Origin of the sequence: Tritonibacter scottomollicae, assembly GCF_032924845.1 — a bacterium.
In the GTDB taxonomy this organism is placed as follows: domain Bacteria; phylum Pseudomonadota; class Alphaproteobacteria; order Rhodobacterales; family Rhodobacteraceae; genus Epibacterium; species Epibacterium scottomollicae.
The window spans coordinates 3,567,501-3,625,171 of the sequence record NZ_CP136704.1 but is presented as its reverse complement, the minus strand read 5'-3'; the positions used below and the strand labels follow the sequence as shown (position 1 = coordinate 3,625,171).

43 protein-coding genes, 1 tRNA gene, 2 rRNA genes and 1 pseudogene are annotated in these 57,671 nt (G+C 60.8%); 26 read left to right on the top strand and 21 right to left on the bottom strand.

What is annotated here, in order from left to right; all coding sequences use genetic code 11:
• Positions 1-318 precede the first annotated feature (318 nt).
• Positions 319-1,521, top strand: a complete 1,203-nt coding sequence (locus tag R1T40_RS17840) for an AI-2E family transporter (protein WP_317385085.1) — start codon at positions 319-321, stop codon at positions 1,519-1,521.
• Between the two features lie 9 nt (positions 1,522-1,530).
• Here R1T40_RS17840 and R1T40_RS17835 read toward each other — a convergent pair whose 3' ends face one another.
• From R1T40_RS17835 to bhcR, 3 genes are all read right to left on the bottom strand, one after another.
• Positions 1,531-2,322, bottom strand: a complete 792-nt coding sequence (locus tag R1T40_RS17835; RefSeq protein WP_317385084.1) for a COG3904 family protein — start codon at positions 2,320-2,322, stop codon at positions 1,531-1,533.
• Positions 2,323-2,325: 3 nt separating this feature from the next.
• Positions 2,326-3,636: a hypothetical protein gene (locus tag R1T40_RS17830; RefSeq protein ID WP_317385083.1), complete on the bottom strand. Its 1,311-nt coding sequence runs from the start codon at positions 3,634-3,636 to the stop codon at positions 2,326-2,328.
• Between the two features lie 122 nt (positions 3,637-3,758).
• Positions 3,759-4,619, bottom strand: coding sequence for an HTH-type transcriptional regulator BhcR (bhcR, locus tag R1T40_RS17825; protein ID WP_317385082.1), 861 nt, complete (start codon positions 4,617-4,619; stop codon positions 3,759-3,761).
• Positions 4,620-4,787: 168 nt separating this feature from the next.
• Here bhcR and bhcA point away from each other — a divergent pair, with 168 nt between their 5' ends.
• From bhcA to bhcD, 4 genes are all read left to right on the top strand, one after another.
• Positions 4,788-5,978 carry an L-aspartate--glyoxylate aminotransferase BhcA gene (bhcA, locus tag R1T40_RS17820; RefSeq protein WP_317385081.1) on the top strand — a complete coding sequence of 397 codons (1,191 nt, stop codon included), beginning with the start codon at positions 4,788-4,790 and terminating at the stop codon, positions 5,976-5,978.
• Positions 5,978-6,943: a beta-hydroxyaspartate dehydratase BhcB gene (gene bhcB, locus R1T40_RS17815; RefSeq protein WP_317385080.1), complete on the top strand. Its 966-nt coding sequence runs from the start codon at positions 5,978-5,980 to the stop codon at positions 6,941-6,943. Before bhcA ends, bhcB begins: the two co-directional genes overlap by 1 nt.
• 23 nt (positions 6,944-6,966) lie before the next feature.
• Positions 6,967-8,130: a 3-hydroxy-D-aspartate aldolase BhcC gene (gene bhcC, locus R1T40_RS17810; protein WP_317385079.1), complete on the top strand. Its 1,164-nt coding sequence runs from the start codon at positions 6,967-6,969 to the stop codon at positions 8,128-8,130.
• A 178-nt stretch (positions 8,131-8,308) separates the two neighbouring features.
• Complete coding sequence (gene bhcD, locus R1T40_RS17805; RefSeq protein WP_317385078.1) at positions 8,309-9,274, top strand: iminosuccinate reductase BhcD; 966 nt, start codon at positions 8,309-8,311, stop codon at positions 9,272-9,274.
• A gap of 69 nt (positions 9,275-9,343) precedes the next feature.
• Here bhcD and R1T40_RS17800 read toward each other — a convergent pair whose 3' ends face one another.
• A complete protein-coding gene (locus tag R1T40_RS17800; protein ID WP_317385077.1) occupies positions 9,344-10,273 on the bottom strand; it encodes a LysR family transcriptional regulator in 930 nt (309 codons plus the stop codon).
• 177 nt (positions 10,274-10,450) lie between these two features.
• On the opposite strand from R1T40_RS17800, the gene xdhA reads away from it, so the two are divergent.
• The 4 genes from xdhA to R1T40_RS17780 all read left to right on the top strand — a co-directional run bounded on the left by xdhA (position 10,451) and on the right by R1T40_RS17780 (position 16,772).
• Positions 10,451-11,914: a xanthine dehydrogenase small subunit gene (gene xdhA / locus R1T40_RS17795; RefSeq protein WP_317385076.1), complete on the top strand. Its 1,464-nt coding sequence runs from the start codon at positions 10,451-10,453 to the stop codon at positions 11,912-11,914.
• 14 nt (positions 11,915-11,928) lie between these two features.
• Complete coding sequence (xdhB, locus tag R1T40_RS17790) at positions 11,929-14,262, top strand: xanthine dehydrogenase molybdopterin binding subunit (RefSeq protein ID WP_317385075.1); 2,334 nt, start codon at positions 11,929-11,931, stop codon at positions 14,260-14,262.
• A 7-nt stretch (positions 14,263-14,269) separates the two neighbouring features.
• Complete coding sequence (gene xdhC / locus R1T40_RS17785) at positions 14,270-15,121, top strand: xanthine dehydrogenase accessory protein XdhC (RefSeq protein WP_317386999.1); 852 nt, start codon at positions 14,270-14,272, stop codon at positions 15,119-15,121.
• Positions 15,122-15,188: 67 nt separating this feature from the next.
• Positions 15,189-16,772, top strand: coding sequence for a permease family protein (locus R1T40_RS17780; RefSeq protein WP_317385074.1), 1,584 nt, complete (start codon positions 15,189-15,191; stop codon positions 16,770-16,772).
• A gap of 106 nt (positions 16,773-16,878) precedes the next feature.
• Here the strand turns inward: R1T40_RS17780 and R1T40_RS17775 are convergent, their stop codons facing one another.
• Positions 16,879-17,346 carry an Lrp/AsnC family transcriptional regulator gene (locus R1T40_RS17775; protein WP_317385073.1) on the bottom strand — a complete coding sequence of 156 codons (468 nt, stop codon included), beginning with the start codon at positions 17,344-17,346 and terminating at the stop codon, positions 16,879-16,881.
• A gap of 179 nt (positions 17,347-17,525) precedes the next feature.
• Here R1T40_RS17775 and R1T40_RS17770 point away from each other — a divergent pair, with 179 nt between their 5' ends.
• Genes R1T40_RS17770 through R1T40_RS17760 form a run of 3 tightly spaced genes read left to right on the top strand, consistent with a single transcriptional unit; the run spans position 17,526 to position 20,483 of the window.
• The gene (locus tag R1T40_RS17770) at positions 17,526-18,572 is read left to right on the top strand and encodes a pyridoxal-phosphate dependent enzyme (protein ID WP_317385072.1); all 1,047 of its coding nucleotides are present in this window, start codon (positions 17,526-17,528) and stop codon (positions 18,570-18,572) included.
• Positions 18,565-19,728 (top strand): M24 family metallopeptidase, encoded by a 1,164-nt coding sequence (locus R1T40_RS17765; RefSeq protein WP_317385071.1) that lies wholly within the window; start codon positions 18,565-18,567, stop codon positions 19,726-19,728. Before R1T40_RS17770 ends, R1T40_RS17765 begins: the two co-directional genes overlap by 8 nt.
• On the top strand, positions 19,728-20,483 hold the full coding sequence (locus R1T40_RS17760) for a maleate cis-trans isomerase family protein (protein ID WP_317385070.1): 756 nt from the start codon (positions 19,728-19,730) through the stop codon (positions 20,481-20,483). The genes R1T40_RS17765 and R1T40_RS17760 overlap by 1 nt, the downstream gene beginning before the upstream one ends.
• 53 nt (positions 20,484-20,536) lie before the next feature.
• Here the strand turns inward: R1T40_RS17760 and R1T40_RS17755 are convergent, their stop codons facing one another.
• The 3 genes from R1T40_RS17755 to R1T40_RS17745 all read right to left on the bottom strand — a co-directional run bounded on the left by R1T40_RS17755 (position 20,537) and on the right by R1T40_RS17745 (position 23,966).
• A complete protein-coding gene (locus R1T40_RS17755) occupies positions 20,537-21,640 on the bottom strand; it encodes a M24 family metallopeptidase (RefSeq protein WP_317385069.1) in 1,104 nt (367 codons plus the stop codon).
• Positions 21,641-21,715: 75 nt separating this feature from the next.
• Positions 21,716-23,305 (bottom strand): ABC transporter substrate-binding protein, encoded by a 1,590-nt coding sequence (locus tag R1T40_RS17750; RefSeq protein WP_317385068.1) that lies wholly within the window; start codon positions 23,303-23,305, stop codon positions 21,716-21,718.
• A gap of 46 nt (positions 23,306-23,351) precedes the next feature.
• On the bottom strand, positions 23,352-23,966 hold the full coding sequence (locus tag R1T40_RS17745) for a helix-turn-helix domain-containing protein (protein ID WP_317385067.1): 615 nt from the start codon (positions 23,964-23,966) through the stop codon (positions 23,352-23,354).
• Between the two features lie 232 nt (positions 23,967-24,198).
• On the opposite strand from R1T40_RS17745, the gene R1T40_RS17740 reads away from it, so the two are divergent.
• The 10 genes from R1T40_RS17740 (at position 24,199) to R1T40_RS17695 (ending at position 33,083) form a co-directional block, all read left to right on the top strand.
• Positions 24,199-25,257: an ABC transporter permease gene (locus tag R1T40_RS17740; RefSeq protein ID WP_317385066.1), complete on the top strand. Its 1,059-nt coding sequence runs from the start codon at positions 24,199-24,201 to the stop codon at positions 25,255-25,257.
• Positions 25,258-25,266: 9 nt separating this feature from the next.
• Positions 25,267-26,172, top strand: a complete 906-nt coding sequence (locus R1T40_RS17735; protein WP_317385065.1) for an ABC transporter permease — start codon at positions 25,267-25,269, stop codon at positions 26,170-26,172.
• A complete protein-coding gene (locus R1T40_RS17730; protein WP_317385064.1) occupies positions 26,169-27,026 on the top strand; it encodes an ABC transporter ATP-binding protein in 858 nt (285 codons plus the stop codon). The genes R1T40_RS17735 and R1T40_RS17730 overlap by 4 nt, the downstream gene beginning before the upstream one ends.
• Positions 27,023-27,772 (top strand): ABC transporter ATP-binding protein, encoded by a 750-nt coding sequence (locus R1T40_RS17725; RefSeq protein ID WP_317385063.1) that lies wholly within the window; start codon positions 27,023-27,025, stop codon positions 27,770-27,772. The genes R1T40_RS17730 and R1T40_RS17725 overlap by 4 nt, the downstream gene beginning before the upstream one ends.
• Before the next feature lie 3 nt (positions 27,773-27,775).
• Positions 27,776-28,264: a GAF domain-containing protein gene (locus R1T40_RS17720; RefSeq protein ID WP_317385062.1), complete on the top strand. Its 489-nt coding sequence runs from the start codon at positions 27,776-27,778 to the stop codon at positions 28,262-28,264.
• Between the two features lie 539 nt (positions 28,265-28,803).
• Positions 28,804-29,112, top strand: coding sequence for an OmpA family protein (locus R1T40_RS17715; RefSeq protein WP_317385061.1), 309 nt, complete (start codon positions 28,804-28,806; stop codon positions 29,110-29,112).
• Entirely contained in the window at positions 29,109-29,753 is a 645-nt protein-coding gene (locus R1T40_RS17710; RefSeq protein WP_106165320.1) for a hypothetical protein, read from the top strand. Before R1T40_RS17715 ends, R1T40_RS17710 begins: the two co-directional genes overlap by 4 nt.
• Positions 29,754-29,774: 21 nt before the next feature.
• On the top strand, positions 29,775-31,409 hold the full coding sequence (locus R1T40_RS17705; protein WP_317385060.1) for a hypothetical protein: 1,635 nt from the start codon (positions 29,775-29,777) through the stop codon (positions 31,407-31,409).
• Positions 31,410-31,416: 7 nt separating this feature from the next.
• Positions 31,417-32,217: a vWA domain-containing protein gene (locus R1T40_RS17700; protein WP_317385059.1), complete on the top strand. Its 801-nt coding sequence runs from the start codon at positions 31,417-31,419 to the stop codon at positions 32,215-32,217.
• Positions 32,214-33,083: a glycine betaine ABC transporter substrate-binding protein gene (locus R1T40_RS17695; RefSeq protein ID WP_317385058.1), complete on the top strand. Its 870-nt coding sequence runs from the start codon at positions 32,214-32,216 to the stop codon at positions 33,081-33,083. Before R1T40_RS17700 ends, R1T40_RS17695 begins: the two co-directional genes overlap by 4 nt.
• Before the next feature lie 135 nt (positions 33,084-33,218).
• Here R1T40_RS17695 and R1T40_RS17690 read toward each other — a convergent pair whose 3' ends face one another.
• The gene (locus tag R1T40_RS17690; RefSeq protein WP_317385057.1) at positions 33,219-35,627 is read right to left on the bottom strand and encodes a YbcC family protein; all 2,409 of its coding nucleotides are present in this window, start codon (positions 35,625-35,627) and stop codon (positions 33,219-33,221) included.
• Between the two features lie 16 nt (positions 35,628-35,643).
• Positions 35,644-37,194 carry a proton-conducting transporter transmembrane domain-containing protein gene (locus R1T40_RS17685; protein WP_317385056.1) on the bottom strand — a complete coding sequence of 517 codons (1,551 nt, stop codon included), beginning with the start codon at positions 37,192-37,194 and terminating at the stop codon, positions 35,644-35,646.
• Positions 37,195-37,306: 112 nt separating this feature from the next.
• Here R1T40_RS17685 and R1T40_RS17680 point away from each other — a divergent pair, with 112 nt between their 5' ends.
• A complete protein-coding gene (locus tag R1T40_RS17680; protein WP_317385055.1) occupies positions 37,307-38,197 on the top strand; it encodes a LysR family transcriptional regulator in 891 nt (296 codons plus the stop codon).
• Positions 38,198-38,606: 409 nt separating this feature from the next.
• Here R1T40_RS17680 and R1T40_RS17675 read toward each other — a convergent pair whose 3' ends face one another.
• The 7 genes from R1T40_RS17675 to R1T40_RS17645 form a co-directional block, all read right to left on the bottom strand.
• Positions 38,607-43,412 (bottom strand): OmpA family protein, encoded by a 4,806-nt coding sequence (locus R1T40_RS17675; protein ID WP_317385054.1) that lies wholly within the window; start codon positions 43,410-43,412, stop codon positions 38,607-38,609.
• A gap of 66 nt (positions 43,413-43,478) precedes the next feature.
• Positions 43,479-45,032 carry a C1 family peptidase gene (locus R1T40_RS17670; protein WP_317385053.1) on the bottom strand — a complete coding sequence of 518 codons (1,554 nt, stop codon included), beginning with the start codon at positions 45,030-45,032 and terminating at the stop codon, positions 43,479-43,481.
• 525 nt (positions 45,033-45,557) lie between these two features.
• Positions 45,558-47,243 (bottom strand): amidohydrolase, encoded by a 1,686-nt coding sequence (locus R1T40_RS17665; protein WP_317385052.1) that lies wholly within the window; start codon positions 47,241-47,243, stop codon positions 45,558-45,560.
• A gap of 68 nt (positions 47,244-47,311) precedes the next feature.
• Positions 47,312-48,334 carry an ABC transporter substrate-binding protein gene (locus R1T40_RS17660; RefSeq protein WP_317385051.1) on the bottom strand — a complete coding sequence of 341 codons (1,023 nt, stop codon included), beginning with the start codon at positions 48,332-48,334 and terminating at the stop codon, positions 47,312-47,314.
• Positions 48,335-48,353: 19 nt separating this feature from the next.
• Positions 48,354-49,154: an ABC transporter permease gene (locus R1T40_RS17655; RefSeq protein ID WP_317385050.1), complete on the bottom strand. Its 801-nt coding sequence runs from the start codon at positions 49,152-49,154 to the stop codon at positions 48,354-48,356.
• Positions 49,147-50,058, bottom strand: a complete 912-nt coding sequence (locus R1T40_RS17650) for an ABC transporter permease (protein ID WP_317385049.1) — start codon at positions 50,056-50,058, stop codon at positions 49,147-49,149. The genes R1T40_RS17655 and R1T40_RS17650 overlap by 8 nt, the downstream gene beginning before the upstream one ends.
• A gap of 4 nt (positions 50,059-50,062) precedes the next feature.
• Positions 50,063-51,145 (bottom strand): ABC transporter ATP-binding protein, encoded by a 1,083-nt coding sequence (locus R1T40_RS17645; RefSeq protein ID WP_394805041.1) that lies wholly within the window; start codon positions 51,143-51,145, stop codon positions 50,063-50,065.
• On the opposite strand from R1T40_RS17645, the gene R1T40_RS17640 reads away from it, so the two are divergent.
• Complete coding sequence (locus R1T40_RS17640; RefSeq protein ID WP_317385047.1) at positions 51,114-52,082, top strand: helix-turn-helix domain-containing protein; 969 nt, start codon at positions 51,114-51,116, stop codon at positions 52,080-52,082. The two genes, R1T40_RS17645 and R1T40_RS17640, sit on opposite strands and share 32 nt — an antisense overlap.
• A gap of 61 nt (positions 52,083-52,143) precedes the next feature.
• On the opposite strand, the pseudogene R1T40_RS17635 reads toward R1T40_RS17640, so the two are convergent.
• A pseudogene (locus R1T40_RS17635) lies at positions 52,144-52,913 on the bottom strand (IS5 family transposase).
• A gap of 98 nt (positions 52,914-53,011) precedes the next feature.
• Here R1T40_RS17635 and R1T40_RS17630 point away from each other — a divergent pair.
• Positions 53,012-53,497, top strand: coding sequence for a hypothetical protein (locus tag R1T40_RS17630; RefSeq protein ID WP_317385046.1), 486 nt, complete (start codon positions 53,012-53,014; stop codon positions 53,495-53,497).
• Positions 53,455-53,703 carry a hypothetical protein gene (locus R1T40_RS17625; RefSeq protein WP_317385045.1) on the top strand — a complete coding sequence of 83 codons (249 nt, stop codon included), beginning with the start codon at positions 53,455-53,457 and terminating at the stop codon, positions 53,701-53,703. Before R1T40_RS17630 ends, R1T40_RS17625 begins: the two co-directional genes overlap by 43 nt.
• 360 nt (positions 53,704-54,063) lie before the next feature.
• Here R1T40_RS17625 and R1T40_RS17620 read toward each other — a convergent pair.
• The 3 genes from R1T40_RS17620 to R1T40_RS17610 form a co-directional block, all read right to left on the bottom strand.
• Positions 54,064-54,140: transfer RNA gene (locus R1T40_RS17620), tRNA-Met, on the bottom strand.
• Between the two features lie 49 nt (positions 54,141-54,189).
• Positions 54,190-54,304: ribosomal RNA gene (rrf, locus tag R1T40_RS17615) — 5S ribosomal RNA — on the bottom strand.
• 125 nt (positions 54,305-54,429) lie between these two features.
• A 23S ribosomal RNA gene (locus R1T40_RS17610) occupies positions 54,430-57,264 on the bottom strand.
• Between the last annotated feature and the right edge of the window lie 407 nt (positions 57,265-57,671).

Sequence of the window (57,671 nt, the reverse complement as noted above, 5' to 3'; positions counted from 1 at the left end):
CAGTACTATCCTTGTTCAGTTGAAGCTCGTATCGTCGCTCTCGGCCAAACAACGGATGCACCGGGGAAAAGTTCCTATATTTTTTCGAACCTTGCGAATTTTCACGAGGGTTGCCCGCCGCTGCACGCAACCACAAGCCTTTTAATGTACGACGGAATTTTGGCGGAAGAGGGCGTGTTTCCATCCCCGGAAATTCTCTATCGAAGAGCGTCTTGAGGACGGGTTGGCCAGGCAAGACCGGTGCCCCTGCGTCAGCTTTATTGGGAACCACATTCAAAGCCGGGCGTTGTACATGTATCAGCAAAAAGGCAGACCCATATGACCGTTTCCCCGGCGTCGCAGGACGTGACCACAGATCGTGTAATTGATACACCCGGCACTGAGGCAACGTCAGATCAGGGCTCGCCCGGTCGGGACCGCAGGACGATCCGGCAAAATGTCGTTGTCATCCGGAACTTCCTCGGCGTGATAGTGGCAATCGTGGCGGCAGCGCTTCTGTTCTTTGCGAAGGATGTGGTTCTGCCATTTGCCCTGGGCATGCTGATTGCCCTTACGCTCAGCCCGCTGACACGGGGTGTGGCCCGATACGGAGTGCCGCCAATTGTCTCCGCCGTCTGCCTGATCCTGGCGGTGGCGCTGACAACAGCCGGAGGTCTCTACCTGCTGAGCGGCCCGGTCTCTGAATGGATTGATCAGGCCCCACAGGTACGGCTGGAGCTCGAGAACCGGCTTCGGGACATCTCGGCCTCATTGGAAACGGTACGTGAAGCCTCTGAGCGGGTTGAGGACATCGCGGAGGCCGCCAAGGATAATGACGTTCTGAAAGTGGCGATCGACCAGCCCGGTATCGTCACGTCGACCGCGCTCGACATGGTGACGCTTGCCACCACCGCCCTGGTCGCGCTGGTCCTGGCGCTATTCCTTCTGGCCTCCAACGACATTTTCTACGTGAAAATCGTCGAGAGCTTTCCCAATCTCACGGAAAAGACCCGTGCCCTGCGGATCGTCTACAGCATCGAGCAACGGATCTCGCGCTACTTGCTGTCGATCACTCTCATCAATGCCGGGCTGGGGGTTACCGTTGGCCTCAGCATGTGGGCCTTGGGCATGCCGCAACCTGCGCTCTGGGGTGCGATCGCCTTCCTGTTCAACTTCTTGCCCTATATCGGTGCGCTGACCGGCATCGCGCTCTGCGCTGCCATGGCGCTGGTCACCTTCTCCTCGCTGCCCTACGCGCTGCTGCCACCGCTGGCCTATCTGTTGGCCAACATAATCGAGGGACAGTTCGTAACACCCGTCTTTCTCGGACGACGGCTGAACCTGAATGCCGTCGCGGTGTTCTCTGCTGTGGTCTTCTGGGCCTGGATGTGGGGCATTGCCGGGGCGCTGATGGCGGTGCCGCTGCTGGTCTGCTTCAAATCGATGTGTGACCACATTCCGGCGCTGTCCGTGGTGGGGAATTTCTTGAACTCGCACGTGCCACTCCAAGAGGAGTTGAACCGCAGCGATCACCCGGAGTGACCCCGCACCTTAATCAAGGATCTCGGTCGCCAGTCTCGTGTCGCTCAATTCCTGATCGAGCAGCACGTAGATTTCCTCGGGTGGGGTATTCAGGGAATGCACCATCACGCCGGGGTCCACTCCCATCTCGATCAGATACTCCATGGTGCGGCCCTGACCATGCTGGATTTCCTCCACAGCGAGAAACGCAGGCAGGTAGCCGGGAGTATTATAATAATGCTGATGCATCCCGACTGAGGCGGCACTCGACACGCGGCGCGCGATGCCGCCCGCCAGCAGATAAGGGCAGCTCGACAGGCATATCGTACCCGGCAGAACTGCGGTTTCCATCTCCATTCGCCGTATGGCGCGGCCCAGCGCCAATGCCTCTTGCACCACGCCGCCGGGACTGTTCAGGGCGACGCCCGCCGGAACCTCGTCCATACTGTCGAGATAGGTTTGAAACTGCTCTGCATCCCCTTCGGAAATTTGACCGGTCACAAGAAGCAAAGACCCCAGATTCTCCGTCTCCATCACACTGAAGTTCAACCGCGAGGGCATGTTTGCCGGCGTCTCCACACCTGGCGCAGGGTCGCGCCGCACATAGCTTGGCGACACGGTGGCCGGATCATACTCCCGCCACTGGTCCCCGGGCGAAACCGGCCCCTGCGGCAGATCCCGGCGGCTTGCCCCGCCCGTTGGCCACTGCCCCAGCAAATCGGTGGCCAGGACCGCCGCGGCGATGGCGCATTGCCCCAACAGCGCATATCGCAGACTGCGCGCAAGCGTGATATCGGCGAACCACTGACCGCGTGAAGACATGCGCTACTCCGCGGCCTTGTCAGAGCTGGGCGCCAGCGGCGCTGATCGCCCCGGATCTGACCGGCGGTCGAGATCGGCGTCTGCAGCTGCCATCGTGGTCTCCACGTCGCGCATCGCATTGAGGGCTGCCTTCAGGTCCGACAGTGTGAGCGTCTCCTCAACACTGATTCCATCACGCCCACTGCGAATTGCCGCCTGCGTGATCGCCAATACAAAGACAAGAATGGCCGGCAACAGATCAATGGCAATCGCCCCGGCCCATGAGGGGACGAAATTACCCGCATACCGGATCACCGCATCGGCGCTGGAGATCGGATTATAAACCGTCTCGGCGGGTGGTTCGAGCGCCAGCACCTCATCCGCCGCCCGCTTCAGGGTCTGACTGCGCTGATCCAGAGCACTCAACACCGACGCAATCGTAGAGGACTGAGCCGCGCGCACGTCGGAGTTTCGCCCATCCAGTTCCGGCAGGACCACAGAGGCAGGCAGATCCTGTGCCGCCCGTGTCACGAGCGTGGCCACCGAATACTGGTTCAAGCTCGCGATCACCCCGGCAAGCCGCACGCTTTCCTCAGCAAACAGGACCGAACGCTGATCAACCGGTCCCGGAGCCACGGTCAATTCGCGCATCCGCCCAAGAATCCGGTTTCCTTCCTCGAACGCCGCCGTGATCAAGGGGGATTGTGCGGCGATTTGCTGTTCGAGGTTCGACAGTTCCTCTGTCTTCTGGGTGAGGACACGAAACACCGCCCCCTCGCCCGCCGCACCGGAGAGATCACCCGAACGTTCCTGATCCGCCAGCGCCTCAAACGTTTGCCGGGCGCGCTCAACCTCGCGACCCAGCGCCTGCCCCGACAGTGCGATTTCATGGGCGCGTTCCAGTCCGCCCTGATAGTCACGCACGGTGTTTTCCAGATGCTGTTCCACTGCGGCAGACCCGGCCAGCGCCGCCGCGTTCAACCAGCTCGACATGGCAATGATCGCGAACGATCCAATGATCGTGGACAGGACCAAACCAACCAGCCCGGACGCTGTCCGCATCGCGGGCAGCAACCGCATCATGTAGCTCCAGAACACAAAGATCCCGACAGACACCGCGACCGAATAGGCTACCGCCGCAAAAAAGCTCATGGCGCCGGTGTCCTCCAGCAGAGAGCTGACACCAAGATAGGTATAGATGCCGGACGCCACCGCGAGCACACCGAGCGCCGCGGGCGTGAAGGACTCCAACCACTTCACATGGCCCTCAAGCTCCCGCGCAGCACGGAGCCCCTTTGTTTCTGCAGCAGTCAGATGAGGGTCAGAACGGGCCATACAATCTCCGAAACTAGGTTAACGCTTTTAACTATTTGTATCGAACGCCCAAGAGTCCAGTGCCATCGCGCTCCGGTCTTGGTCCATCACTGCTCAAGGTGTGATGCTGACCTGCTCTTTTGCTAGGCGTCACCGCCTTTGTGTGCGACAGGCGCGACCCCGCCGATAGCCTGCGTCAACTGTTCAGCGGCCTCGATCACCGGGCGGCTCAGCTCTGCAATCTCCTGCTCGCTGATGCGGCTGGTTGGGCCGGAGACCGAAATCCCGGCAACCGCCTCGCGGTTCATGTCGAACACCGGCGCCGCGATACAGCGCATGCCGGCGTTCTTTTCCTCATTATCGACCGCAAAGCCCTGCGTGCGGATCGCTGCCAGATCCTGTTTCAGCGCATCGCCGTCGGTGATGGTGTGGTCGGTAAAGACCTCCAGCCGGGTCGCCGCCAGCAAGCGATCCAACCGGCTTGCCTCCATCTGCGCCAGCAGGGCCTTGCCGATACCGGAGGCATGCATTTGCGACAGGCTGCCGGGCGGGAAGAAGGCGCGGATGCTGGCGTGGGTTTCCACCTGGCTGACAAACAGCACATGGCCCTCTTTCTCGATGCCGAGGTTGGCAGTCTCGCCGGTCACCTCCATCAGCCTGCGCAGGATCGGACGGGCCCGGTCCACCAGGCTGGTGCGGCGCAGAAACCGCGCGCCGATCACGAAGGCCTGCGCGCCGATGTGCCAAAGCTGTTCCTCGGTGTCGAACTCCACCAGCCCGCGCCCCTCCAGCGTCACCAGGATGCGGTAGACGGTGGCGGGCGACTGACCCATGTCCTCGGCGATCGACGTCAGGGGCTTGCCCTGCGCCTCGCTCAGGAACTCAAAGACCTCCATCGCCCGGTCGAGTGATTTGATGGTGTTCTGCGCCGTCTTGTCGTGCCAGTCCCGGGGCCGCCCCCGTGCCCGTCGGGTGGTCTTGGGGCCAGTTTCTTGCGAATCCATCAAATCCCTCCGATTTTGCGCGAAATTCGAATTCACGATATGAAAAACTCAAACACCTGACAAGGAACGATATTTCCGGTCACTTCTATTTTCGAAAAACGATTTCAAAAAAATTTCGCTCGGTGCCTCCCCTGCCTATGCTGAATTTCAGACGGAAGGAGACATTCCATGAGCTTTCAAAACCCCGTATTCATCCCGGGTCCGACCAACATCCCCGAGTGCCTGCGCAAGGCCTGCGACATGCCGACGATCGATCACCGCTCGCCGCTGTTCGGGCAGATCCTGCATCCGGCCCGCGAAGGTGTGCGCAAGGTTCTGAAAAGCACCTCCGCCGAAGTTTTCATCTTCCCCTCCTCCGGCACCGGCGGCTGGGAAACCGCGCTGAGCAACACGCTCTCGGCGGGCGATACCGTGCTTGCGGCGCGCAACGGCATGTTCAGCCACCGCTGGATCGACATGTGCCAGCGCCACGGGCTTGACGTGCAGATCGTCGAAACCCCCTGGGGCGAGGGCCTACCCGCCGACCGCTATGAAGAGATCCTGAGCGCCGACAAAGGCCACAAGATCAAGGCGGTTCTGGCCACCCACAACGAGACTGCCACGGGCGTGAAATCCGACATTGCCGCGGTGCGCCGCGCGTTGGATGCCGCTGGCCACCCGGCGCTGCTGTTTGTTGATGGCGTCAGCTCCATTGCATCAATGGATTTCCGCATGGACGAGTGGGGCGTCGACGTGGCCGTCACCGGTTCGCAAAAGGGCTTCATGCTGAGCGCGGGCCTCGCCATCGTCGGCTTCAGCCCCAAGGCGATGGAGGCGACCAAAACCGCCCAGCTGCCGCGCACCTTCTTTGACGTGCATGACATGGCCAAGGGCTATGCCAACAACGCCTACCCCTACACGCCTGCCGTGGGTCTGATGAACGGGCTCAATGAATCCTGCAAGATGCTGCTGACTGAGGGACTGGAGAACGTCTTTGCCCGCCACCACCGCATCGCCGAAGGGGTGCGTGCCGCCGTGGGCGCATGGGGGCTGGAGCTCTGCGCCGCGTCGCCGGAGGTCTATTCCGACACCGTCAGCGCCATCCGCACGCCCGAAGGGTTCAACGCCACCGATATCGTCACCCATGCCGCCGAGAAATACGGCGTCGCCTTTGGCGTGGGTCTCGGCGAGGTCGCGGGCAAGGTGTTCCGCATCGGCCACCTCGGCAGCCTGACCGATGTGATGACGCTCTCCGGCATTGCCACCGCCGAGATGTGCATGGTCGACCTCGGCCTTGATATCCAACTTGGCTCCGGTGTTGCGGCGGCGCAGGACTATTATCGCGGCAACGGGGCCTCGGCGCAGCAGGACGCCGCGTGATGAAGGACAGCGCGATGTATATCCCCACCTATGAGGACATGCTGGCGGCGCATGAGCGGATTGCGCCGCACATCCGCCGCACGCCGATCCGCACCTCGGCCTACCTGAACGAGCTGACCGGCGCGGAGCTGTTCTTCAAATGCGAGAACTTTCAGGAGCCGGGCGCCTTCAAGGTGCGCGGTGCCAGCAACGCGGTGTTTGGTCTGGATGAGGCGCAGGCGGCCAAGGGCGTGGCGACGCATTCCAGCGGCAACCATGCCTCCTGCCTGTCCTATGCGGCGATGCTGCGGGGCATTCCCTGCAACGTGGTGATGCCGCGCACCGCGCCGCAAGCCAAGAAGGACACCGTGCGCCGCTATGGTGGCAAGATCACCGAATGCGAGCCGTCCACCTCGTCGCGCGAGGAGACCTTTGCCCGCGTGCAGGCCGAGACCGGCGGCGATTTTGTCCATCCCTACAATGACCCGCGTGTGATCGCGGGACAGGGCACCTGCGCGAAGGAGTTCGTGGAACAGACCGATGGTCTTGACCTTGTGGTGGCCCCGATCGGCGGCGGCGGCATGATCTCCGGCACCTGTCTGACCCTGTCGACACTGGCGCCGGAAACCCGGATCATCGCCGCCGAGCCGGAGCAGGCCGATGACGCCTACCGCAGCTTCAAGGCGGGCTACATCATCGCCGATGACGCGCCCAAGACCATTGCCGACGGGCTGCTGGTGCCGCTGAAGGATCTGACCTGGCATTTTGTGTCGAACCATGTGTCCGACATCTTCACCGCCTCCGATCCCGAGATCATCGACGCGATGAAGCTGATCTGGAAGCACCTGCGCGTGGTGATGGAGCCTTCATCTGCCGTGCCCCTCGCCACCATCCTGAAAAACCCCGATGCGTTCAAAGGCAAGCGCGTCGGTATCATCATCACCGGCGGCAATGTCGACCTCGACAAACTGCCCTGGACCCTGTGAGACCCAGTAAGGGAGTGACCAAAATGAATGCACCCGTGAATTTCGACAATCTCGAAGTTGGCTACGACGTCCCTGCCCTGCCCGGCATGGACGAAGCCGATATCCAGACCCCATGCCTGGTGCTGGATCTGGACGCGCTGGAGCGCAACATCAAGAAGATGGGCGACTATGCCAAGGCGCATGGCATGCGTCACCGCGTGCACGGCAAGATGCACAAATCGGTGGATGTGGCAAAGCTACAGGAATCTCTGGGCGGCGCGGTCGGTGTCTGCTGTCAGAAGGTGTCCGAAGCCGAGGTCTTTGCCCGCGGTGGCATCAAGGACGTGCTGGTGTCGAACCAGGTGCGGGACTTGGCCAAAATCGACCGACTGGCGCGGCTGCCGAAACTGGGCGCGCGCACCATCGTCTGTGTCGATGACATCGCCAATGTCGCCGATCTGTCCGCCGGCGCGACCAAGCACGGCACCCAGATCGAGTGCTTTGTCGAGATCGACTGCGGCGCCGGGCGCTGCGGTGTCACCACATCCGAGGCGGTTGTAAAAATCGCGCAGGCCATCGACGCCGCCGAAGGTCTGAAGTTCACCGGCATCCAAGCCTATCAGGGCGCCATGCAGCACATCGATAGCTATGAGGGCCGCAAGGAGAAACTCGACATCGCCATCGCGCAGGTGACCGAGGCCGTCGAGGCGCTGAAAGCCGCGGGTCTGGAGCCAGAGCTGGTCTCCGGCGGCGGCACCGGCTCTTACTACTTCGAGAGCAACTCCGGTGTTTTCAACGAGTTGCAGTGCGGCTCCTACGCCTTCATGGACGCGGATTATGGCCGCATCCTCGACAAGGACGGCAACCGCATCGACCAGGGCGAATGGGAGAACGCGTTCTTCATCCTGACCCAGGTGATGAGCCATGCAAAATCCGACAAGGCGATTGTTGACGCTGGCCTCAAGGCACAATCGGTGGACAGCGGGTTGCCGTTCATCTTTGGCCGCACGGATGTGGAATACGTCAAATGCTCCGACGAGCATGGCGTGGTTGCCGACCCCGACGGCGTGCTCAAGGTCGGCGAAAAGCTGAAGCTGGTGCCGGGCCACTGCGACCCCACCGCCAACGTGCACGATTGGTACGTCGGCGTGCGTGGCGGCAAGGTCGAGACCCTGTGGCCGGTTTCGGCGCGCGGCAAAGCCTACTGAAAGTTGACCCCGAACTGGCGGAGGTGCGCATCGCCGCCCTCCGCCGACTTTTTATTTTGCCTCGCGGCCCCGACAAGCGGGTCGCGCCCGAGCCTCGATGAGTGCGTCAGCGCCCTCTCGGGGGGAGGGCCGGGCGCGGTCCGGGCGTCAGCCCGCGCCAGACGAATGGAGACACCTCATGTACATCGTTCCCGAACGGGCGATTGCCGACCTGATGACCCGCAAGGCCGCCTTTGACGCGGTGGAGCAGGTCTTTGCCGCCATGGCCGCCGGTGATGCCTACAACTTTCCGGTGGTGCGCGAGGCCATCGGCCATGAAGACGCGCTCTATGGCTTCAAGGGCGGCTTTGACCGCGCGGGCCTGACGCTGGGGCTGAAGGCCGGCGGCTACTGGCCCAACAACCTGGAAAAGCGCGGACTGATCAACCACCAGTCCACCGTCTTCCTGTTTGATCCCGACACCGGCAAGGTGCGCGCCATGGTGGGGGGCAATCTCTTGACCGCTCTGCGCACCGCTGCCGCCTCCTCGGTCTCGATCAAGCATCTCGCGCGCGAGGACGCAAAGGTGATCGGCATGATCGGCGCCGGGCATCAGGCCAAGTTCCAGCTGCGCGCCGCGCTGGAGCAACGCGAGTTTGACAAGGTGATCGGCTGGAACCTGCATCCCGACATGTTGCCGAACCTCGAAGAGGTCGCCACCGAGGCAGGCCTGCCGTTTGAGGCGGTGGAGCTGGACGGGTTGAAAGAGGCGGATGTGATTATCTCCATCACCTCGTCGTTTGATGCCATCCTCAAGGCCGATCAGGTCAGCCCCGGCACCCATATCGCCTGCATGGGCACCGACACCAAAGGCAAGCAGGAGGTCGATCCCGAACTGTTGGTGCGCGCCGATGTTTTCACCGACGAGGTGGCGCAATCCATCTCCATCGGCGAGGCGCAGCATGCGGTGGCACAGGGGCTGATTGCAGAGGCCGACGTGGCGCAGCTGGGTGCGGTCATCAACGGCGCGCATCCGGGCCGGACCTCGGCGGAGCAGATCACCCTCTTTGACGGCACCGGCGTTGGTCTTCAGGATCTGGCGGTGGCCTCCTCCGTCGTCGAACTCGCGATAAAGCAGGGCATCGCCATCGAGGTGGATTTCTGATCTCGACCCGGCGTCAAACCACCACTCACAGGAACGCCCCGCAGATTTGCGGGGCGTTTTTTGTTTACGTCAGGCCGGATCGGCGCGCGGTGCCTCAAGCCCCTGCAGGTAGGCCTGCCCCCGGCTGGTAATGAAATCCACCAACAGCCTGACTTTGGGATCCTGAAATTTCTTGTGCGGGTAAAGACAGCCGAAGGTCGCCGGGATCGGATGCGCCTCGGGCAGGATTTCCACCAGCGCGCCGCTGCGCAGTGCCTGCGCCACCTCGAACCTCGGCTTGTTGATGATGCCGCGGCCATCCAGCGCCCAGTTCAGCAGCACATCGCTGTCATCAGCGTCATATTTGCCTTTCACCTCGAACTTACGAAAGCCGGACCTGGTGTTCAGGGTCCAGTAATATTCCGGCGAGCGCGGGTAGCGCAGCAGCAGGCAATTGTGCCCCTTCATCAAATCTTCGGGCGCGTCTGGCGTGCCGAACCGCTCCAGATAGTCGGGCGCGGCGCAGAGCACCCGGTCGCAGGTGGCAATCTTGCGCATCTTCAGGCTGGAATCATGCGGGTTGCCCACGAAGAACGCCACATCGATGCCATCGGCAAGGATATCCACCTTGCGGTCCGACATCCGCATGCGCACCTCGATGTCGGGATGGGCCTCGACAAAATCCGGCACCAAGGGGGCGATGATGCGCCGCCCGGCGGCGAGTGGCGCGGTCACCCGCAGCGTGCCGCGCGGCGCACCGGAGAACTGCGCCACCACGGTTTCGGCCTCGTCCACGGCGCTCAGGATGCGCAGCGCTTCCTTGTAGAACTCGCTGCCCACCTCCGTCGGGGTCAGCGATCGGGTGGTGCGATTAAACAGCCGCACGCCCAGATGCTGCTCCAGTTCCTTGATTCGTTTGCTCGCCACCGCCGGGGTCAGACGCAGGTCGCGCCCGCCCGAGGTGATGCTGCCCAGTTCTACCACTCGGCAGAACACCCGCAGGCTCTCAAGATACGCCATTATAAGCCATTCAAAATCCTCAACACTTGCGCCGAAGCCCAGTATACACGCACGTTCGGTGCGCTTCTTTCAACGATCTGTTGAAAGTATTTCGCAAAGCCCACCATATTTAGAGGCAGTCATAAACAGTAAAGTCCCGACACTCCTGCCAGGCAGGAGATGGAATTGGGAGGGCAAATGGCTCAGCAGAACGATATCCGCTTCCTTCTGAACGGGGAGGAGAAGACCGTCACCGAGGTGAAGGCAACGCTCACGCTTCTGGATTACCTGCGTCTGGAACAGCGGTTGACCGGCACCAAGGAAGGCTGCGCCGAGGGCGACTGCGGCGCCTGCACGGTTCTGGTCGGACGTCTGCATCAGGGCCAGCTGCACTACGAGACGGTGAATGCCTGCATTCGTTTTCTGGCCTCGCTCAACGGCTGCCACATCGTCACCGTCGAACATCTTTCCGGCCCCATGGGCCGCCTGCACCCCGTGCAGCAGGCCATGGTGGAGTATCACGGCAGCCAGTGCGGCTTCTGCACGCCGGGCTTCGTGATGTCGCTCTACGCATTGTGGATGGGCAACCCTGAGCCTTCGGTACACGAGGTAGAGACCGCCATCCAAGGTAACCTCTGCCGCTGCACCGGCTATGAGCCGATCGTGCAGGCAGCAATGGCGGTGACCCAATACGGCAGCCCCGCCCATGACCATCTGACCCGCGAGCGCAACGATGTGACCGCGCGGCTGATGGCGCTGCAGCCAGAATCGCGTATCGAGACCGGCCCCGAAGACGACCGCGCCATTCTGCCGCTGGATGTGGCGGATCTGGCAAAGGTGCTGAACGAAAACCCCAAGGCCACCATCGTAGCAGGCTCAACCGATGTGGGGCTGTGGGTGACCAAATTCATGCGTCCGATCTCTCCGGTGGTCTTCATCACCCATCTTGAGGGGCTGAAGTCCATCGACCTGAATGACGATGCGCTGACCATCGGCGCCGGCGTCACCTATTCCGAAAGCGAGGCCGCGATCCGCGAGGCCTTCCCGCATCTCGGCGAATATTGGGACCGCATCGCCGGCTGGCAGGTGCGCAACATGGGCACCATCGGTGGCAATATCGCCAATGGCTCGCCGATCGGGGATACGCCGCCGGTGCTGATCTCGCTTGGTGCGGAGGTCATGCTGCAAAGTACACGCGGCACCCGCATCTTGCCGCTCGAGCATTTCTTCATCGACTATGGCAAACAGGACCGCGAGGCAGGCGATTTTGTCGCCGCCATCCGCATTCCGCGCAGCCAACCGGGCCAGATCGACGCCGCCTACAAGATCTCCAAACGCCGGGACGAGGATATCTCCTCAGTCGCCGCCGGGATCAGCGTCACCGTCAGTGATGGTATCATCACCGCCGCCCGTCTGGCGTTTGGTGGCATGGCTGCAACGCCCAAACGGGCCGCGCAGGCCGAAGCCGCGCTGATCGGACAGCCCTTCACAGCGGCAACCTTCGATGCGGCAGCAAAGGCGCTGACCCAAGATTTCACCCCGCTCAGCGATTGGCGGGCCAGCGCGGACTACCGGACCACGGTCGCGGCCAACCTGCTGCGCCGGTTCCAGCTGGAACATGACACCAATCAGGACGCGCCGGTGCGTCTGGCCATCGCGTGAGGGAGGACAGGACCATGAAAGATCTGAACACCACCGCCGAGATCAAGGGCGCCGCCCACCAGGACCTCAAGCACGACAGCGCCATCAAGCAGGTGCAGGGCCGTGCCGATTACACCGATGACATCGCCGAACCTGCGGGCACCCTGCACGCCTATCTCGGCGTGTCCACCGTGGCCCATGCCAACATCCGCGGCATGGATCTGTCCCGGGTGCGAGCCGCGCCGGGCGTGGTGGATGTGCTCACCGCCGACGACATCCCCGGCGTCAATGACGTCAGCCCCACCGGCAAGCATGACGAGCCGGTGTTTCCGACCGAAAAGGTGGAATTCCACGGCCAGCCGCTGTTTGCGGTGATCGCCGAGAGCCGCGATGCGGCCCGCCGGGCGGCGGAACTGGCCGATGTCGACTATGAGGTGCTGCCCCACGCGCTGGATGCGATTTCGGCCCGCGACGCTGGCATGCCGATGGTCACCGACCCGCTGAAACTGGAGCGCGGCGATGTGGCGGCTGGATTGGCTGAAGCACCGCACCGGCTGCAGGGTCGCGTCACTGTCGGCGGGCAGGATCACATGTATCTGGAAGGCCATATCGCCTTTGCCCTGCCGGGCGAGGATGACGATGTGGTAGTGCATTGCTCCACCCAGCACCCAAGCGAGGCGCAGCATATGGTGTCTCATGTGCTGGGCGTGCCGTCGAATGCGGTGGTGGTGAACGTGCGCCGCATGGGCGGCGGGTTTGGCGGCAAGGAAAGCCAGATGAACCTGTTCTGCGCTGTCGCAGCCCTTGGCGCCAAGAAGCTGAACCGACCCGTCAAGATCCGCCCCGACCGCGATCAGGACATGACGGCAACCGGCAAGCGGCATGACTTTGTGATCGACTATGATCTCGGCTTTGACGGTGAGGGGCGCATTCAGGCGGTGGACAGCCAGTTTGCAGCGCGCTGCGGCTATTCCTCGGACCTATCCGGCCCGGTGACGGATCGCGCGCTGTTTCATGCCGACAACGCTTATTTCTATCCTCACGTCCGCCTGACATCCTGCCCACAGAAGACAAATACAGTCTCTAACACGGCGTTTCGCGGCTTTGGCGGCCCGCAGGGCGTGGTCGCCGCAGAGCGGATGATCGAGGAAATCGCCTATGCGCTCGGTAAGGACCCGCTGGAGGTGCGCAAGGCCAATTTCTACGGCGAGATCGGCGATGGCCGCACCCTCACCCCCTATCATCAGGAGGTCGAGGACAATGTGATCGGTCGTATCGTCGAGGAGCTGGAAGAGAGCGCCGACTATCAGGCCCGCCGTGCAGAAATCATTGCCGAGAATGCCAAGGGCGGCATCATCCGTCGTGGCATCGCGCTGACGCCGGTGAAATTCGGCATCTCCTTCACCGCCACGTGGTACAATCAGGCCGGAGCGCTGATCCACATCTACAATGACGGTTCGATCCATCTGAACCACGGGGGCACCGAGATGGGTCAGGGCCTCAACACCAAGGTCGCGCAGGTGGTGGCCGAGGCGTTCCAGGTTGATTTCGACCGCATCAAGATCACCAAGACCACCACCGAAAAAGTGCCGAACACCTCTGCCACGGCGGCCTCCTCCGGGTCTGACCTGAACGGCATGGCGGCACTGGATGCCTGCGAACAGATCAAGACGCGGCTGATCAAATTCGCCGCCGAAAGCCGGGGCGTGGCCGAAAGCGCCGTCAGCTTTGGCCCCAGCCACATTCGCATCGGCGAGGAAGTGGTGGAGTTCGCCGCCTTCATCCGCGAGGCCTATATGGCGCGGGTGCACTTGTCGGCGGCGGGGTTCTACAAGACGCCCAAGATCCACTGGGACCGCGCGGCGGGCAAGGGGCGGCCGTTCTACTACTACGCCTATGGTGCGTCCTGCTCGGAGGTCGCCATCGACACGCTCACCGGGGAATACCGGGTGGAGCGCACCGACATCCTGCATGACGTGGGCCGCTCTCTGAACCCGGTGCTGGACAAGGGTCAGGTTGAAGGCGCCTTCATCCAGGGGATGGGCTGGCTCACCACCGAGGAGCTGTGGTGGGATGATGCAGGGCGCCTGCGCACCCATGCGCCTTCGACCTATAAGATCCCGCTGGCCTCGGACCGGCCGCGCAGTTTCAACGTGAAGCTCGCTGACTGGTCGGAAAACCGCGAGATGACCATCAAACGCTCCAAGGCCGTGGGCGAGCCGCCCTTCATGCTGGGGATCTCGGTGCTGGAGGCGCTGTCGATGGCTGTGGCCTCGGTGGCCGACTATCGCGAATGCCCGCGTTTGGAAACGCCAGCCACGCCCGAGCGCGTGCTGATGGCAGTCGAACGGCTGAAGGCCGGAGTGTAAGCCCATGATGCAGGCAGAGAAACTCAGACAGTATCTCGACGCCGCCGGTCCGGTGGCAAGCCTGCGGCTCACGCGGGTGCGGGGGTCGTCCCCCCGTGCCACCGGCACCGAGATGTTCGTGCGCGCCGAGGCCCTGCTCGGCACCATCGGCGGCGGCCAGCTGGAACATATCGCAATCGAGGCGGCGCGGGATTTGCTGGCCGCTGGCAACCTGTCGCACCATATGGATGTACCCTTGGGGCCGGAGATCGGCCAGTGCTGCGGCGGGCGGGTGGAGATCGCCATCACCCGCATGAGCGCCTCTGACAAATCCGCCGCAGTCGAGGCCGCGCAGGTCGAAGACGCCGCGCGTCCGGCGGTCCATATCCTTGGCGCGGGCCACGTGGGCCGCGCGCTTGCGGATCTGTTTCAGCATCTGCCGCTGCGCACGGTGCTGATCGACCAGCGACAGGACGAGCTGAACCAATCCGAAGCTTTGGTCGAGCGTCGCCTCAGCGCGATCCCCGAGATCGAGGTGATGAACGCCGCCCCCGGCAGCGCCTTCATCGTGCTGACCCATGACCACGGGCTTGATTTCCTGCTGACCTCGGCGGCGCTGCAACGCGGCGACGCGGCATATGTCGGCATGATCGGCTCGGCCACCAAGCGGGCGAAATTCGCCAGCTGGACACAAGAACACTGCGACGGGCTTTCTGTTGCAGACCTGATCTGCCCCATCGGGGCAGGCGGCAGCCGCGACAAGCGGCCTGCTGTGATCGCCGCCCTTGTGGCAGCCGAAGTGATCACCGCGCTGACCTCTGAAACTGCCGCATTTCACCCCGACTTCGGGGACGCTGTCTCGCATCTCGCGGCGCAGTGACACATCACCGGAGACACGTGGAGGGAGGAGTACCGCCCGTGCATCCGGTTGTAAAAGGGAGGTCCCCATGAGGGATGGGAGTTATAAATACTCGCTGTTTCACCGCAGCGATTTCAGCGCGTTCTGGGCGCTGTTCACCGACAATCTCGTCAACTTGATGGTGCTGGCAGGCGTCTGTCAGTTCGTCTTTCAGATGCCCGCAGAGATCGTGTACGGGCGCATCGTTCCCGGGGCAGGCGTCGCGATCCTGGCTGGCATCATTGTCTATGTAGCGCTGGCGAAACGCGCGGCGGCGCAGCACGGGCGCGACGTGACCGCCCTGCCCTACGGCATTTCGACGCCGGTGATGTTTGTCTATCTGTTTGGCGTGATCGGGCCGATCTACTGGGCAACCAATGATCCGTTAATCGCCTGGCAGGTGGGCATCGGGGCTGGCTTCATGGGCGGCATCGTCGCAGCCCTCGGCGCCCTCATCGGCCCCTGGCTGAAACGCGTGACGCCGCGCGCAGGTATGCTCGGCACGCTGTGTGGTATTGCGCTGGTATTCATCGGCACCGTCCCGCTGGCCACCGTGTTCGAGAACCCCTACGTCGGCTTTGCCTCGATGATCATTATCCTCTGGGGGCTCGTGGGACGCTTCCGCCTGCCCTACAATATCCCTGCAGGTCTGCTGGCGCTGATTGTCGGCACCCTGGTGGCGCTGGCGCTTGGCACCTCCACCATCAGCGTCGATGGCATCGGTTTCTACCCGCCGCTCCCTTACTTCGGGGATCTGATCGCGGGCATCCAGTATCTGTTTGTGAACCCGGAGCTGTTCCTGGTGCTGGTCCCTGTGCAAATCTATAATTTCATCGAGACCATGAACAACGTCGAGAGCGCTGAAAGTGCGGGCGACCATTACCCAGTGGCCACCTGCCAGATCACCGACGGGGTGGGCACCATGATCGGTGCGGTCTTCGGTTCGCCCTTCCCGACCACCGCCTATATCGGCCATCCGGCCTACAAGCGCATGGGCGCGCATGCGGGTTACATCATCGGGGTTGGCACGGTGATCCCGCTGGCGGCGATCTTCGGCCTGCTGGCCTTCCTCAACAACCTGATCCCGGTGGCTGCTGCCGCACCCGTGCTGGTCTTCGTGGCGCTGAGCCTGATCACCAATACCGCCCATTCGGTCAAGACCGAGCATATGGCGGCTGTCACCATCGCGATGATGCCGCATGTCTCTGCCTTCCTCATGGTGAAATGGGGCTCGCTCATCGGTGCGCTCGGCGCGGTTGGTGTCGCGGGCGTGCCGCAGCTGGGCGATGACGCGCTGACAGCCGCGCTGCTGCAACAGGGTGCGCATTTCAGCGGTCATCTGTCGCTGTCACAGGGAGCAATCCTGACTGGCCTGATCTGGGGCGCGATCGTCGCCAGCGTCATCGACGGCAACTTCCGCAACGCGGGGGGCTTTGCCCTGGCGGCTGCGGCTATGGCGTCGATCGGGGTGATCCATGGCGCAAGCCTTCACTGGCCCGAACTCGGCGGTGTTTCCGGCGGCTATTTGATCGCAGCTGCGTTCTTGTTCATCTACCCTCTGTTCCACAAGGACGATGATCTGTTGAACAACAACGCCGTGGTCGACGAGGTGTCCCCTCAGGCTGCCGAATAGTCAAAGCCGTTCGTCATACCCTTATGAAATGTCGGGCCATATCCTTCGGGATCTGGCCCGTTTTCATATCAGATCCTGATGCGTCAGATGATCGCTCCGACCGCGATCAGCCCGTGTCAGGCACCACCGGCATTGAGAACCCGGTCTTCACCCGGTCCATCACCGCGCTGGTGCGAAAGCGCAACACGTTCTCCTCTGCAAAGAACTGACGACGGGTGAAGTCATCGTAATCCGCCATGTCACGGGCCGAGATCATCAGGACAAAATCCGCGTTGCCGGTCACGTAATAGCATTGCATGACCTCCGGCGCCGCGCGCATCTGGGCCTTGAACCGGTCCAGATCCTCCATCCGTTCGTTCTGAAGCGTCACCTCGACGATCAGCAGCAACCCGCGCCCCACCTTATCGGGCGCAAGCACGGTGATTTCGGTTTCCACCACATCGGAAGCCCGCAGCCGCGCCAGCCGCTTGCGGCAGGCATCGGGCGACAACCCCACCCGTTGTGACAACGCCTCCGCCGTCAGCCGGGCATCGGTCTGGATCGCCTCCAGGATGAGCGCATCGAATCTGTCCATGTCAAAAGATATGTCGGAATTTCGGCTCCCGTGTAAGACAGGGAGCCACTCAAAGCCCAATTTCGGACAAGAGCTTACTACTTTTGCCGAATATCGGCCCCATGGAGGCCGAGAATTCCGGGATACGCCACCACGGGCGCGATAGACTGGCAAATATCATCAAGACAGGAGCCCGCATCATGCCCGTCACCTTTGCCAATCCGCACCGCGGTCGGGGCCTCGATCTGGACGCGCCATTTCCCTGCAGCGATGCCTCCGGGGTGATGCAGTTGCTGGGGCAGTGCCCAGCGCATGCCGAGACCGCGCTGCTGGATCTTCCGGAACTGGCCGCCCGTTGTGGCGTGGCGCAGCTCTACCTCAAGGATGAACGCAACCGCATGGGGCTGGGCAGCTTCAAGGCGCTCGGCGCGGCCCATGCCATTGCAAGGGCAGCAGCGGATCGTGTTGTGGACAGTGCCTGGCAGCAAGCGCTTGTCGGCCAGACCTACGTCACCGCCAGCGCCGGAAACCATGGCCTGTCGGTGGCAGCCGGGGCGGCGCTGTTCGGCGCGCGGGCGGTGGTCTACCTGGCCGAGACCGTGCCCGAGAGCTTTGCCGCCCGACTGCGGGCCAAAGGCGCCGAGGTGGTGCGCGAGGGCCACGACTACGAGGCCAGCATGGCTGGCGCGGAGATCGCGGCAGAGGTCAACGGCTGGACGCTGCTATCCGACAGCTCCTGGCCCGGCTATGTCGACCTGCCCTATCTGGTGATGGAGGGGTACCTACAACTGGCGCAGGAGGCCGCGACCCAAATCCCACAGCAGCCGACCCATATCCTGCTGCAAGCCGGTGTCGGGGGGCTGGCCGCCTCCGTGGCCGCCCATGCCCGCCGGACCTGGGGCGATGCACCGCAGATCATCGTGGTGGAGCCCGAATCCGCCCCAGCCCTGGTGGAGAGCATCCGCGCCGGTGCGGTGGTCGACACAGCTGGCCCCGTCTCTGCCATGGGGCGCTTGGATTGCAAGACACCCTCGATGATCGCGCTGCAAGGCCTCGCCCGCGACGCGGATCTGTTTGTCACCCTCACGGAAGAGGAGGCTGCGACTGCCGTCACCACGCTTGCGGACCATGGGCTGGCGACCACGCCCTCCGGCGCGGCCGGGATTGCCGCCTTGCTGGCGGGCTTGAACCTGCCCCCTGAGGCCCGGGTGCTTGCCATCCTCAGCGAAGGGCCGGAAGATGCCTGACACCTCGCTGATCTTTCCCGCGTCCGAATATCAGGCGCGGGTGCGGGCGCTGCAGGATGCTATGGGGCATGCAGGTCACGATGCGCTGCTGCTGACCAGCCCTGCGGATGTGTTCTATGTCACCGGCTTCCTGACCCGGTTCTGGGAAAGCCCGGCCCGCCCGTGGTTCATCGTGGTGCCCGCGACGGGTGTCCCGGTTGCGGTCATCCCCGCTATCGGCGCCGAGCTGATGCAACGCACATGGGTTACGCAGATCCGCACCTGGGACGCGCCTGACCCTGAGGATGACGGTGTCAGCCTGCTGCGGGACACGCTAGCCACACTGGTGCCCGAACACGGCTCCGTCGGCCTGCCGATGGGGCTGGAGACACACCTGCGGATGCCGCTGACAGACTATGAGCGCCTGCGCGATGGCCTTGCGCCCCGCCGGTTTGCCGATGCCACCGAGGTCGTGCAGCGGGTCCGAGAGATCAAGTCGGAGGCCGAGGTCGACAGGATCCGCAGCACTTGTGCCATCGCCGCGCGCGCCTTTGACCGGGTGCCGGAGATCGCGGGGGCTGGCCGTCCGCTCGACGCCGTGTTTCGCGATTTTCAGGCTCTATTACTGGGCGAAGGGGCCGATTGGGTCAGCTATCTGGCAGGCGGCGCCGGTCCCGAGGGCTATGGAGATGTCATCTCGCCCGCGCCTGCCCGCGCCCTCACTCAGGGCGATGTGCTGATGCTCGACACCGGCGCAGTGCGCGAGGGGTACTTCTGCGATTTCGACCGCAACTATGCTATCGGAGCGGCCTCGGATCTGGCGCGTCGCACCCATGCCGCGCTCTGGTCCGCCACCGAGGATTGCCTGCAGGCGTTGCGCCCCGGCATGTTGGCGCGGGACGCACATCATATCCTGACCGAGGCCCTTGTGCGCCACGGCGCCACGCCCGGTGGCGGTCGGTTGGGCCATGGGTTGGGGCTGACCCTGACCGAATGGCCCTCCTTCACACCGAAGGACAACACGCCGCTGCGCGCGGGCATGGTGCTGACGCTGGAACCCGGCGCGATCCTGCGCCCGGGCTGCATCATGGTGCATGAGGAAAACATCGTCCTGCGCGAGAGTTGCGCCGAACTGCTGTCGCCCCGCGCCCCTGCCGAGCTGCCGGAGATCACCTGATGGTACAGTTCCCATATGAGATCGCGGAAGACCCCCGCCCCCGCCTCGGACTGATCACTCTGCAGGTGGATGAGACCATCGAAGAGGATTTTCGTCGCATGATCCCGCAGGATAAGGCACGGCTGCATGTCACCCGCGTGCCCTCAGGCGCCGAACTAACGCCGGACACGATCGCCGCAATGGCGGATGACCTGCCCCAGTCCGCGGCGCTGCTGCCGCCCGCCGCGCGGTTTTCCGTGGTTGCCTATGGCTGCACCTCCGGCACCACGCTGATCGGCGCGGCTCAGGTGCAGGCACTGGTCGCCGCCAGCGTCACCACAGAGGCGGTCACCAATCCGCTGACCGCCGCGTTGACCGCCATCCGCGCGCTTGGCCTGTCGCGCGTCGGGATCGTATCGCCCTATATCCCGTCGGTCGCCGCCCCGATCCGCGCGGCCTTCGAGACTGCGGGGATCGCGGTGCCGGACATGATCGGATTTGGCGAGGAGATCGAGGCCCGTGTGGCCCGCATCGCACCCGCATCGATCTGCGCAGCCGCCACAGCGCTTGCGTCACAAGCTCCGCTGGATGCAGTTTTCCTCTCCTGCACCAATTTGCGAACGCTTGAGGTGATCCCAACACTCGAAGAACAGTTGGGCCTGCCGGTGCTAAGTTCCAATCAAGTCCTCGGCTGGCATATGGCAGGCCTCGCGGGCCTTGCGGTGGCGGATCTGGCTGTGCCGGGCGTTCTGGGCAAAAAAGCGGCGCAACATTAAGCTGCGCCGCCCGTTCATTCGCACTCTCCACCGGACGTGAAGGTATTGAGCCCTTAGACACGCACCATATCGCGAGGCATTTCGGAAAAGATCTCCGCGCCGTCTTCGCGCAGGATGACGATCTCCTCCAGACGGATGCCGAACTTACCCTCAAGGTAGATGCCCGGCTCGATCGAGAACACATTGCCCTCGGCCAGCACAACCTCGGAATTGGCGGCGATATAGGGCGGTTCGTGAATGTCGATCCCGAGACCATGGCCGGTGCGATGCAGGAAACGATCTCCATAGCCCGCAGCCGTGATCACATCGCGGGCGGCCTTGTCGATATCGCTTGCCACAACACCGGGCTTGGCCACCGCGAGTGCGGCCTGAACGGCCTTCTCGACAACAGCAAAAACCTCCTCGTATCCCTCTTCAGGCGTACCAAAGTAGCCGCAGCGGGTCATGTCGGACGGGTAGCCATCCAGACGGCAGCCGGTATCAATCAGCACGGCGGAGTTGCGGGTCAGCGGGGTGTCACCGGGTGTATGGTGCGGGAAAGCACCGGATGCGCCGAAACAGATCGAACAGAACTCCAATGTTGCACCGGCAGCGGCATACTCGGATTTGATAAGCTCGACGATTTCACGCTCGGTCACACCTTCACGCAGCGCCGCAAAGGCAGCCTTGACCGCCTTGTCGTTGGTCAAATGCGCGGCTTTGATCGCGTGGTATTCGCTGTCGTCCTTGGAGGCCCGCAACAGGCTCACGGTGTCATCGGCAAAACGACGACGCGGGTTGTCCAGTGCGTCCAACAGGCGCAGAGAGAAATCGGTGCGCATGGTCTCATCCAAGACCACCGACAGATTCGGGCGGGTGGCAGCGCAAGCCTCGAGCAGCTCGGCCAGGGCGGCGTCCGAGCCATCGTCATCGCGCCATGGATGGAACGGCAGGTCGGTATCTTTGCGCGCGGCGGCGGCATTCAGCGCCGGCATCAGAAAGCCCGCATAAGACTGGCTCACCAAGAGCATCACCGGGCGTTCATCGCCATGAGGATGCACACCAGACAGCCACGCCATATGGCTGGACGGACCAAGGGCAACAAGATCGGTGCCTGTCAGCTCCATACGGGCACGCAGAGCAGCGAGGCGGGCGGCGGTCAGCGGGAATTCGGTCATCAAGGGCTCCGGGGAATGAGGGGGGAGATATGGAATTCGGGCCGCCGGTGACACGGCAGCCCGAAAAGGTTCAGATTATTCTTTTTCCACCAGACGGTAGAAAACGAAGTCAGAGGTTGCGCCGTTCACGTAGCCGGACACCCCTTCGTTCATGGCAACCTGATAGGCCGCCTGGAACATGATCACGATGGGAGACTCTGTCTGCACGTCTTTTTGCAGCTCGCGGTACATGTCGAGACGGGCATCCGCGTCGCTTTCCGACAGCGCTGCCATGGTCCGCTTGTTCATCTCTTCCGGCACGGCCCATGCATTGCGCCATGTGGTGGTCGCTGCATAATTGTCGTCAGAGTTGTCGGAGTTATAGGCGAAGGCCTTGGCGTTGGAATGCGGATCCATGAAGTCCGGGCCCCAATACAGCAGCATCGCCTCATGGCTGCGCTCACGGTATTTGGTGATCACCTGGCTGCCGGTGCCGGGCAGGATCTCAAAGTTGATGCCCGCATCGGCAAAGCTCGCTTGCAGCGACTGCGCCATATCGGTGAAGGGCGCGGCGTTGATCACATCCAGCGACACGGTGATCGGAGTCTCGATACCGGCCTCGGACAGGATGCTCTTGGCCTTTTCCGGGTCATAAGAGAACGGGGTCTCATCATAAGAACCGGGGAAGCCTTTGGGCCAAAACGCCTGATGCACGTCCATCTGACCTTTGATGATCGTGTCGGTCATGCCTTTGTAGTCGACCAGATAACGTGCCGCTTCCCAAACAGCGGGGGGCGTCAGGCTCTCGGTTTTCTGGTTGAACGACAGGAAGTGGACAGCCGCCTGCGGGAAGGTGTCGACCTTGATCTCGCCACTGTCGAGCGAGGCCACCTGATCCGGCGTCATGTTGCGGGCCAGATCCACGTCGCCTTGCTCCAGCAACAGTTGCTGAGTGGCGCTTTCGGCCACATGGCGGATGATCACGCTGTCGATCTTGGGCGCGCCGTTGAAATAGGTCGGGTTCGCCTGCATGCGCACCATCTGACCGGCCGCATAGCGCTGCAGCGTGAAGGGACCGGAACCGGCTGCATTGGCGTTGAGCCACGCATTGCCCATGTCGCCGTCAACTTCGTTCTCCTGCACCAGCTTGCTGTCAACGATGGATGCGGGACGTGCAGCCAAGACGTTCAACACAAACGCCGGGGAGAAGTCGCCCGCGTATTTCACGGTCACCGTGTTGCCGTCACCGGTGACCATTTCACCGATGTTGTCCGCGTTCCAGCCCAGCTGGGTCAGGATGAACGCCGGGGTCAGGTTCAGCTTGATGACGCGGGAGAAGGAATAGACCACATCCTCTGCGGTCACTGGGTTGCCGGAGGCAAACGTCGCGCCCTCCCGCAGGGTGAAGGTGATGGTCTTTGCGTCAGGGTCGGTGACCCACTCCGAGGCCAGACCTGCCGCCAGAACGGTGGTGTCTTCTGCATCGTATTGAACCAGCCGGTCATAGAGGTTGGTGACCAGCTCGCCAGAGGTGAACTCATAGGCCTGTGCCGGATCGATGGCGACGATATCGTCGATGTTTTGTGCCACGACCAGCACGCCCTCGGGCGTCTCGGCCAGCACAGCCGGCGCTGCAAGCGGCAAAAGCAGCGCGCTGGCCAGCAGTGTTGTCTTCAGGTGTTTCACGGGAGGTCTCCTTGTTGGGTTGAACTTCTAATCTGTCTGTCGCGGTTTACGCGTTCTGCTTGTGGGACAGTTCCGGTAGCTCGATGGCGCCTTTGCGATTGAGAACTGTCAGCGTCCCGGTCCAGAGGATGCGGGCCGTGCGGTCGGTCGGGTTGGTCCATGCGTGCGGGGTGTTGCCGCTGTAGTGCAGGCTGTCGCCCGAGGTCATGGCAAAGGTCTGGCCGTCCAATGTCTGCTGGATCTCGCCCTCAAGGACAAAGATGATCTCTTCGCCCTCATGGCTCACGGTTTCCGAGACATAGGCGGGCGGTATATGCAGGATATAGGACGACATCTCAGAGCCGGGAAAATCCGCGCCCAGCGCCTCGTAGCGCAGCGAGGAATCATCCAGCGCAAAGAGCGGGCGGGTGCCGGCGCGCGTCAGGCCGTCAGAGGGCTTGGACGCCGAAATGAAATAGTCCAGCCCCACGTTAAGCGCCGCTGAGATCTGCGCCAGCGTGCCGAGCGACGGCGTTGCATTGTCGCGTTCCACCTGACTGAGATATCCGACCGAGACGCCGGATTTGTCACACAGCGCCTGCAAGGTCAGCTTCAGTTGCTTGCGGCGTTTGCGGATCGCTGGGCCGACACTGGGCTCTTGTAGTGTTTTTTCACGCGGCATTTTTGCTCTTCACACTTTGGGGTGGACCTGCGCCTGAAGCACCAGACCGGGTCACATTCCTGGATGTTCTCTCCATCAGGTTACAAAAAAAATTTTTGTCAGGCAAAAAAATTTTTGCACATTTCGAAAATTGTTTTATGCCTGATGCACCAACCACCGCGTCCGGGACCTCCCCGACGCAGAGTTTTCACGATGCCAGATCTCCCGCGCGCCGGGGGTTTTGGGAGGAGAAATGGGGACCAGACCCTTGAATACAGCCGCGCCTTCGCACGCTGCGCTGAGGAAAACCGCCGGGGCAATCGGTGGGTTTATCATCGTCACGCTCCTGACCTTTGTCGGGTTGATGGCGATCACCTTCTTCATCGGCCGCGTGATTCCGATCGACCCGGTTCTGTCCGTGGTCGGCGACCGTGCCACTCAGGAACAATATGATGCGGTCCGCATTGCCATGGGCCTCGACCGACCGCTGATCGCACAGTTCATCACCTATGTCGGCGATGTCTTTCAGGGTGATCTGGGCCATTCGGTGTCCACCAACCGACCCGTCGCCGAAGACCTGGCGCGCGTCTTCCCGGCCACGCTGGAGATGGCGACCCTTGGCATTATCATCGGCGTCGGAATGGGGGTTCCACTGGGTGTCTGGGCCGCAGCAAGGCAGGGCACATGGGTGGATCAGCTGATCCGCGTCTTTGCGCTGCTTGGCTATTCGGTTCCCGCCTTCTGGCTCGGTCTTGTGGGTCTGGTCGTGTTCTACGCAGGCCTTGGCTGGGTCGGCGGTCCCGGGCGTGTCGATATCTTCTATGAAGGTTTGGTAGAGCCACGCACTGGCCTGCTGCTGGTCGATTCCCTGATTGCCGGCGACTTCGACGTGTTCTGGAGCGCGCTGGATCACCTGATCCTGCCTGCCACCATCCTTGGCTTCTTCTCGCTGGCCTATATCGCGCGGATGACGCGCAGCTTCATGCTGGATCAGCTCGGCCAAGAATACATCACCACCGCCCGTGTCAAAGGGGTTGCGGAATGGCGGGTGATCTGGACCCACGGCTTCCGCCCGATCCGAGTGCCGCTGATCACCGTGATCGGCCTCTCCTATGCCGCCTTGCTGGAAGGCTCGGTGATGATCGAGACGGTCTTTAGCTGGCCCGGTATCGGCAACTATCTGACTGTGGCGCTGCTCAATGCCGACATGAACGCCGTCCTTGGCGCCACACTGGTGATCGGGTCGGTCTTCATTCTCATCAACAAGCTGTCGGATGTGCTGTACCGCATTCTCGACCCGCGCAGCCGATAGGAGGGTACCATGACAACGATGACAAACTGGCTGCTCGACGACTCCCCCAGCTCCCGCCTGCAGGCCTCCTTGGGTCACAGCTACCGTGTTACGCGGATGTTGATGCGCAATCCGCTGGCCGTTGTGGGCGCACTGATCCTCTTGGTCCTGATCCTTGCGGCCATCTTTGCGCCGTGGATCGCGCCGCATAGTCCGATGGGACAAAACCTCGGTCAACGCCTGCTGCCGCCTTCCGCCGCGCACTGGATGGGCACCGATGAACTGGGTCGTGATATTTTCAGCCGGGTGATCTACGGCGCGCGCATTACCTTGCTGATCGTCGCAATGGTGGCGGTGATCTCCGCCCCACTTGGCCTGTTGATCGGCGCCATTTCCGGGTACTTTGGCGGTTGGGTGGACAAGGCGATGATGGGCGTGACGGATGTGTTCCTGTCGATGCCAAAGCTGATCCTGGCGCTGGCCTTTGTCGCCGCGCTTGGACCGGGGATCGAAAACGCAATCATCGCCATCGCCATCACCTCCTGGCCGGCCTACGCGCGGATCGCACGCGCCGAGACGCTGACCTTCCGCAACTCGGAATTCATCTCGGCCATGCGCCTGCTTGGCGCCTCGCATACACGGATCATCACCGGCCATGTTCTGCCACTGTGTACCTCGTCGATGATCGTGCGGGTCACGCTAGACATGGCGGGCATCATCCTGACCGCCGCTGGTCTGGGCTTCCTTGGCCTTGGCGCACAGCCGCCGCTGCCGGAATGGGGCGCGATGATCTCGCGCGGGCGGGCCTTTATCCTCGATCAGTGGTGGGTCGCCACCATGCCCGGCTTTGCCATCATCATCGTCTCGCTCGGTTTCTGTTTCCTGGGCGACGGTCTGCGCGATGTGCTGGACCCCAAACAGGGAGGCAAATCATGAGCCATTCTCACCAATCAGAACGGGCTCCTCTCTTGGAACTGGAAAACCTGCGCGTCAGCTTTCCCACGCCACAAGGGCGCGTCGAGGTGGTCAAGGGCCTGTCCTTCACCCTGGGTCGCGAACGGCTCGGCATCGTCGGCGAAAGCGGGTCGGGCAAATCGATGACCGGCCGCGCGATCCTGCGACTGGTGCGCAGCCCGGGCCGTCAGCAAGCCGACAGGATGGTGTTTGACGGGATCGACCTGGCAGGGCTGTCGGAACGCAAGATGCGCGACCTGCGCGGCGCGCGGATCTCGATGATCATGCAAGACCCGAAGTTCTCGCTCAATCCGGTAATGACCATCGGCGCGCAGATTGCCGAGGCGCTCAAGACTCACGAGAAACTTGCCCGCAGCGAGGTCAAATCCCGCGTGCTGGAGATGCTGCATTCCGTGCGCATCAATGATCCTGAACGTGTGGTGAACCTTTACCCGCATGAGGTTTCGGGCGGTATGGGCCAGCGCATCATGATCGCCATGATGCTGATCCCGCGCCCGGATCTGCTGATCGCGGATGAGCCGACCTCAGCGCTGGACGTCTCGGTGCAAGCGCAGGTTCTGGACCTCATCGACGAGCTGGTGCGGGACAAGGGCATGGGGCTGATCCTGATCTCGCACGACCTCAATCTTGTGGCGCGCTACTGCGACCGCATCCTCGTGATGCATGCAGGCGAAGTGGTCGAAAGCTGCGCGGCCGAAGATCTGCACAAGGCCACGCACCCTTATACCCAAGGCCTGCTGGCGGCGGTGCCACGGATGGAAGAAACGCGCGAGGAACTCCCCGTCCTCGACCGCAGCGCATGGAGCGGCACATGAGCGCGATCATTTTGAAAGATCTCGACATTTCCTATGGCCACACAAAGGTGGTTGAGGGCGTGAACATTGAGGTCGCCGAGGGCGAGAGCTTTGCTCTGGTCGGTGAAAGCGGATCAGGGAAATCCACGATCCTCAAGGCCATCGCAGGCCTTGCCCCGGATTGGAGCGGCGAAATCTCGGTACTGGGACAGCCCCGCGGGCGGACTGTCGATCAGGGCTTTGCCACCCGTTGCCAGATGGTGTTTCAAGACCCTTATGGATCGCTCCATCCGCGCAAATCCGTGGACACAGTGCTGAGCGAGCCGCTCAAGATCCATGGACTTGGCAATCGCGATGCCCGCGTGATTGAGATGCTCGCTGCCGTGGGCCTCGATCAGCGGTTTCGGTTTCGCTATCCGCACCAACTTTCGGGCGGGCAGCGCCAGCGGGTCGCCATTGCGCGCGCCCTGATGTTGGAGCCTAAGGTGATGCTGTTGGATGAACCCACATCGGCGCTGGATGTCTCAGTACAGGCGGAAATTCTGAACCTACTGAAGAAGCTGCGCCGCGAGCAGGGGCTGACCTATCTGATGGTGACTCACAACCTACCTGTCGTCAGCTTCATGTGCGACCGCATGGCCGTGATGAACAAGGGCCGCATCGTCGAGATTGCGCCCGCAACAGCGCTGCACGATGGCAGCTTCACCGACCCTTACACCCAATCCCTTTACGCCGCATCGGGCGGCAATCCAGACCGCAAGGACTAAGACATGACGGATACAAACACGGCGCGCCAGGATTTTGAAAAAGCGCTGTCAGAGGCCACCACAGAAGAACAGGCCTATGATGCGCTTTGCGCGCTGACCAAGGCCACAGTGGGCGCAAAGCTGTTCACTGTAATGACCGCGGATATCGACGCCATGCTCGCCCGTCGCGTCTACACGGATGATGCGGAAAACTACCCCACAACGGGCACCAAGGAAATCGAGATGAACCGCTGGTTCGAGCAGGTTCATGGCCGTCACGAGACCTTTGTCTCCAACACGCTGGCCGATATCGACACTGTATTCCCTGACGCGGAGCTGATCGGCAAACTCGGCTGTGGGTCCGTGATCAACCTGCCGGTGATCCTTGGGGGCAAGATGGTCGCCACGGTCAATTTCCTGCACGAAGAAGGCTACTACACCCCCGAGCGCGTCGCACAGGCGCATGACGTCCTGACACTGCCGTCCATGGCGGCCCTGTCGATCACAAAGTGATCCCTTGAACGGATGAGGTGGCGTGATTTTCACGCGCCACCTCTCCTTTCGGCGGAATTGTTCCCCGGAACGCGCTCTGCTGAAGAGCAGACACCTCCCCACCCAATCACATCCGTCCAGACGCGAATGAACTGCGCACTCTTGCTTAGGCTTATCCCTTTGTGGTTGAACGTCTCTGTGAACCAATCAGCCTCATAACCTCGGTCGCCATGCAGCCAGTCGAGATTCGACAGGCCGATCAGCCGCGCCCGCGCTGCGTTATTGGACGCGAGAGACTTTGACGGTTGACAGAGCCTTTGCGAAACATGCCTTCTTCGGTCGCGGAGAAGTTGCATATTGATTGCAGGAGAAACCAAGTTATGCGCCTCGACAACCGATCAATCCGACGACGGAAGGGGGTCGGATTGGGTCTGCTTACGCTCGTCACAGTGTTTATTGCACTCAGCGCGGCCGGGCTTGTCTGGCCCCGCGCAGATGGACCAGAGGTTGTTGTCGTCGATTTCGACGTAGGCGCGCGGCCGGCCGCTGGATCTGACGCCATGATCGCGGTCGCTATCAATTCGCTTCTGGATCACCCGACCACAGTTGCCTTGATCACCGGTCACACTGGCGCGGACGGCGATGCACAGGCCAACCTTGCCCTGTCACGTAGCCGGGCTGATGTGGTCGCCACGGCCCTCGCCGATGCCGGGGTGCCGGCAGACCGGATCATCAGCCGGGGCGCGGGCGGCGCTGCCCCTCCCGATCCGCGCGAAGGCGAGAGCGCGGCCTCACTGTCCAAGCGGACACGCCGGGCCGAAGTGCGCATTGTAGAGCGGCGCCTCCTTGGGGCACTGGGTGACGGATGATCGCGGCGGCACTCCATATCATTCCGGGTATCTTGGGCGCACTGACGGCCCTCTCCATCTATCTGCAGTTTAACCTTGCCAGCTGGCCACGAGAGGCCGAAGCCGCCTGCGCAATCGCGGCGGGCTGGCTGACCTTCGCCGTGGTGAACTGGGCCGTAGAGCAGATCCTGCGCCCAGAATCGCAGGCCGAGAACATGTTGGCGGACGCCGGAGTGGACAATGACTACAGCGCACTGCGCGCCGCGCAGTCCGTGCAGGAGGCACAGGCACGGTTCGCACGCATGCAGGTGGCAGGGGCCCGACGCCGCGAAGCCCTGAAGACCGCTTTGAGCGACTGCGAAGCGCGGTTCGAGGCGCTTTTTGCCGATATGCTTTCCTCGGTGGAGACCGCCCGCCGCGCCGATACCCTGCTGCGTCGCACCCTGCCCCGTGTCGAATCCGCCTTCATCGACTATTGTGCCTTCGCAGACAGAGGAGATGGGCTGGTGGACTCCGCTGATACCCGCGCGCGCCTGATTGCCGCCCTACAGGATGCATCGGACGCAGCTCTGCGCGCACAGAAGTCCATTATCCAGACCTCGGCAGAGGAGGCGGAGGTCTCCCTACAGGTGCTGGAAAGCACACTGACACATTCACGCTGACGCGACTTAAAGGACGCTTTTATGAGACCTATTTTATTCGTTGTTCCGGCCTTGGCGTCGCTTCTGGCGACAGGAGCGGTTGCACAGGATCTGGCGGTGCGCGATTGCCGCGCAGACAGTGCCAGCATCCTGCCCATGGTTCCGGCCGGGCATGACGCGATCACCGCACATGCCACGGACGATCTGCTTGGCCCCAGCATTTTTCAACGTCACTCCACCACCCGCGATGGCGTCGACTTCACGATCGAGACCCGCCGGTTCGATGATTATGACGCGCAGCTGCCCGCCTACCTCGGCTGCGAGACGCCGTATATGCGTGTCACCCATGCGCAGATGACGCTTCTGGCCGAACAAACCGAGGCGCAGGACAAGACGCGCATGGTGCCGGTGTTCTTCTACGGCTGGTCGAACGGCGCAGACGCGCTGGTCGCGCGCGATTTTGATGCGCTGAGCGACCTGTCCGGACGCGCCGTGGCGACGACACCCGCCCGTCTGGATTTTGCTCTGCAACTGGCACTGGATGCGGAAACCATGCCCGACATCCGGTTGGTCGATACCCCCGCCGAGAGCTTTGCGCAGGACGCAGGGTTGCCCTTTGCCATCATGTCAACGCCGCGCGCCGAAGTACTGACCGCTGGCGGCGTCGGCACCGGGGCCGAAGGCTCCGTCGCCGGGGCACAACAATTGGTCACAACCACCTCGGCCAACCGGGTGATCGGCGATTTGCTGGTCGTACGCTCCGATTATCTTGAACAGAACAGTGACAAGGTCCGGGCCACCGTTCGGGCCCTTCTGAAGGCCGAAGAACTGTTCCGCGAGGACGCAAAGAAACAAGTGGTCGACTTTCAACGCGCCGCGGAAATGGTGCTGGGCGACGCCGCCCTTGAGGACGAGATGCAGACCCTTTGGCGCGGTGTTGAAACCGTCGGCCTGAACGGTCAGGTCGACTGGTCCACAGCCTCTGCGCCGCGTTCGTTCCGGTCGGTGGTCAACTCCGGCCAGACCGCCATGGTCAAGGCCGGCCTCATTCCCAGCGCGGTCGCGTTGACTGATCCGCCGCTGGATTACGCGACCCTTGGCGACAACATCTGGGACAAGCGCCGCGTCAAAGCCTCTGGTTTCGACCAGGATGCCGCCACCGCCGCGATCAAGGCCATGAGCAATGATGACATCGCGGAATCCACTATCGCTGCCGTCACGATCCTGTTCGAGCCCAACCAGGCTCAATTCCCCATCGAGGACTATCGCACCGCTTTCGAGGAAGCCCTCGATAAATCGCAGATCTACGCCGGTGCAATTCTGAGCATCGAAGCGCATTCCTCCTACCTTGGCTACCTCAAGGGGGTGCTGAAACAGGACTGGCCGCCGACCCGGCAAAAGCGCGAGCTGGCCTCGTTGCGCAACACGTCCACGGCGCGCGCGCTCGCAGTACGCGATGCGCTGGTCGAGACCGCCGCGACGCTGGGCTATGACATCGACAACAGCCAGATCACAATCAACGGCCGCGGCATCGAAGATCCGCTCGGCGGGTTCTGCAACGATCTGCCCTGTCCGCCCAAGACCGAGGAAGAATGGCAGAACTCTCGCCGGGTCGTGTTCCGGGTGATTGGCATGGAATCCGAGGCGGAGGTCTTTACCCCGCTGAACGAGTGGTGAGGCAGCCATGACCTTACACTCCAAAAACCTGATCCGCATATCGATCAGCCTTGCCGCCTGTCTTGTCCTGTCTGCCTGTTTCGAAGAGGAAGAGGCACCCGCAGATGTGGCACCCATTTCAGTTGCCGCGCTCGGCAACGCCGTCTGGCCAGCGAACGGAACGCGTGACGGCGACATCACACCCGGCACGGCCACCGATCCCTTTGCGCAGAACAATATGATTGTGCTGGACATGTCCGGCTCGATGGCAAGCAAGGACTGCGCCGGAGATTACTTCAGCCGCGCCGATGCCGCCAAGGCGGCATTGCTGAGTTGGATCGCCGCCAATCCCGGCGACAACGTCGGCCTGGTGAGTTTCAGCGCCGAAGGCACCCAACTCGACTTTTCGCTCGGGCGCGGGGAGGAACACGCCCGCCAGGTTGTTGACCGGATCAAAGCCCTGGGCGCCGACGGCGGCACGCCGCTTCTCAGCGCGATGCAGATCGCCCGCGAGGAGCTGGAGAACCAGGCCGTTCGACAGGGGGGAACCGGCGCCTACCGTCTGATCGTCATCACCGACGGGCAGGCCTCCAGCGGCGAAAGCCCTGCCCCGGTTGTCGGTGCGGTGTTCGACAATCCCGCCAACATGATCGAGATTCACACCATCGGCTTTTGCATCGAGGGCGGACATAGCCTGAAAGATCCCACCCGCGTCTTTTATACCGACGCAAATTCCCCGGATGACCTGCGCGCTGGACTTGACGCGACCAGTGGCGAGGCCAGCGATTTCGATCCGGCGGACATCAATTTCGAGGAACTGGAACCATGATCCGCACATCCCTCTCGCGCCGGAGCATGCTGGCTGCCCTTGCCAGCCTCTCCGCAACACCTCTCGCGGCGCAATCGCTGGGCCGCCCGGATGTCGTCATCGGCTGGACGCCCTGGTCTGACGCCGAAGTGGTGACCAAGCTTGTTGCCCGCGTGCTGCACGACATGATGGACCGTGATGTCGAGCTGACCCTGGCCGACATCGAGGCCCAGTTCCGCACCCTCTCGCGCGGCGAGATTGACGTCATGCTGATGTCTTGGGAACCCGGATTGCACGCCGCCTATTTGCGCCGCTACGGCGACACGCTCGTGGACCTCGGCCCGCTTTACGAGGGCACCATCGGTCTTGCGGTGCCCGAATGGGTACCCGCCGACCTGATCTCCTCGATCGAGGATCTGCGCCGCCCCGAGGTGCAGGAGGCCCTTGGCGGGCGCATCGTGGGCATTGATCCCGGCGCCGGGTTGATGGCCACCACGCGTGACGCGATCCAGCAATACGGGCTGACGAACTACACGCTTGAAGAAGGCACCGGGCCGAAGATGGTCCGCGAAATCGCGCTGGCGCAGCGGCGCGACGCGCCCGTCGTTGTCACCGCCTGGCGTCCACATATGAAGTTCGCGCTCTATGGAATGCGCTATCTAGACGATCCCAAAGGGCTCTACTCCGGGGCCTCGACGATTCACGCACGCGCAAACACCGGGTTCCCCGAGCGCGCCCCTGATATCGCGGACATGATCGGCAGGATCGCACTGGAAATCACCGATATCGAAGAGATAATGGTCAACGCACGAGAGCAAGGGATCGACAAGGCGGTCCAGTCGTGGATCGATGCCAACACGGCCAAGGTCGCAGACTGGCAACGCTGAGAGTGTCTGGTGCTAGTCTCTGATCAGCGCAGACCTGACCGCACAAACAAGACCGCGGCCCCCGTTTCCCAACGGAGGCCGCGTGTTGTGGCTGTGGACGAGTGCCAGACTATCCGCACTGCCGCGAAAGGCGAACTATTCGGCGGCTATTGCGCGCTCGGCATCAGATGGAGCGCTGAAGGGCGTCCATTTCAAGTCCCCACAGTAGCGCCAGGCCAGTTTGCCTTCGTCATCCATGGCGATCAAATGCAGCCAACCGTTGTCGAACAGCTCACACACGCCAGGATGGCGCGCGAGAATATCGGTCATCGCCTCGCGCGGCGCTTCGATGATCACCGACAAGCGCAACGGGTCGTGCTGGAAGCTGTTCCCATCGTGAACGGATTGCCATGGCAAACCCGGGCGCGGGGCACCATTGTTGCCTTCCAGAACGCCGATACCTCCCACCACATTATGCAAAAGCTTGTTGCCACCACCAAACAGGGACGGCGCCACGGTTGAGCCGTAATACTGCAGGCTGATCCAGCTGGCGACAACCACAGGCGCGGTCATGATCAGTTCAAGCACGCCGAACCCGTCATCGCGACGCCAGTCGTAGTTATGCAGGAAGGCCTGCCCTGCCAGATCCGCCCCGTCGGTGCGATGGCGCGGCGCTGCGATGAAGGCCCGGCATCCAGCCAGCCCCCATTCGGGGCGTGTTTCGGCCCAGTCCCGCGCCCGATGTGGGACGCTCGCGGCTCCAGTTGCGCGTGGCAGACGTTGCACGCGCTCTGCACGGGCGAGGCTCCCGGCAGCGGACAACCATTCCTTCAGCTGTCTGAACCCGCCGGTCGCGACACCCTGCGGCACATCCCCCTCATAGAGGGTGACCTCGTCGGTCGTTGTGTGGTGCATGGCGGGCAGGAACACCGTATCGACAGGGATCTCGATCCCGGCGTCCCGCAATCCAAGCTTTACGTCGTGATCATTCAACAGCCGTGCCAGAAGCCGGGCATTCACATCCCCCGCGTGTCCACCACAGGCGCCACAGTGCAATGCGCTTTCATGCGGATTGTTGGTTACATCGGCGCCGTGACCGGCAAGCAAGACAATCCGCGCAAAATTATCGGTCAGCGACATGGCCGTCAGCACTGACTTCGCAATCCCGATACGGGCGTCCAGGCTGATGGCCGGATCCAACTCTGGTGCAGGTTCGACCGTGGCCTTGCCGCCAAGGCCCAGCGCATCCCGAACCAGCTTCCCGGCATAAAGCGGCCCCGTCGCTTCCACAAAGGCGAAAGACGACACAGCGGCCAGCTTGAACCGGCCCCAGGCCCGCTTGGCCCGTGCGGTGTAACGCCGACCGAGATCGGCCTGCGTGGGCTCCGCCGCCTGAGATGTCACGCCAGGTTGCAACAGCACCGGGCCGCGCCGTTCGCTCACATCCGAACCGGCAATCTTGTGCGCACTGGCCAGCCCGAAGAACCCGGCAAAGCCGATGGTCTCGATGTTTTTGTCCTGCGCTTCCAGCGCGCGACGGAAGACTTCGGACCGGACGTCGATACAGAAAGCCGCTTGCACGTCCGGGCGACCTTCTGCCCTGTGTGGTTTCCCCGGCAGCAGCCTGTCGGACAGGATACGCTGCTGTGCCCGTTCTGCGGCCTCCTGAAGTACCGCGTCGATAACAAGATCCAGCGACGGGCTGACAGGGGTCTGATGGGCGGCGACAACCTCTGCCCAACGCGCTGCGATCTGGTCTTCGTAGAGGTGAAACAATGCTTCGTCGAACACCATACGGATCGCCAGAAGCTCCGTGACGGTGCTTTCCTGAGCCCCTTCCAGCTCTGCCTGCCACAGCAGGTAGCGTCCATATTGGGCCCATCCGCCCAACGTCATCAGCCAGCGGTGGAAGGCGGTCGTCGCGGCATCGGTGGTCACGCCAAGCTGATCCGAAGCGCGGCCTATGGCGCGCCAATGCGAGCGCTTCGTTCCAGCGACAAAGGCACAAAACCCCGTCAGCCCCTGGATCTCAGGGGTCAGATCGCGCGAAGCGAATTCGCGCCAGGCGCTGAAGGGCCCGCCGGTACTGGACTGCTGCCAAAGAGCTTGCCCCTGATCAAAATGGCTGGCGGCCCATACGCCAATGCGATCTTCGATCAGCCCCGGCCAGTCCACGCCCGAAACATCCGCCGCCAATTCGGCCACGGTGGGCAGGGCCTTGGGGTCGGCTGTGTCATTCTCCAGGGCAGTCTTCACGTCTTGCAGGCTCAGCGTATCGCCATCCCCTTTGACCGCTGACATTGCGTCCAGCAGATCCGTATCGGTGATTTCACCTGCCCGTAGCTTGTCGGCCCAATGGGCGCGTGACGGTGTAATCCGGGCGCCGCCCACCCGCGCCAAACGCGCAGCGGTGGCGGCCAGTGTCTCGCCTGTCTGGCCGAGGAACGGGTTCACCGCAACATTTGAAGACAGCGGGAACAGCGGTGGGATCGCCTTGGCGGCTGTGTTGGCCTCGAAGACAAGCTCAAGCAGGGCGGCGGGATAGGACTCGAGTTTTGTATGCATCAGGAGTGCTCCTTTTTCAGGCTTCGGACCGCTTGGACCAACCGTCCAAGAGCTTGTCGCAGATCGCATTGGCATAGAGACCGTTGGTCAGATGAACGCGCAATCCGGCTGCTGCGGGGTGCGAAGCCCACAGCGGGAAGGTTGCCTGGGCCACCGCGACAAGGCCAAAGCTCCCAAGCGCCAGAAGGATCAACGCCCATTCCAGCGGGCCCGGCTCAGGGGTTGGGGGCAGGCTGCCTGCGGTCAGATACAGGGCGACGACCTGCAGCGCGAAATAGCTGACCGATGTGACCAGCGCATAGATCACGGTGCGTCGCATCAACGCGAGGGGTGCCGCATCGGCAAAGCCCTGTGCCAGAAGGTAGGCGACGCCGAAGATCAGGATCACGCCCAGGGCGATGGCCTGAACCGACTTTTCGTCAAACCCGAGCACGGCACCGACAAGACCGTAGATCACGATGGCACTCGCAAAGGACTGCAGGACGTTGCGCGCACTGGGCACGGCGATCGGACCGGGACGGCTGATCGCGGCGACATTGCGCACCGCCTCACCCGAGCTGAGGAACGCATGGGCCTTGTAGAGCGAGTGTGCCACGATGTGCAGCAACGCCAGTGGGAACAGCGCCAGTCCGCATTGCATAATCATAAAGGCCATTTGCGCGATGGTAGACCATGCCAGAGAGGTCTTGACCGCGGGCTGTGTGAGCATCACCAGACCACCGAACAACGCCGTAAAACCGCCCAGCATGACAAGCAGCGCCATGACGCCCGGCGCCAGAAGCATCACATCCGCAAAGCGGATCAACAGGAACCCGCCCGCATTGATCACGCCCGCATGCAGCAGGGCGGATACCGGTGTCGGGGCCTCCATCACTTCGGTCAGCCAGCCATGCATCGGGAACTGCGCCGATGCCAGAACGGCCGAGAGGGCGATCAAAAGCGCCGCACCCGTGGTCAGCCAGGTGGTCTGGGCGTTCGCGAGAATGGTCTGGATGTCGGTGGTTCCGGTTGCGACAATCAGCAGAAGGATCGCCCCCGCCAGCGCGCCTTCGCTCAACCGTGCGACAAGGGCTTTCTTGCAGGCGGCACGCCGCGCTGTTGCCCGCTCTGGGTAGAACAACAACAGCCGATTCAGCGACAGGCTGGTCAGTGTCCAGGCGGCCAAGAGTTGCACGAGGTTACCCGCCATCACCAGCAGCAGCACCGCCGCCAGTGTCACCGACATCCAAGCGGTGAACGCCCCTTGGCGGGCCTCGCCATCCATGTAGGTCCTAGAATACCGCATCACGATCCAGCCGATGAAGCTGACCAGCACCAACATCACCGCACTCACGACATCGAGCCGCACGGACAGGCCAACGCCAGAAAGTCCGATCAGCGCCGAGGTGCCCGCGCCTTTCATCACGAGGAGCGTCGCGGCGAGCACCGCGATCAAAAAGGCGCCGAACGCCGCCATCTCTGCCAAATGCGCCACCCGCCCCGGGCGTTTACCGGGATGTCGCGCGGCATGAAGCGCAGCCAAAAGAAGGAGGAGCGGACTGAAGAGAGGCACGAAGAGATAGAGCATGATCGGGATCCATTGATTTTCGTGGTCAAAGACCTTTGCCCCTGCCTAGGCGAGAAGGCTTGGCAAGAAAAATTCATTGTCCTTTAGAAGTCGTTCTAATAAATAGAACTATATGCCGTTGAACTATCATCACCTGCGATATTTCTGGGCCGTTGCGCATGAGGGGAACCTGACGCGCACGGCACAGCGTTTGAACCTGTCCCAGTCCGCCCTGTCGGTTCAGATCAAGCAATTGGAAGACCGTCTGGGCCACGGGCTGTTCGAACGACGGGGGCGACAACTGCATCTGACCGAAGCCGGGCGGATCGCGCTGGACCATGCGGACGCCATTTTCTCAACGGGGCAAGAACTGGTCGCCACGCTCACGGGGCCGGTACAGAACCGCAAGGCGTTGCGCGTCGGCGCGCTGGCAACCTTGTCGCGCAACTTTCAGATCGGTTTTCTAAGGCCGATTTTGTCACGCCTGGATGTGGAAGTCATTCTGCGCTCTGGCAGTCCCACAGAATTGCTGGAAGGACTGGGCTCACTCAATCTCGATATGGTGTTGATGAACCGCCCGCCACCAGACGACAGCCTGACCCCATATGAAACACACCAGATTGGACAGCAGGACGTCAGTATCGTCGGCACCCCGGACCGGATCGACCCCGATAGCCCGATCAGGGAGCTTCTCCTCGACCAGCCCTTTATCCTGCCCACGACCGACAGCAGCGTGCGCACCGCGTTCGACGCTATGGCGAGCCGTTTGTCCGTGCGGCCGCAAATTGCCGCGGAAGTAGACGACATGGCCATGATGCGCCTTATGGTACGAGAGGATGTCGGGCTTGCGCTTGTCGCGCCGATCGTCGTGAAAGATGAACTGAGCTCCGGCCGCCTCAAAGAAGCCAAGGAGCACCCTTTGATCAAGGAAACCTTTTTCGCCGTCACGCTTCGGCGCCGGTTCCCGAACCCTCTGGTCCAGGACCTGCTTGAACGCAGTACCGGTGCCGCATTCTTATCCTGAAACGGGCGTTGCTGGGCAGTATTGTAGACCGCACCCCTTAAGGAAGCTTCGGTCCGGTATCGGCGCGTGGCTGACCTGCGCCCCTGAAACTTCTCCAGCTTAGTGTAGAGTCGTCCATGCCATGCTGCCGACAGAGCTATTTGGCACTGGTGCCAGCCTCACGTTCCATGAGAGGTCAATGATCTGTCCTTCGCCAATGCGGCTATTCCGGATCTTCTACTTTCTCGTTCGGGAACAAACCATATCAGGATCGAACCAGATCATCAGTGAACCGCGCTGCTGCAACGCTTCACTTCAGGCCGGTCCGCTTCTTAGCTTATCCGTGACCACTCCCGCAACTGAGCTACAGAACTGGCTTCACTACATAAATCCTCCCTCTGCCGTCGCGAAACAAGGCCATAATGATTGGTCAATTTGTTGCAATGCTGAGCGGGTAGTCCACGTTGAGCGACAGCGCCGGGATTTGTGGACGTTGCTGGCCCTCCGTGAGCTCCGGTACCCGAGAGGATGTGAACAACACCAGCTCCTGCAGGGAGTTGAACCCGTTGCGATCCCCGACACGGTTGTCCGCCAAACCGCGCAAGCCCTCTAGCAACGCCGCCGTAAAGGCACCGTGACCACCGCCGAAGCTCTCGTCCTCAAAGCTCAGCTCCGAGCCAGAGGAAGAGGCAAACACAACCGCCCCGGTGCCCTTGGTGAGATCTTGGACCGCATCGTCGGCCACCACCCGGTTACCACCCGCTCCAGAATGGCAAATATCTAGCAACATCAGCGCGTTCTGGTTCAACGGCCGGTTCTCCAGATAGTCCCGGAAACGGTCAACACTCATGCCCGTGTAGGGCTTGGCCAAATCGCCTTCGTGGGTCATAAAGTACAGCTCCTGCTCCTCATCAACCACGCCATGCCCGGCCAAGAACAGCACCACCACGTCATCGTCAGCGGATTGATCCAGAAACTCGTTCATCTGGATACGGACATTTCGCTCGGTCGCATCCGCATCAGTCAAAACCTTGGTTTCCACCCGATTGAACAGCTTGCCTTCCTGAGACTCCATCAGTTTTGCCAGTTCGGTTGCATCGCGGTCCGCAAAGTTCAGGTTTTGGCTGGATCGCTCATAGTCAGAGACCCCAACGCCAAAGAACCACAGTGTTTGCCCGGCTGGGCGTTCATCGGGTGTCTCGCCGCCTGCGCGGATGACCTCCAAAGTCTGGGTCTGAATACGCGCATCGCGCCACACCAGCGAGGCCTCGATGACATTACGTCCTGGATTGAGATCAAACCTGCGGCTCAAACCCACGGTCTCCTGCCCGTCAAAGAACGCCTCTTCCTCGAAGCCGCGTGATTTCAGCACACGGCGACCGTTCAGCGTATATTCGATCTCGGGGTCGGCCAGATCTGCGCTGTCCTTGCGCACCTCCAGCTGCACCACAAAGGTTTCATCCTCGGTGGTGGTGCGCTCAGGGGACACCAGAGTTACCGCATACGGCGCCTCAAAGACATCCGCATCCACGTCTGCGCCATCATCCGGCAGTGCCTCACCACGAGCGATAGCATCCAGAAGATTGCGGATCAGGCCCGGACGCTCGTAGCCCTCTGCCAGCGCGGAGAAAGGCAGATAGTTGTCGCCCAGCGACCAGTACACATCCTCGGTCCCCTGCAAGGACGCGGTATAGCGCCCGTCAGGCGTATAGGCGATCCACTCGCCGTCCTTACGCGGCGCAATCGTCAGTGCCTGCTCCATCCGGTTGAGGTCAATGAAGATAAGCTCATTTCCGGTGGTCAAACCAATCGCAAGATTGCGCTCTGAATGGACCTGCAAGTGGCGCAGGTTATGCGGGAAGGTCAGCTCTTTGCCATCCAGCGCCACGTGATCCCAAAACCACTCAACCGTACGCCCGTCGCTCAGCTCGACCTCAAAATTCGGGCTGGGCGTTTCGCGGCCAGTGTACTTGCCATTTGCGGGGTCGTGCAGATACCAGCGCCCCTTGCCACGGAATTTGAGAACATCGCCCCCATCCGCCCATTCCATCTTGAAATAGCGCGCCTCGGCCTGAAAGCTCGTCACTTCGCGGTCGCGCAAGGCATCATAGATGGTGACGACGCGGCCATCTGTCATGCCCTGTTTGAACCCTGCCATCCAAGAAGATGTGACCGCGATCATGCCGTTATCGGCAAGGCGCACGAAAACACGCGGGTCGTAGATGCCTTCGTACCGTACCGGCTCGGTCACGATATCAAAACTCTTTTGCATCACGACCTTCAGCGTCGCCTTCTCGATCACGTAGATATTGGAGCGTGGCGACTGAAACGGCCCATCCCCCTGCGGCACGGTCCCCACGACGATATGGGTGTCGTTCTCGCGCATGCTGTAGGGTTTACCGTCGATCTGCTTGATCACCTCACTGCGGAATGTGGTGGCGTCGAACTTCAGCATCTGCCCGTCTTCGTCAAAGGCAAAGAGAACAGACCCGTCCTGATTTAGCGGCTTCCAAGTCTGATAGATCTCGCCTTCAATACGGTGGACTCGGCGGCCCGTCTTGATGTCCCAAACGCTGGTTCCGGCGCTGTCGCGCGACATGACCAGGTTCTGCGAGGGCACCATTGTGAGTCCACGGCCCTTGTGCGCAGCCCCATCTTTACGCTGGTCAACACTCAGATCACGCGTATCGAGATAGACGATCTGATCATCCAGCGCGGTAACATAATGACTGCCATCGGGCGTGAAACCACCATAGAGGATCTTGTCCTGATCGCCCTGAAGCTGCGCTGTAACCTCAAGGCTCGGCACATCCACCAGCGCCAGACGGGTGGTGTTGGTGAACGTATCGGCGATCATCACCTTGGGTTCGGTGGGGTGAGCGATCAGATTGAACGTCATCGCCGGCATCCGCTTGCGCGCAATCTCACGCCAGTCAGAGGTGTTCCAGACGATCAACTCATAGTCGTTGTTCATCCCCACCAGATATTGACCATCGGGCGTATTGGCGAACCCATGCAGCCAGCCGGTATTGCGCAACATGCCCACGGGTTTCAAGGACTTGGCGTCCCGCACCACTGCATGCGAAGTGCGTGGTGTCTTGGTCACGATATGCCCGCCATCGCCAGACCAGGCGATCTGCTCCGAGCCGCGAATGGTGCCCATCTTGGTCACGCCGCGAAACTTGCGCGATGCAAGATCATAGACCCGCAGGTACCCGGTACGGTCGCTATAGGCCACCGCATCCGAGAATGGCGACCAAGAGATCTCATCAATCTCGATCGAGTTTGGCAACTGGCTATGCATTAGCCCTGTGCGCATGTCGTAGATGTAGAGGAGATTATCCGTTACACCGGTCACCCCCACAAATGAGGACTTCATCGCGATATAGCGCCCGTTCGGCGAAATCGCTCTTGAGCTGCCACCGATAGGCAGTTGGCGGACCCGCAGCATCCGCTCCAGATCCCACACCTGCGCAGGTGTGTTGCCCGTCACCGCATACCGGCCATCGGGGCTCAGTGTCAGCGAGCGCGCATCGAGCCAGCCAGAGGTCGAAATCTGTGGTTCCGAGATGTTGCCATAGGGACGGATCTCAACGCGGCGGTTGGTCTGTTTGCCGCTCTCGGTAACATTGGTGGCAAGTGGGATACGCGATCCATAGCCGACGGTTTGCAGACGTTCCGGCGCAATATTGGCGCTCTCCACAAAATAGCGCTCGACCGATTTGGCACGCGCATCACTCAGCGGCAGATTGACCTTGTCGCTACCGGTGATGTCGGTGTGACCTTCGATCAAGAACACATAGTTTTCGGCTCCCATCGCCTTAAGCGCATCGGCCGCCTGATTGAGAAGTCTCACGCCAGCCTCACGGATATCCGCTTTGCCAGTGGCAAATTCGATCGTCACCCGCAGGCTGTCTCCAAAGCGCTGCTCCCAATCCTTTAGAAATGGATTCTCCGCGAAAAACCGGTCTCTTTGTCCCTGCAATCGCAGTGCGGTACGGATACGGTTCTCGCGCCCAGCGAGCCAGTTCTCTGAAAATCCGCCATAATCTTCTGCGCGTTCGAGCAGCCGGTTGGCCTGGCCGAAATCGCGCGCGTGAACACGATTGTCGATATAGTCGCCGAGTATGTTTCGATAGACCGTGCCATTTACAGTCGGCAGGTACTTTTCAAACACCGGAATCACGCGATCATAGAGCGCGGCCTCTTTGGCAAAATCCGCATATTGATCGATTGCATCATCCAACTGGTTCTGCGTCGGCGCCATGGATATAGCGCGGCTGCCGTAGTCTTCAGCCTTCCGCGGGTCGAACTCAAAATTGCTCCATGCCCAAGTTGCAGACATCAAAACAAGATAATTGTCGGGGAAATCGCGCAAACCCCGATTTAGCACGGCGATACCCGCGTCGAAATCGTCATTTCCGATCGCGCCGAACGCATCTTGTGCCGCCTCTGGCGATGGGTTCATGTCATATGCCGCACTCAAAACCCGATGTGCGTCACGCGGCAGTTTGAAATCCTCCCAGAGTATTTTACCCACATGGCGAAGCGCCGCATCGCTCTGGTGCTCATTGGCCCAGCTTATCGCCTCTCGAATGGTATCGAGACGCGTCGCGCGATCAGCACGTTGGGCGCTCAGAACGCGCAGTCGGTTATCAAGCCACGCCTTCAACGCACTGGAGTTGCTGCTTTGATCAAGCGCCAAGGTGAAGTACCGATCCGCGCCAGAACGATCACCCTTGTCCCTTGCGATGACACCACGGACATAATCATAAACCCAGTCTTGCGCGGGGCCGTCGCGTTCAAAGCTGTCGAGCCAGTTATTCGCAGCTGCCTCACCCGCGCGTTTTTTGAGGTTGAAATATGCGTACTGCACAAAGAACTCATGATGAGGCCAGGCCGCAGCGCCCAGTAGGAAGGCATCAAAGGCCTCTTCACGGCGATCCTGTCGCTCCAATGCATAGCCTAGATTCGTAAATCCAAGACCCAGGCTCGGATCGCGTTTGACACCTTCCTGATATAGGCGTTCGACTTCGCTTAGATCTCCACCGTTGGCATCGAGCACCCATGCCCGAGCCACCAATCCGGCTGGTGTTTCAGGGTGCTTTTCCGCAATCCACCCCCGTATCTGCGACCGGAGCGCACCGCTGTCGCGCGAGACCGAAAGCTCGATCAAATCGCCGAGATCCTTGCCTTCGCAATACTGACACTCAAGAGCGTATGAAGATGTCCCCATTGCCAAAGCAAGAGCACAAATTACCTGGAATATGGCTGTTCGGATCACGAAACATCTCCTGCGGGGTCAGTTGTAGGTCAGTTTGAAGAGAAAGGTTCGGCGTGCGGTGTTTCCAGCCGCATCACGCGTTTCAATATTGATCGGATGCGGCCCCGGCCCCTCCGGAAGTTCGATCTCCGCCCGAAACGGCCCTCGCGAAGAGTACCTGCTGGACAGCGCGCCCTCGACAGTAAGCGATGCGATTTCGCTTTCATCCTGCGCCATGCCCTCAAGCCGAAACAAGCGGCTCGCGACCGGTATCACCGCATCGTCGCTGTCAAAGGCCTCAGGCTCGGGGGCAGTCAACACGATCAGTGGCTCTGTGTCGTCCGTGGTTCCTGAGTTTGCAGCAACATGATCTATGGTGAGCACCACGGCGGCCACATCAGCCTCGCCGCTTGCGGCCTCAAACCCGATGCGGTCAGATAGAAGGTCCATCTCTTTCGCTGGTAGCAGACGGTCGCCCAGCGCGCTGCGCAGTCGCGCACGCACATCCCCTGAGGCCCGTGCCATTCGCTCCGCGACAACCTCCGGGTCCAACGGTTGCTGCGCATAAAGCAGCACATAATGGTCGGTACCGACCGTGTCATTCAGACGCGTAAAATGTTGCTCGGTCGGCCCCGGAAGCAACATGGTGGTGCCGCTATGTGTAAAAGGCGTCACCCTGTCTCCACGTGGAAACAGGTGCACGTAGTCACCTGTTGCGTCGCCACCCACTACGTAAAGCGCGCCATTGAAACGGCTCGACGCCTCCACGCGAAACCGCGCACCGGATGGCAGGGGCTGGCGCAAGGCATAGCCGTCGCTATTGCGCCTTACATCCAGCGTGTCGCCCGAAATATGCAGCACACGGGCACGACCGGCCATATCCACCACCCGCGGCGGCGGCGGTGGGTCGGGCGGCAACACTTCATAGCCTTCGAAAACGAAGTCATTGAAGTCCTCGTATGAGATCCAGAAGAACCCCTTGTTGCCCCAGCTTGTATCCCACGAATTCACAACCTCAAAAGCACCACCGTTGCGGGTGTCGTCATATCCGATCACCGCCATGGCATGCCCGCCGAGGGTATCGTCACGCAATCCGCTTCGCTCGGCGGAGCTTGGCTGCCAGAGCCCCTCCCCGCGGTGGCGCATGAACCCTTCTCCGACCATCATGCCGATGACCACTGGATTGCCATTCGCCAGCGCTCTGCGGGTGGCGACATGTTTGTTGCGACCGGATCGGCCCCAAAGCCGCGAAAATCCCTTGATCCGATACGCAGTCGCTTTGCTGCGCACGCCCGAGGGAGGAGTCGCAGAACAGGAAAACTCATCGTAAGGAAAATCGCTCATCAACGAAACGCCCTGCCGCTGCATCAATTCCAGTGCGTCAGGCAGATAAGACCCGTTGCACCCCGGCAGATGGATCTGGTTGAAAACATAGGCTGGCGACAGGATCATGCGGCGCAGTTTCGCTGAAGTGTCGACGTCCAGACCCTTGGCGGTCAATAGCGTGCGTGCAGCATAGGCGGTGGCCCAGCCTACACAGCTGCCTTGCTGCCCTTGATCGCCCACTGGTGGCACAAACCGTTTGAGTGACATCGAAGCCGGCGCGCTGAGATAATCTCCCCGCGCCAGTGGTGCTGACTTTGGCACCGCCCCATAGACCTCAGGGTCAAGAATAGCTCCGAGACTATATTCCTGGGCCTGCACTGCAACTGGAGCCCCGAGAGAAAGCACAAGCGCCAAAGCCCGCGCACCCGCACACCACGTTCGAACGATGTTACAAGAAATCAAGAAATGCCTCTCGTACCGAGTTGTTTGGGCTCCAACGAGGAGCAATGATATACTCAGGATCAGGCAAAGACCGACGATCACGCGATCCAGAGATTAGGCTGGCCTTGGAAATGAGGGCGTTAAGACCTGAATGGCGCCATCCACTGAAGGGGGTATGCTTGCAAATAGCCGGTTTTCGCTACCTCATTGAGTTTTCAAGTCTTCAATCACACTCACATTCTGACTTTGATATTTCAACCGGTCAACAATCTTGATCGGCGTCTTCACATTCGAAACGCTGATATTCCGGCGTTTCGAATGTGAACGAGAACCTGCTTGCAGCGCGTGGCCTCAGTCCCGCTGAAACGTCACCGCGCCGTCGCAGATCGTCACCTGCGCTTGCGCTTGCGTGATATCGGCAGGCGGTAATGCAGTCAGATCGTGGCTCATCACCGCGACGTCGGCCATCATACCAACCTTCAGCTTCCCCTTGCGGTTTTCGTTGAATTCGACCCAGGCATTGTCGCAGGTGTAGCTGGCCAGCGTATCCGTCAGGCTTTGCGTCTGGTCGCGCCAATCGGGTCCCAGGTCCAGCGGCGCGATGGCGGCCTTGACGTTGGGCATCACGTCAACGGGGATCACCGGCCAATCGGTCGAAAAGATCACCCGCGCGCCGCTGTTGCGGATGTCTTGCCATGCGTAGGCACCGGCGATCTGGTGATCGTGCAGCACCTGCCCGACGCCCGAAGGGGGGAAAATGTGGCCGCGCGGCGCGTGACCGGGCTGGATCGAGGCGACGATCCCCAATTTGGCCAGACGCGGAATATCGTCGGCATGCATGACTTCAAGGTGTTCAATTCTGTGACGGCTGTCGCGTTTTCCGTTGGCGTTTTGCGCGGCCTCATAGGCGTCAATTGTACGCCGCACCCCCGCATCGCCGATGGCATGCACCGCGATCTGAAAGCCGAGGCGGTCGGCCTCGATACATGCATTCACGAAATGCTCCTGAGTGAAGACCTCATCCCCGGTATTGCCGTTCGCACCCAGGTCCCCGGGGTAAGGCTCCAGCATCAAGGCGGTGCCGCTTTCCACGACGCCGTCGATGAACATCTTCACGTGTTGGCAGCGGACCTTGTCGCCCTGAAACCGGTCCCGCATCGCCGGGGCTTCCTGCGTCAGGCGTTCGACCGGATCGGTGCCCTTGAGGTGAAAGGGCACGTCTACACGGCAGATCAGGCGACCTTCCGCCTCAAGCTCCGCCAGCAGTTCCAGCTGGTAGACGTTGCCGTCCATCGCGTGCAGCCCGGTAATGCCCTGCCGCGCACAATGCTGTAGGCCGCGCGCAATCACGTCCTTGTCCATCTCACGCTGTTCTCTCGTGGGCGCAGGGACGGGGTCTTTGCCCGTGGTTAGCCCCATCATGTCGCGGCCGGCATGGCGTGTCAGCGCAAGCACGGGGCTATAGGCGCCGGGTTCCAGCAGCTCGCCGCTGGCTTTGCCGTCGTCGCCCATAACGACCTCGGACCCTGCATCGACCTCCAGCCCGTCGATCAGCCCTGCGGCCTCCAGTGCCTTGGTGTTGGCCCAGACAGTGTGGTGGTCGGGCGCGAACATGGCCAGCGGGCGGTCAGCCAGCACCGCATCAAGATCGTGACGCGTGGGCGTCTTTCCCGTGCCGAGGATGTTATAGTCTGCCATAACGCAAAAGATCATCTGCACGTCGGGGTGTGCTTCGGCGTAGGGGCGGATTTTGTCTTGCATCGCGGCGATCCCTTCAACGCCGTAAAGGTTCAGCGTGTCGAGCTCGACCGAGCCGCCAAAAAGATGCACATGGCTGTCGATGAAGCCGGGCAACACGGTACCGCCGCCTGCGTCAATGAGCAGCGTCTCCTCCCCCGTCATCGCACGGATATCTGCGTCATTGCCTACCGCTGTCAGAATCCCCCCAGTGATCGCCAGTGCCTGCGCGTCTGGCTGATCGGAGTCAAAAGTCATCAGCTTGCCGTTATGGATGATGATATCGGGGGCGGTGGCCATTGGAATTCTCCGGCAAAGGGTAAAGCGGCCCCACGAAGGGGGCCGCAGTTGGTCACTGTGAAAAGCGCTTACTTCTGCAGTTCGGTCCAGATCGCGGTGTAGATCTTGGTCGCTGCCGGCGGGCAGGTGCGCGCAACATAGGCCGCCCCTTTCAGCTCTTCGGGGACCACGATCTCTGGCGCGGCCTTCATGTCTTCTGGCATGAATTCTTCTGACCCTGCGATGCCGTTGGCATACCGGGCAAACGACGACAGCATAGCAGCGTTCTCAGGGTCCATGATGAAATTGAGGAAGGTTTTCGCCTGTTCCACGTTCTGCGCGTCCGCGAGGATCGCGGCGTTGTCCATCCAGACTGGGTAGCCTTCCTGAGGATAGCCGAAGGCGATGTCCGGGTTCTGAACGCGCGCGCGCATCGACGCACCGTTCCAGTTCGACCCGGCGGCCACGTCACCCGCAGCGTATTTCTCGATCATGCCGTAATCCATCGAGACCCAGTTTTTCTTGGCCTCGACCAGCATGTCGCGCACTTCGCGCAGCACGTCCTTATCGGCGGTGCATTGCTCTCCTCCGACATAGTGGATCGCCAGCCCCATCAGATCATTCATTTCCGGCGTCGCGTTGATCTTTCCCTTCAGTTCTTCTGGCGGGTCGAAAATCACGCCGGAGGTGTTGATATCACCGTCATAGACCGAGGTGTTCACGGTCACGCCCACTGTGCCCCACTGCCACGGCACAGTGTAGTCACGGCCCGGATCGAATTCGACGTCGACCCATTGCGGGTCCATGTGTTTGAAGTTCTCCATCTGGTTCGGCTTGCTTTGCAGCAACAAGCCTTCTTCGATGAAGATCGGCACGTAGGTGCCCGACGGCACGACGATGTCGAAGCCGTGACCACCGGCCTTGATCTTTGCCAATGCGGTGTCGTTGCTGTCGTAGTCAGTGACCGTGACCTCTATGCCGGTCTCTTTCTCAAACTTCTCGATCATCTCGGGGCTGGTGTAGTTGCCCCAGTTGTAGATGTTCAGCTGACCTTCGGCGAAGGCAGGTGTGGCCAGCACCAGTGACAAGGCCGTGAGTGTTGTCTTCTTCATGGTGTAAACTCCCGTTGGCTTATTTTTTGATTTTACTCAACACAGTGAACGCGATTACGAAGGTCACGGAGATGCCAAGCAGCACGGTCGAGATCGCATTGACCTCTGGCGTGACCACGCGACGCAACTGGCCGAGCATGTAGGTGGGCAGCGTATCCTGCCCCGCGGATTTTACAAATTCAGTGATCACCACATCGTCCAGCGAGATCACGAAGGCCAGCATTGCCCCCGCAAGAATGCCGGGCCAGAGCTGTGGCAGGGTTATGCGGCGAAACACCTGGAAGGGAGTCGCGTAGAGGTCCGCAGCCGCTTGTTCCAGGCTAAGGTCCATGCCCGTCAGCCGCGCGCGGATCGGCAGGTAAGCAAAGGGAATACAAAAGGCCGAGTGCGCGATGATCAAGTAGGCAAGGCCGGTGTAGCCGGTCGCAACCTTTATCATCGCAAAGAAGATCAGCAACGCCGTCGCAGTCACGATTTCAGGTACCATCAGCGGCTGGTTGATCATCGCAAAGACCGCCGCCTGCCCCTTGAACTTGCGCGTGCGGGTGGTGGCCAGCGCGGCCAGAACCGCGACGCTTGTCGAAATCGCCGAAGCCCAGAGCGCGATGACAAGGCTGCGGACAGTGGCCTGCTGCACTTGGTCATTTTCCCACGCCGAGACGTACCAGCGCCAGGAAAAACCCTCCCAAATGGCGATGGAGCGGCCGGAGTTGAAGGAATAAACCACCAGCAGGATGATCGGCAGGTACAGCAGCACGAAGCACGTCATCGCGATGACGGTGAACCCCGGCTGACGGCTTATGCTGAACCTCTTACGCACGGTGTGGCTCCTCCGTTCCGGCTGCGCGGACGTAGGCAAGCAGCGCAATCATGACGATGGCAAGCAGCGTGATCGACAGCGCGGCCCCGAGCGGCCAGTTGCGGCCCTGTCCGAACTGCAACTCGATCAGGTTTCCGATCATCAGCTGATTGCCGCCTCCCATGACGCGTGGCGTGACGTAGGCCCCCAGCGAGGGCACGAAAACAAGGATCGACCCTGCGATGACACCGGGCTTTACCAGTGGCAGGATCACACGGCGCAACACCTGGAAACGCGTGGCGTAGAGGTCATAGCCCGCCTCGACCAGACTGAAATCCAGCCGCTCCATGGACGCGTAGAGCGGCAGCACCATCAGCGGGATATAGACATAGACCATGCCCAGCAGGATCGAAAACTCGGTATAGAGCATCTGTATCGGCGTATCGATGACGCCCAGCCACAACAGCAGAGTGTTCACGGTACCCTCCGCCCGGATCAGCTCCACGATGGCGAAGGTACGTATCAGCAGGTTCGTCCAAAACGGAATGATGATCAGCAGCATCCAAAGATCGCGCTGTTTCTTGGGCCGGGTCGCGATGAAATAGGCGGTCGGGAAACCGAAGAAGAGGCACAGCAGCGTGGTCAGCAGCGAAAGCTTCACCGAACGCCAGAAAATGCTGAGATGCGCATCGGACCAGCCCAAGGTGTCATCAAAGATATCCCGCTCCGCAAAGACGTTGAACCACGCCTGCCAGGAAAACTGATATTCCACACCGCCATAGTCCCCAGGCGTCAGGAACGAATACACCAGCGTGATCAGGAGCGGCCCGGCGGCAGCAAAAACCAAAATGGCAAGCGCGGGCGCCAGCAACAGCCAGCGGCGGCGGCTGGCGCGGGCATCGGCGGCGGAGGCGAGATCGCTCATCGCGTCAATCCCTCAACACTTGGCCGACACCGGCACCGAACTGAATGCCAACGGTGTCACCCGTGGTGTAGCTCGACGCGGCGTCAGGCCGGTTCTGCAGGCGCACCACAAAGGCAGTGCCGTCGTTCAGTGCCACGTGATAATGCGTGTCGGTGCCGAAATAGACGACCTCGCCCAGAGTGCCGGTGACCAGCCCCTCATCGACAGGGCCGATGCTGGCGTGTTCGGGGCGCACCGCAAGAGTGATACTGCCGCTTTGCGGGCCTGCCTCCCAAGTCCGCGCGGCGATCTCGCGTCCTGACGACAGGCGCACCTGCGCCGTCTCGCCGCTGACGGACAATAAATCGGCCGGTAGGAAATTCGTGTCACCGATGAAATCCGCGACAAAGCGCTCTGCAGGATGGTCATAGATCTCGCGCGGGGTGCCAACCTGCCTGATCTCGCCCGCGCTCATCACCGCGATGCGGTCGGACATGGTCAGTGCCTCTTCCTGATCGTGCGTGACGAAAATGAAGGTGATCCCGGTTTCCGTCTGCAGACGCTTCAATTCAAGTTGCATGTCCTTGCGCAGCTTGAAGTCCAGTGCGCTGAGCGGCTCGTCTAGAAGCAGCACACGGGGTTTCGGAGCCAAAGCACGGGCCAGTGCCACGCGCTGTTGCTGACCACCAGAAATCTGGCCGGTTTGGCGATCAGCCATCTGGCTCATCTTTACCAGCTCCATCATCTCGCCCACCGTCGTCCTGATCTCGGACTTGGGTTTGCCCAACATCTCAAGTCCGAAGCCGATATTTTGAGCCACGGTAAGGTGCGGAAACAATGCGTAGCTTTGAAATACTGTGTTCACGGGCCGTTTATGCGGCGGCAGCTCCAACAGATCCTCGCCGTGCATGGTCAGAGAGCCCGAGCTCGGTTGCTCAAACCCTGCGATCATTCGCAACAGGGTGGTCTTGCCACAGCCAGAAGGCCCCAGCAGGGTGAAAAATTCGTTGTCCCGAATGCCGATACTGGCATCGGCAAGCGCCACGACGGGCGGCTGACCGGGGTAAACTTTCCTGATGTTTTTGACGCTGATGGCGGTCGCCACGATTGGTATCCCTTGCGTTGGTCTGGTCTCCACGGTTCCGCATTGGGACGCGGGACGCCAGTTTTATTTGACAATCAGCGCATTCAATCGATGGAAAAATACCCCCACGGGGGTAGTCTGTGATCAAAGAGTTGGCTTTTCGGGGTTAGAAATGACGGAACTTCTCAGGTCAGGCGACCTGTCACGACTGCAACGCGCTATGGCGCACAGTCGTGACGATTCGTTCTTTCATCACCTGCGAAGCCTGCTACGGGCGCGACTTCGGTTCGATACGTTCCTGATCCTGAAGTTCGGGCGCAGCGGTGTTCCGCAGGCGCTCAATACATGGATTGCGGATGCGGCCCTGCAAGCCACCTACCCGCGTTACTATCTTGAAGGGGCCTACCGGCTCGACCCCTTTTTCCAGATGCGCCACAGCCAAACGGAAGGCGGTCTATACCGCCTGTCAGACATCGCACCCGACCGTTTCTTTTCCGGCGAATACTACCTGCGCTACTATCAGATCACCGGCATCCGGGACGAGGTCGGCTTGCTGGTGCCCTTGTCGGACGGCGCGACGGGCCACCTCTCGTTCAGCCGAAAAGATGGCAAATTTCGCCGCAGGGAATTGCAGTGCTTGCGACACTTCAGCCCCGTCCTGCTGGAACTGCTACGTCAGTATTGCGAGTCGCGCGGTGCGCCCGAAAGCCCGCCCGCATCGAGCCTTCGCCCCTTGGAGGATCTCATTGCTGCGCATGTATTGCAGGTCCGTCAGGCCGACCTGACTCGGCGCGAGGCGCAGGTGATCGCGTTGATCCTGCAGGGCCATTCCAACCTGTCGGCAGCATTGGTGCTCGGCGTCGCGCGCCAAACCGTCAAGGTTCATCGCCGCAACATCTACCGAAAGTTGATGATCACTTCGCAGGCAGAATTATTCGCAATGCTAAGCAGCCTGTTCTGAACGGATGCAGCACGACGGGGAGGGAAGGTATGGCTGCGCTAGGGTCAGGACTCGTTATCCTTCATAGCCAGAAGATGACGAGAGCGGCGAGAGCGATAGCTGCCAGGAACACTGTTGGTGATCTGTCGTATCGTGTTGCGACCCTTCTCCAGTCTTTCAGCCTGCCGAACATGATCTCGATCTGGTTGCGGCGTTTGTAACGGCGCTTATCGTACTTGACAGGGGTTTTACGCTGTTTGCGCCCAGGGATGCACGCCTTTATCCCCTTGTCTTCCAACGCTTCTCTGAACCAGTCAGCGTCATAGCCCCGGTCGCCCAGCAGCCATCCGACCGTCGGCAGGCTGCTGCACAGAGCCCGTGCTCCGACGTAATCGCTGACTTGGCCGGCAGTGATGAACAAGTTGAGCGGGCGACCACGGCTGTCGCAGATCGCATGCAGCTTCGTGTTCATCCCGCCTTTTGTGCGACCGATCACCCGCCCGCGCTTGTCTCCAGGTCCCCTTTTTTCGCCCGTAGGCTGGAAGCCGTACGGTGCGCTTTGAGATACGTCGCATCGATCATGACAGTTTGTTCTTCGCGATGATCTGCGGCCAGACCGACCAGCATTTGTGCGAAAATGCCCTTATCGCTCCACCGCTTCCAGCGGTTGTACAACGTTTTGTGTGGGCCGTATTCCTTCGGTGCATCACGCCACCGCAAGCCATTGCGATTGATGAAGATAATGCCACTTAGGACCCGCCGGTCATCAACTCGCGGCTTGCCGTGAGACTTGGGAAAGAAGCGCTCAAGACGCGCCATCTGCGCATCGCTCAACCAGAAAAGATCAGACATCGTCACCGCCCATTTTTGATGCGGTGAATCACGCAGCCAACCGAAAATCAATGGGTCCTGAGCCCTAGACTTACAACTTACCTGTTCGCGAGGGGGATATGCGCACCATCGCCCAGACGGATCTGGAAGCGCGGGTCCTGAACGCCCTGACCCATCACCTGATGGATCCAGACGCACTTGCGATCTTTTGCGAGACCTATGCAGAAGAACGCAACCGGCTGCGCCGGGAGGCTGAGGACGCGAGAGAGACCCTAGAACGCAGCCTCACCCAGACCAAACGCGATCACCAAAAGCTGGTGGATGCGATCATCGCAGGTGTGCCGGCGGAGCAGGTCAAAGACCGGATGATCGAGCTGGATCAGCAACGGCAGCAGCTCGAGCGCAGGCTTTCCGCCTCCCCTGCCCCGGATCCGATCCTGATCCATCCGTCGATGGCGGTGACCTACCGCGAACGGGTGGCGGTGGCGGCATCGCCAAAGTCTCCAAATCGGCCTTCGGCTGTTCCTCCGCGCGCAATAAGGGCAAAGCGGTCTGCGCCAATATGCGCACCATCGCCCAGACGGATCTGGAAGCGCGGGTCCTGAACGCCCTGACCAATCACCTGATGGATCCAGAGGCACTGGCGGTCTTTTGCGAGACTTATGCCGACGAACGCAACCGGCTGCGCCGGGAGGCCGAGGGCGCGAGAGAGACCCTGAACGCAGCCTCGCCCAGACCAAACGCGATCACCAAAAGCTGGTGGACGCGATTATCGCAGGTGTTCCGGCGGAGCAGGTCAAAGACCGGATGATCGAGCTGGATCAGCAAAGGCAGCAGCTCGAGCGCAGGCTTTCCGCCTCCCCTGCCCCGGACCCGATCCTGATTCATCCGTCGATGGCGGTGACCTACCGCGAGCGGGTCGCGGCATTGATTGCGGGTCTGGGGAGAAGCGCAGAGATGCCTGCAGCCAAGGAGGCGCTGCGGGCTTTGGTGGATCGGATCGTACTGATGCCGGCTGCGGGGAGCACGGGCGTGGAGATCGAGTTGGAGGGGGATCTTGCGGCGCTGTTGCGGGTGGCGATGGGGTCTGAAGCGGTCATCCAAACGCCAGCAACCGCGCACTCTGTTGAGGCGCGGCTGGAAGGTGCTGATATTGTTAGAGAATTAGTATTGGTTGCGGGAGTAGGATTTGAACCTACGACCTTCAGGTTATGAGCCTGACGAGCTACCTGGCTGCTCCATCCCGCGGTGTTTGTTTTTTTTGTTTTCGTTTTGAGAGTATTGGGGTTCTTATTAGGTTTGGCGGTGCCCTACTCTCCCACACCTTAAGATGCAGTACCATCGGCGCAACAGCGCTTAACTTCCGGGTTCGGGAAGGGACCGGGTGTTTCGCTTGTGCTTTGGCCACCAAACCGAATAAGAACCCCGCTAGACTTTTTTTGTCTAGCAAATCAACGTTTTGACCTTGTTTTTAGGAGGTCAACGAGTTGTCCAAGTTTTGTGTATGCGTTTTTGGTGTGGCTGTCTTTTACTGGATCAGATCAAGCCAATCGGGCGATTAGTACCGGTCAACTGAATGCATTGCTGCACTTACATCTCCGGCCTATTGACGTGGTGGTCTTCCACGGCCCTCAGGGATACCTTGTTTTGAGGGGGGCTTCCCGCTTAGATGCCTTCAGCGGTTATCCTTTCCGAACATAGCTACCCAGCACTACCGTTGGCACGATAACTGGTCCACCAGTGGTTCGTTCACCCCGGTCCTCTCGTACTAGGGGCAACTCCTCTCAAGTATCCTACACCCACGGCAGATAGGGACCGAACTGTCTCACGACGTTCTAAACCCAGCTCACGTACCTCTTTAAACGGCGAACAGCCGTACCCTTGGGACCTGCTCCAGCCCCAGGATGAGATGAGCCGACATCGAGGTGCCAAACACTGCCGTCGATATGGACTCTTGGGCAGTATCAGCCTGTTATCCCCGGCGTACCTTTTATCCGTTGAGCGATGGCCCTTCCACTCGGGACCACCGGATCACTATGGCCGACTTTCGTCTCTGCTCGACTTGTCAGTCTCGCAGTCAGGCTGGCTTTTGCCATTGCACTCAACGAGCGATTTCCGACCGCTCTGAGCCAACCTTCGCGCGCCTCCGTTACGCTTTAGGAGGCGACCGCCCCAGTCAAACTACCCGCCACGCAGGGTCCCGGATCCAGATAATGGACCGCGGTTAGACATCAAGAGTGCGAAGGGTGGTATCTCAAGGATGGCTCCACAGGAACTAGCGTTCCTGCTTCAATGCCTACCACCTATCCTGCACATCACAATCCTGATGCCAGTGCGAAGCTGTAGTAAAGGTGCACGGGGTCTTTCCGTCTAACCGCGGGAAGCCTGCATCTTGACAGGCAATTCAATTTCGCTGAGTCGATGTTGGAGACAGCGGGGAAGTCGTTACGCCATTCGTGCAGGTCGGAACTTACCCGACAAGGAATTTCGCTACCTTAGGACCGTTATAGTTACGGCCGCCGTTTACCTGGGCTTCAATTCGGAGCTCTCACCCCTCCTTTTAACCTTCAGGCACCGGGCAGGCGTCAGACCCTATACGTCGTCTTGCGACTTCGCAGAGCCCTGTGTTTTTAATAAACAGTCGCCACCCCCTGGTTTGTGCCCCCGGATTCCACTTGCGTAGGACCCGGGCCTCCTTCTCGCGAACTTACGGAGGTATTTTGCCGAGTTCCTTCAACATCGTTCTCTCAAGCGCCTTGGTATTCTCTACCAGTCCACCTGTGTCGGTTTAGGGTACGGTCTGATGGAGGGCTATTTCCAGGGACTACTTAGCAGCCCGCCCAATCCGATAAGGGCAAACTACCTTCGCAATCCGTCACATCCTCCTGGCCTAGGAATATTAACCTAGTTCCCATCGCCTACGCCTTTCGGCCTCGGCTTAGGGGCCGGCTTACCCTGCTCAGATTAGCTTTAAGCAGGAACCCTTGGACTTTCGGCGAGAGTGTCTCTCACACTCTTTGTCGCTACTCATGTCATCATTCTCGCTAGTGATCTCTCCACGGGATCGCTCACGCGCCCGCTTCATCGAAAGCTCCTTGCGTCCAATCCTTCCCGAAAGAAGGTAAGGACGCATGGAACTATGTCACACTACGCTCTGCTACCATGCACTATGTGCATCCTCGGCTTCGGCTCATGGCTTGAGCCCCGTTACATCTTCGCCGCAGGACGTCTTATTTAGACCAGTGAGCTGTTACGCTATCTTTAAAAGATGGCTGCTTCTAAGCCAACTTCCTGGTTGTTTTGGACATCCCACCTGCTTTCCCACTTAGCCATGAATTAGGGGCCTTAGCCGGAGGTCAGGGTTGTTTCCCTCTCCACTACGGACGTTAGCATCCGCAGTGTGTCTGCCATCTAGTACTCCCGGGTATTCGGAGTTTGGTTAGGATCAGTAAGCCTGTGGGGCCCCATTACCCATCCAGTGCTCTACCCCCCGGGGTATTCGGATGACGCTCTACCTAAATAGATTTCGCAGAGAACCAGCTATCTCCGAGTTTGATTGGCCTTTCACCCCTAGGCACAACTCATCCCGACCTTTTTCAACAGGTGTGGGTTCGGACCTCCAGTGCGTGTTACCGCACCTTCATCCTGGTCATGCCTAGATCACTCGGTTTCGGGTCTGATCCCACGAACTCATTCGCCCTATTAAGACTCGCTTTCGCTGCGCCTACACCTAACGGCTTAAGCTTGCTCGTGAGACCAAGTCGATGACCCATTATACAAAAGGTACGCTGTCAGCCCTCAAGGGGCCTCCAACTGATTGTAGGCGTTCGGTTTCAGGTACTGTTTCACTCCCCTCGTCGGGGTGCTTTTCACCTTTCCCTCACGGTACTGGTTCGCTATCGGTCAGTAAGGAGTACTTAGCCTTCGGGGGTGGTCCCCCGATCTTCAGACAGAATTTCACGTGTTCCGCCCTACTTAATACGTCCTTCAGAGCTTCCCATACGGGGCTGTCACCCGCTATGGCCATGCTTCCCAACATGTTCTGGTCACTCATCAGGCTCGGCTGGTCCGCGTTCGCTCGCCGCTACTAACAGAGTCTCTATTGATGTCCTTTCCTCCGGGTACTTAGATGTTTCAGTTCCCCGGGTTTGCTCTTATAAACCTATGTATTCAGTCTATAAGTACCTGATTAAGCCGGATATAAGCAGCAACCGAAGTCGCTATTATATCAAACTTTCAGGTGGGTTGCCCCATTCGGAAATTCATGGGTCAAAGCCTATTCTCGGCTCACCATGACTTATCGCAGAGTATCACGTCCTTCATCGCCTCTTACTGCCAAGGCATCCACCAAACGCCCTTCTCGCGCTTGATCTGATCCAGAAAGAGACAGCCATGCGGCTATCGTGACCTGACAGCTGGTAAGTAGCCAGGTCTCTGTTTCTGAACCAAAAAGCATACTTTCCCGCTCTTCCCTTCAGTGCCTGTGATGTCGATCTCAGGCGAAGAGAAGAACAATGCATGATCGGGTAGATCATGCGGGTTAGTGTACTTGACTTGGACAACTACTGTCGTTTCAGGCAGGCATACATCCGGGCGTCTGAGGAAACATGACGGATCCGGTGCTGTCCACGAGCAAGCTCGCTTCACCTATCTGAGGTCGTTCCCACACTCGGGAGGACCAACAGTGTTGTTGATTTTTCTCTCTAAACGATATCAAGGCAATCATATGATTGCCGCAGTGTCCGATTGGACGTTTGAACCACCTGCGCTGAGGTGTCT

Coding starts and splice junctions, on each gene's coding strand:
- R1T40_RS17755 (WP_317385069.1), bottom strand. CDS start 21,640: ATGACCGAATTCCCGCTGACCGCCGCCCGCCTCGCTGCTCTGCGTGCC.
- R1T40_RS17765 (WP_317385071.1), top strand. CDS start 18,565: ATGCCTGACACCTCGCTGATCTTTCCCGCGTCCGAATATCAGGCGCGG.
- R1T40_RS17685 (WP_317385056.1), bottom strand. CDS start 37,194: ATGCTCTATCTCTTCGTGCCTCTCTTCAGTCCGCTCCTCCTTCTTTTG.
- bhcD (WP_317385078.1), top strand. CDS start 8,309: ATGTACATCGTTCCCGAACGGGCGATTGCCGACCTGATGACCCGCAAG.
- R1T40_RS17625 (WP_317385045.1), top strand. CDS start 53,455: ATGCGCACCATCGCCCAGACGGATCTGGAAGCGCGGGTCCTGAACGCC.
- R1T40_RS17840 (WP_317385085.1), top strand. CDS start 319: ATGACCGTTTCCCCGGCGTCGCAGGACGTGACCACAGATCGTGTAATT.
- R1T40_RS17730 (WP_317385064.1), top strand. CDS start 26,169: ATGAGCCATTCTCACCAATCAGAACGGGCTCCTCTCTTGGAACTGGAA.
- R1T40_RS17660 (WP_317385051.1), bottom strand. CDS start 48,334: ATGAAGAAGACAACACTCACGGCCTTGTCACTGGTGCTGGCCACACCT.
- bhcR (WP_317385082.1), bottom strand. CDS start 4,619: ATGGATTCGCAAGAAACTGGCCCCAAGACCACCCGACGGGCACGGGGG.
- R1T40_RS17680 (WP_317385055.1), top strand. CDS start 37,307: ATGCCGTTGAACTATCATCACCTGCGATATTTCTGGGCCGTTGCGCAT.
- xdhC (WP_317386999.1), top strand. CDS start 14,270: ATGCAGGCAGAGAAACTCAGACAGTATCTCGACGCCGCCGGTCCGGTG.
- R1T40_RS17710 (WP_106165320.1), top strand. CDS start 29,109: ATGATCGCGGCGGCACTCCATATCATTCCGGGTATCTTGGGCGCACTG.
- R1T40_RS17740 (WP_317385066.1), top strand. CDS start 24,199: ATGGGGACCAGACCCTTGAATACAGCCGCGCCTTCGCACGCTGCGCTG.
- R1T40_RS17770 (WP_317385072.1), top strand. CDS start 17,526: ATGCCCGTCACCTTTGCCAATCCGCACCGCGGTCGGGGCCTCGATCTG.
- bhcA (WP_317385081.1), top strand. CDS start 4,788: ATGAGCTTTCAAAACCCCGTATTCATCCCGGGTCCGACCAACATCCCC.
- R1T40_RS17630 (WP_317385046.1), top strand. CDS start 53,012: ATGCGCACCATCGCCCAGACGGATCTGGAAGCGCGGGTCCTGAACGCC.
- R1T40_RS17715 (WP_317385061.1), top strand. CDS start 28,804: ATGATCGCGGTCGCTATCAATTCGCTTCTGGATCACCCGACCACAGTT.
- R1T40_RS17830 (WP_317385083.1), bottom strand. CDS start 3,636: ATGGCCCGTTCTGACCCTCATCTGACTGCTGCAGAAACAAAGGGGCTC.
- R1T40_RS17780 (WP_317385074.1), top strand. CDS start 15,189: ATGAGGGATGGGAGTTATAAATACTCGCTGTTTCACCGCAGCGATTTC.
- R1T40_RS17725 (WP_317385063.1), top strand. CDS start 27,023: ATGAGCGCGATCATTTTGAAAGATCTCGACATTTCCTATGGCCACACA.
- R1T40_RS17835 (WP_317385084.1), bottom strand. CDS start 2,322: ATGTCTTCACGCGGTCAGTGGTTCGCCGATATCACGCTTGCGCGCAGT.
- R1T40_RS17690 (WP_317385057.1), bottom strand. CDS start 35,627: ATGCATACAAAACTCGAGTCCTATCCCGCCGCCCTGCTTGAGCTTGTC.
- R1T40_RS17650 (WP_317385049.1), bottom strand. CDS start 50,058: ATGAGCGATCTCGCCTCCGCCGCCGATGCCCGCGCCAGCCGCCGCCGC.
- R1T40_RS17670 (WP_317385053.1), bottom strand. CDS start 45,032: ATGTCACTCAAACGGTTTGTGCCACCAGTGGGCGATCAAGGGCAGCAA.
- R1T40_RS17735 (WP_317385065.1), top strand. CDS start 25,267: ATGACAACGATGACAAACTGGCTGCTCGACGACTCCCCCAGCTCCCGC.
- R1T40_RS17675 (WP_317385054.1), bottom strand. CDS start 43,412: ATGGGGACATCTTCATACGCTCTTGAGTGTCAGTATTGCGAAGGCAAG.
- R1T40_RS17705 (WP_317385060.1), top strand. CDS start 29,775: ATGAGACCTATTTTATTCGTTGTTCCGGCCTTGGCGTCGCTTCTGGCG.
- R1T40_RS17760 (WP_317385070.1), top strand. CDS start 19,728: ATGGTACAGTTCCCATATGAGATCGCGGAAGACCCCCGCCCCCGCCTC.
- R1T40_RS17800 (WP_317385077.1), bottom strand. CDS start 10,273: ATGGCGTATCTTGAGAGCCTGCGGGTGTTCTGCCGAGTGGTAGAACTG.
- R1T40_RS17665 (WP_317385052.1), bottom strand. CDS start 47,243: ATGGCCACCGCCCCCGATATCATCATCCATAACGGCAAGCTGATGACT.
- R1T40_RS17695 (WP_317385058.1), top strand. CDS start 32,214: ATGATCCGCACATCCCTCTCGCGCCGGAGCATGCTGGCTGCCCTTGCC.
- bhcC (WP_317385079.1), top strand. CDS start 6,967: ATGAATGCACCCGTGAATTTCGACAATCTCGAAGTTGGCTACGACGTC.
- R1T40_RS17640 (WP_317385047.1), top strand. CDS start 51,114: ATGTTTTTGACGCTGATGGCGGTCGCCACGATTGGTATCCCTTGCGTT.
- xdhA (WP_317385076.1), top strand. CDS start 10,451: ATGGCTCAGCAGAACGATATCCGCTTCCTTCTGAACGGGGAGGAGAAG.
- R1T40_RS17700 (WP_317385059.1), top strand. CDS start 31,417: ATGACCTTACACTCCAAAAACCTGATCCGCATATCGATCAGCCTTGCC.
- R1T40_RS17720 (WP_317385062.1), top strand. CDS start 27,776: ATGACGGATACAAACACGGCGCGCCAGGATTTTGAAAAAGCGCTGTCA.
- R1T40_RS17745 (WP_317385067.1), bottom strand. CDS start 23,966: ATGCCGCGTGAAAAAACACTACAAGAGCCCAGTGTCGGCCCAGCGATC.
- bhcB (WP_317385080.1), top strand. CDS start 5,978: ATGAAGGACAGCGCGATGTATATCCCCACCTATGAGGACATGCTGGCG.
- xdhB (WP_317385075.1), top strand. CDS start 11,929: ATGAAAGATCTGAACACCACCGCCGAGATCAAGGGCGCCGCCCACCAG.
- R1T40_RS17775 (WP_317385073.1), bottom strand. CDS start 17,346: ATGGACAGATTCGATGCGCTCATCCTGGAGGCGATCCAGACCGATGCC.